Genomic DNA, 57,671 nt, shown 5'->3' on the forward strand with positions numbered 1-57,671 from the left:
TCATGGGAACCTCACCTTCCGATAGGACGTGCGCATGACAACGTTGCGGGCCCCAGTCGAAGGTTTCAAGATAGGTGAGCGCAAAATGTCGACTGCTTGCCTCAAATTCCGTACACGGCTGATGAGTTGAGATCACCCCGGCGTAGACACGGCGCCCGGGCGCCGACGCCGGAGTGCGCCGGAGTGAACGCTCGCCCGCGGGCGCCGGTGACGCCTCCGCGCGGGCCCGTCGCCGGTTCCGGATCGGCCCCGATGCGCCCCCGTCGGCACCCCGGAGAACTTCCGTCACCACAGGTCACACGGCGTGTCACCCCATCAGTCCACGCAGAGGCGGTAACCATCCTGTGGATCAAGCTTCAAATGATGAGCACAAATTCCACACATCCCTCTCTCCAATCTGGTCCCCATGGTCTAGATTGACCGTGCTTCAGCCGTTCAGGCGCGGGGCGACCGCTAATGACCTTTGAGTTCAGTGCTTCATCAGCCAGCAGTCGTGTCGCCGGCGCCAGACGTGGGGGTGATCGTTTTCAGGAGCCTCGGAAGGGCTCGGGTGCGGGGAGCGCCCGGGGTTTCCGCGGGTCACAGCGCACCTCGATTCTCCGGCAGGACGTCACGTCCACTGGCCGCCGGAGCGGGTTGACCAGGTAGCGCTGAAGCAGCCGAAAAAGCATGCACGGGGGGCGCAGCCTCCCATGGGGAAGAACGGCGCGACGACGGGGGGCGGGGACCTCCCGGCGTGGAGAACGGCGCGGCGACCGGGGGACGGGAACCTCCGGTTCGACCATTGGGAACCGGGGGGATCCTGTGCAGCAGGGGGAATTAGTCGACCCGTTTTCGTCGGCGCGGGGGGGTCTGGCGAACGGGAGTATCAGCCGGCCCGCAAGCGAATGGGAACAGCGGTACCGACGTACCGTGATCATCAGCGACACCGTGACCACGGCTTTCGTGGCAGCGGCGATAGGTAACTTCTTCGGGGCCCGGGACGCGGCCAACTGGCACGAGAAATGGGTCATTCTCGCATTCGGCACCGAATTACTGGTGCTGGGAGCGCTGGCGGTGAGCAGATCGTGGGCTCCGGCCGTACTCGGCCAGGGCGCCGAGGAATTCCGCCGGTTCGGACGCTCGCTGTTCGCCGCGACCGTCGTCCTGGCACTCGGCGGAATCGCCCTGACCTCGCGCAACATCAAACTCTGGATCTTCGTCGCGATCCCCGCGATCGCCGTCGTCACCATGACCGCGCGGTATCTGCTGCGTCTGTGGCTGCACAAACAGCGCAAGGAAGGCCGCTGCCTGAGACCGGTGCTCGCGGCCGGTAGCCCGGCCACCGTGCACGACCTGATCACCCGTACCCGCAAGTTCCCGCACCTCGGCTGGCGCGTGGAGGCGGTGTGCACACCGGACGGCCTCGGACTCGACGGTGACCGCCTCGACGGAGTGCCGGTCGTCGGCCGGCTGACCGACGTCGCGGGCCACGTCCGCCGCGACGGCTACCGGGTCGTCGCGGTCACCTCGGACCCGCACTGGTCACCGGACGGACTGCAGCGGCTGGCCTGGAACCTCGAGGGCAGCGACGCCGAGATGGTCGTGGCCCCCGTACTGATGGAGGTAGCCGGACCGCGGCTGCACGTCGACGCGGTGCTCGGCATTCCGCTGCTGCGGGTCAGCATGCCGACCTTCACCGGCGGCCGCCGGGTGGTCAAGGGGATCGTCGACCGGCTCGGCGCCGCGTTCCTGCTGCTGCTGCTCGCGCCGCTGATGGTGCTCGTCGCGCTGCTTGTCCTCGTGGACAGCCGGGGCGGGGCGCTGTACAGCCAGCGCCGGGTCGGCAAGGACGGCCAGGAGTTCACCATCTTCAAGTTCCGCACCATGGTCGCCGGCGCCGACCGGGCACGCGCCGAGCTGGCCGACCTGAACGAGGGCGCGGGACTGCTGTTCAAGCTCCGCCGGGATCCGCGCGTGACCCGGGTGGGAGCAGTGCTGCGCCGGTACTCGCTCGACGAGCTACCGCAGCTCTTCAACGTACTCACCGGATCGATGTCGCTCGTCGGCCCGCGGCCTCCGCTGCCGGAGGAGTCCGCCGCGTACGGCCCGGACATCCGTCGCCGTCTCCTGGTCAAGCCCGGCCTCACCGGCCTGTGGCAGATCAGCGGCCGCAGCGACCTGCCGTGGGAGGAGGCGGTCCGCCTCGACCTGCGGTACGTGGAGGACTGGTCGCTCGCCCTGGACACAGTGATCTTGTGGAAGACGCTGCGTGCGGTGTTCTACGGGCAGGGGGCCTACTGATGCGCGGGGGGCCGCGGGGCGAGAGTCCGGCCGGTACGGGGACCGCAGGCCGCAAGGGTCTGCATGGGGGGAGGAACGAGTCATGAGAGTCAGCGTTTTCGGACTCGGCTACGTGGGCTGCGTGTCGGCCGCGTGCCTGGCGAGCATGGGCCACGAGGTCATCGGCGTCGATGTGAGCCAGGTCAAGGTCGACCTGGTCAACGACGGCAAGGCCCCGGTGGTCGAGGAGCGGATCGGCGAGCTCATCGCCGATGTCGTACGGAACGGGGCGTTACGCGCCACCGCCGACGTCCGTGAAGCGATCATGAACAGCGAGGTGTCGCTGATCTGCGTGGGCACGCCCTCGGAGGCCAACGGCAGCCTGTGCACCACGTATCTGGAGCGGGTCACCGAGCAGATCGGTGCCGCGGTGGCCGAGCGGGGCGGACGGCAGACCGTCGTGTTCCGCAGCACCATGCTCCCGGGCACCTGCCTGAACCTGCTTCTGCCGATCCTGGAGAAGCACGCGGGCGGCACGGCCGGGGTGGACTTCGGGGTCGCGGTCAACCCGGAGTTCCTGCGCGAGGGCACGAGCGTGCGGGACTTCTTCGACCCGCCCAAGACCGTCATCGGCGAACTCGACCCCGCCAGCGGCGACGTACTGGCGGCGCTCTACGAGGGACTGCCCGGCGAGGTGTTCCGGGTGCCGATCCCGGTGGCCGAGGCCATCAAGTACGCCGACAACGCGTTCCACGGCCTCAAGATCGGCTTCGCCAACGAGCTGGGCGCGGTGTGCCAGGCGCTCGGGGTGGACTCGCACCAGGTGATCGACGTGTTCCTGGCCGACCGCAAGCTGAACATCAGCCCCGCCTATCTGCGGCCCGGCTTCGCCTTCGGCGGCTCCTGCCTGCCCAAGGACCTGCGCAGCCTGGTCCACGCGGCACGGCGCGCCGATGTCTCGGTGCCGATCCTGTCCCACGTGCTGCCCTCCAACTCCGCGCATCTGCAACGGGCGGTGGAGCTGGTCGAGCGCGCCGGCAAGCGCCGGGTGGGCCTGCTGGGGCTGTCCTTCAAACCCGGCACCGACGACCTGCGCGAGAGCCCGCTCGTGGAGCTGGCGGAGCGGCTCTTCGGCAAGGGGTACGACCTGAAGATCTACGACGCCAACGTGAGCCTGTCCCGGCTCCTCGGCGCGAACCGCGAGTACATCGAGAACCGGCTTCCGCACCTCGCGCAGCTGCTCGCGGACTCCGTGGACGAGGTGCTCGAACACGCCGAGGTGTGCCTGGTCGGGACCAAGGACCCGGCCGTTGTCGGCGCGCTGCCGCACGGCGACGACGGCCCGGCGCTCATCGACCTCATCCACCTTCCCGACGCCGACGCGCGCCGGACCGAACCGGGGTACGTGGGCCTTGCTTGGTAATGCGAAGTACGAGAACCGGCCCGGTCGGCGCGCGCTGATCCTGGTGGAGAACCTGTCGGTGCCGTTCGACCGGCGCGTGTGGCAGGAATGCACGACGTTGCGCGACGCGGGCTGGAACGTGGACGTCATCTGCCCGCAGGGCAGCAAGCGGGACACGGAAGCGGAGGTGGAGATCGACGGGGTGCGCATCCACCGCTACCCGTTGCGCGCAGCCACCGGAGGACCGGCCGGCTATCTGCGGGAGTACGGATCGGCGCTCTGGCACACGGCCCGCCTGGCCCGCAAGGTCGGCCCGGTCCATGTGGTCCACGCCTGCAACCCGCCCGACCTGCTGTTCCTGCCGGCGCTGCGGCTCAAGCGGCTCGGCGCGCAGTTCGTCTTCGACCAGCACGACCTGGTGCCCGAGCTGTATCTCTCCCGGTTCGACCGCGGCGAGGACCTGCTCTACCGCGCCGTGTGCGCGCTGGAGCGGCTGACGTACCGGGCCGCGGACATCGTGCTGGCCACGAACGAGAGTTACCGGGACGTCGCGGTGGGCCGCGGCGGCAAGCGTGCGGAAGACGTCTTCGTGGTGCGCAGCGCGCCCCAGACCGACCGGTTCCAACCGGTGCCGCCCGAGCCGGAGTTGAAGCGCGGCAAGCCCCATCTGCTGTGCTACCTCGGGGTGATGGGGCCCCAGGACGGTGTCGACTACGCCTTGCGGTCCCTCGCCAAGCTGCGCGACGAACTCGGGCGGACCGACTGGCACGCGGTGTTCGTCGGCTCCGGCGACGCCCACGACGCGATGGTGGAACTGGCCGGGCAGCTGGGCCTCTCCGAGCAGGTGGAGTTCACCGGCCGCATCCCGGACGCCGACCTGGTGCGCTATCTGTCGACCGCGGACGTGTGCCTCTCCCCCGACCCGCGCAACCCGCTCAACGACGTGTCGACCATGAACAAGGTCCTGGAGTACATGGCGATGGGCCGGCCGGTCGTCTCCTTCGATCTGCGCGAGGCGCGCGTCTCCGCCGGTGACGCCGCCCTGTACGCGCCCGCCAACGACGAGGCCGCTTTCGCCAAGAACATCGCCCTGCTCCTCGACGACCCGGACAAGCGGGCCGAGATGGGCCGGATCGGCCAGGAACGGATCAGCGGACAGCTCTCCTGGCAGAACTCCCAGAGATCGCTGCTCGCCGCCTACGCCGCCGCCTGCCAGAACCGTGGCGCGGCGGCGACGGGCGGCCCGGTCCGGCCGGGGAGGAGGCCGCGGCGTTGAGCGACGACACCATACGCCTGGCCACGATCGGGCGGATCCTTCGCCGGCGACGCCGGCTCCTCGCCGTCCTCGTCGTGGTGGGCGCACTCGTCGGTTACGGCGCCTCGGTGCTGTTCCCGCCGCGCTACACGGCCTCGGCAGCGGTACTGCTGCCGGGGCAGTGGGAGGAGCGCGAGCTGTTGACCCAGGCCGAGATCGCGACGAGTTCCGCGGTGCTCGACCGCACGGCCGGCTCGCTCAACTGGAAGGGCGTCAACGGCATCGAGCTCCAGGACCGGGTGAGCGCCAAGGCCAGCAACGGGAACATCATCAAGATCGCGGGCACCGCCGACACCCCGGAGCACGCGCAGCAGCTCTCCGACCGCATGGCCAAGGAGTTCGTGACGTTCGCCGCCCGGATCGCGGGCGGTGGCACCGAACCCCAGGCGGCCACGGGACCCGAGGAACTGCGCAAGAGAGTGGTGGAGACCAACCGCCGCATCAGCGACCTGGCAGGCGCGGCCGACCCGGGTCGGACCGTGGAGAGCGTGCAGGCCCGCACCGCGCTGGAGAAGCTGCGCACGTCGCTGGAAGACGCCATGAAGAAGCTGGAGGAGGCCGACCCGGCCGCCGACAAGGCCAGCATGGTCGTCATGGGCCCGGCGGCCCGGCCGACCGGCGAGGCGCCGCCGACCCGGATGCAGTTCGTCGTCGGCGGGGCCCTGCTGTTCTTCCTGCTCGCGGTCATCGGCCATCTCGCCGCCGCCCGGGTGAACCGCCGGCTGCGCACCGAACCGGAGATCGCCGCGGCCCTGGGCTCGACGCTCCTGGGCACCGTCGACGTGCCCGATGAACGACGTACCCACCAGTCCCAGGTCCCCGGCGCGCGGGCCAGGGTCCGCCGGCTCCTCGGCATCGACACCCGCTGGGACGTACCGGCCCCGCAGATGTCGGGCGACGAGAGCGGCCGACGGCTGCGCTACCGGCGGGTGTGCATCCGCCTGCGTACCCAACTGCCCGCCGCGCGGGGGCTGCTGGTCCTCGTACCGGAGGGCGACGAGATCGCGCTGCGTGCCGCCGGACAGCTCGTGGCCGAGGCCGACGGCAAGCCTCCGCTGCGCGTGGTGGAGGTGTCGGTGGACCGGCCGGTGGTGCCGGACCGCGCCGCCGAGTCCGGTGCCCTGGTCGTACTCAGCGCGGGCAGCAGGACCGCGGGCGAACTCGCCGGCATCGCCGAGGCGTGTGCGGACGGCCGGCACGAGGTCGTCGGCATCGTCGTCGCGGGCGCGGTCCGGGCCCGTCCGGCACGGCCCGCCGACCCTCCTTCGGAGAAGGCCGCGCCGGCGCTCGCCGCCCGCGGCCAGGCGACGGGAGGTTCGTCGTGACGACGAGTACGACGTCGGATTCACCGGCAGCCGCTCCGCTTCTCGACCTCCACGCGCTGGTGGTGGCGGTGCGCAGACGCCGCCGCCTCTGGGGCTCCCTGGCGCTGCTCGGGCTGCTGGTCGGCGCGGCGCTTGCCGTCCTGCGGCCGCCGCCGCCGAGCGCGGTCACCAAGGTGCTGGTCGCCCATCAGGAGGACCAGCCGAACGACACCGGAACGCTGATCCGTACCGACGTGGAGCTGTTGGGCACCACGCGGATCGCCGACGCGGCCCTGCGGTCCCTCAAGTCCCCGGACAAGGCCGAGGACTTCATGCGGGACTACCGGGGAACCGGCGTGACCAACAACCTGCTGCAGATCGACGTGACGGCCGACACCGACGCGCAAGCGGTGGCGCGGGCCAGGGCGTTGGCGGACGCGTTCGTCGCGGACCATGTGCGGCGGATGCAGGATTCGGCGAAGGCCGAGGCCAAGGCCCTGCGCGACCAGCGTGACCGGATGCGCCGGGAGCTCGACCAGGTCAACGAGTCGATCGGGGGCCGGTCCCCGGAGAGCGACCCGGAGTCGTCGGCGAGCACCGAGTCGCTCTTCGCCCGCCGGGCCGAACTCACCTCGCGGATAGCCGACTTCGACCAGCGCGCCGAGGAAGCGCGCATGGGCACGCCCCGTCTCGTCGCCGGAACCCAGATCGTGGACGCGCCGCGCGCGGTGCGGCACTCCCTGCCGAAGTCCGCTGCCACCAACGCCGTGATCGGGCTGGTCCTCGGACTCGTCCTCGGGCTCGCGGTGGCCGCGGTCGGCTCGGTGGTTGCGGACCGCCCCGTGCTGCGCCGGGAGATCGCGGCGAACCTGGGCTCCTCGGTTCTCACGGAACTGCCGCGCCGCTCGGGCCGCCTGTGGCAGCGCCGACGCACCCGGGCGGCACGCGAACGGCTCACCGCGACGCTGGCCCGCGCGGTGCGGGGCTCCGCGGAACCGCTGTCGCTGCTGGAGCTGGGCTGTGCGCGCGGCACGACCGCGATCGCCCTGAACCTCGCCGGGGCGCTGGCGGCGGAGGGGCCCTTGGTGATCATCGACGGCCTGCCCGGTCAGCAGCTCGCCGAGAGCCGGCAGAAGCCGGAGGGCGTGAGCGTGGTCGGCGCCGAGGGTGCCGCGGCGCTCTCGCCCCAGCAGCGCCGGCTCGGCGTCGGCTCGGTCGCGCCCGGCACCGCGTGGACCGACCTGCGGTATCTGGGCGGCCGGACCGTGCTCGTCGTGCGTGCCGGGCACGGCAGCGCCGCCTGGCTGCACACCGTGGCTCGGCAACTCGCCGACCAGCGCATCACGGTGCTCGGTGTGGTGCTGATCGACCCCGATCCGCGGGATCGGACCGACGGCACGCTGTGGGACGGGCCGAACGCCGCGCCGCGCGGCCAGAACGAGTGGCGGGCCCGGCAGAACGATGGGAGTACCTCCCACGCCGTCAAGGCGGTGGGGGAGGGCCGGCCGGTGACGGAGCGGCCGTCGATAGCCGTGGGAGTCCCGGACAGCGACCAGGAGGCGCGCTAGCACATGTGTGGCATCGCAGGTACTTACCGATGGCCGGACGGGAAGGTCGTGACCGACCGGCTCACCGATGTCCTCGCCCACCGCGGTCCGGACGGGGCGGGCCGCTACGGCCACGCCGTCGGCGACGGCGATGTGCAGCTCGGGCACCGCCGGCTCTCCATCATCGACCTGTCCGAGACCGGCGCCCAGCCGATGGTCTCGGGCGGCCTCGCCCTCACGTACAACGGCGAGCTGTACAACGCGCCGGAGCTGCGCGCCGAGCTGGCGGCCTCCGGGGTGCGCTTTCGCGGTACCTCCGACACCGAGGTGCTGCTGGAGGCGTGGCGGCGCTGGGGCACCGACTGCCTGCCCCGGCTGCGCGGCATGTTCGCGTTCGCCGTCTTCGACGAGCGCACGGGTGAACTGACGCTCGCCCGCGACCAGCTCGGCATCAAGCCGCTGTTCCTGATCCGGCGCGGCGAGGGTCTGATGTTCGCCTCCGAGCTGAAGGCGCTCGCCGCCGTGAGCGGCGGATCGCTCCAGGTGGACCACGGGGCGCTGGTCGCCTCGCTGCTCTACTACTGGGTGCCGGACTCGCGCTGCGCGTTCCGCGAGGCGGAGAAGCTGCCGCCGGGGAGCTGGCTGCGGATCCGGCCCGACGGGCGGGTGGAGCGCGGCCGGTACTGGAACCTGAAGGACGTCGCCGCCGAGGGCCAGGAGCGGGCCCGCAGCGGCGAACGGCCGGACCTGGCGGCCATAGTCGAGGAGTCGACCCGGCAGCACCTGCTCTCCGACGTACCGGTGGCGACCTTCCTCTCCGGTGGTCTCGACTCCAGCTGGCTGACCGCGCTCGCGGCCCGCCATCGGCCCGGGATCTCCGCCTACACGATCGGGTTCCGCGCCGAGGACGCCAAGTTCGAGGCGATGCCGGACGACCTGCGTTATGCCCGGCAGGTGGCGCAGCGGTTCGGGGTCGATCTGCACGAGATCGAGATCGCTCCGAACGTGCTCGACCTGCTGCCGCAGATGACGCGCCACCTGGACGAGCCGATCGGTGACCCGGCCGCGATCAACACGTTCCTGATCTGCTCGGCCGCCCGGGAGGCCGGGGTCAAGGTGATGCTCTCGGGGATGGGCGCCGACGAGCTGTTCGCCGGGTACCGCAAGCACCTCGCCAATCTGCTCGCGCTGCGCTACCAGCGCATCCCGCGGCCGCTGCGGCGCGGCCTGTCCGCGGGTGTGGACCGGCTGCCGGTCGCCACCTCCCGCCGCGGCTACCGGTCGGTGCGTTTCGCCAAGCGGTTCCTCTCCTTCGCCGATCTGCCGGAGGAGACCGCGTTCCGGCGCAGCTACACCATGTACGACCAGGACGAGCTGCTCGCCCTGGTCGATCCGGACCTGGCCGGGACGGTCGACGACGTACTGACCGAGCATGCGGACGTCTACCAGGACAACGACCTCGACGACTTCGTCAACCGGATGTGCCTGGGCGACTCCCGGATGTTCCTGCCGGGTCTGAACCTGACGTACACGGACCGCTCGAGCATGGCCGCGTCGACCGAGGTGCGGGTGCCGTACGTGGACGTCGAGGTGGTGAAGGCGGCGTTCGCCGTGCCCGGCGACCGCAAGATCGTGGGGCGGCTGGGCAAGGCCGTGCTCAAGGAGGCGGCCACCTCGATCCTGCCCCGGGAGATCGTGTACCGGCCCAAGGGCCTGTTCAGCGCGCCGCTGCGGGCCTGGATGAGCCGGGACCTGGCACCGCTGGTGCGCGAGGTGGTCAACGACGGAGTGCTCGTCAGTTCGGGGATCCTGCGCCGCGACGCCCTCGCGCGCATGGTCGCCGAGGACGCCGCGGGGCAGCGGGACTTCTCCAAGCATCTGTGGCACGTGCTGACCCTCGAGTACTGGTATCGCGACGCGACCTCCGGCTCCGGTCGGAGACAAGCGGTTTGACGGCGTTGGAAGTTGAAACAAGAGGAGCTCGGGTGAAGCAGGTCGTACAGAACTACAAGAGCGGCGAACTGGCGCTGCTCGACGTCCCGGCGCCGGGGTGCAAGCCGGGCGGTGTGCTCGTCCGCAGCGCCTACTCGCTGATATCCACCGGAACCGAGCTCATGAAGGTGTCCGAGGCCGGCATGTCGATGGTGGGCAAGGCCCGCTCCCGGCCCGACCAGGTGGCGAAGGTCATGCAGAGCGTGGCCACCAACGGGGTGCCCGCCACGTACCGCAAGGTGATGGGCAAGCTGGACTCGTACACGCCGCTCGGCTACTCGCTGTGCGGGGTGGTCGAGCAGGTCGGTGCCGGGATCGACGATGTGAAGGTCGGCGACCTCGTGGCCTGCGCCGGCAACGAGCACGCGCTGCACGCCGAGCTGAACTGGGTGCCGCGGAACCTCTACTCGCCGGTGCCGGACGGTCTCGCGCCGCGGCACGCGGCCTTCGGCACCGTCGGGTCGATCGCGATGCAGGGCGTCCGCCAGGGCGAGCCGCAGCTCGGCGAGGTGGCCCTGGTCATCGGCCTCGGCCTGATCGGGCAGCTGGTGGTGCAGCTGCTCACCGCCTCGGGCGTGCGCGTCGTGGGCGTCGACCCTGATCCGGCGCGCTGCGAGCTCGCCGAGCGCGCGGGCGCCGCGGCCTGCGGCGACCCCGCGTCCACGGCCGTCAAGGCGGCCGTCGCCGAACTCACCGACGGCCACGGCGTGGACCAGGTGTACCTGGCCGCGGGCGGCGGCAGCAATCAACCCGTGGAGCTGGCGGCCGAGTTGAGTCGGGACCGGGGCCGGGTCGTCGACATCGGCAAGTGCCGCCTGGACCTGCCGTGGAACGCGTACTACGAGAAGGAGCTCGACGTCCGCTTCTCCCGCTCCTACGGCCCCGGGCGCTACGACCCGGAGTACGAGCTGGAGGGCCGGGACTACCCGATCGGCTACGTGCGCTGGACCGAGCGCCGCAATCTGGCGTGCTTCCTCGACCTCGTCGCCCGGGGCCGCGTCGACGTGGAGCCCCTGATCTCCCACATCGCCGACTTCGATGACGCCGTCGAGACCTATCAGCGCCTGAAGGACGGCGAGTTGAAGGCCGTCGCCGTGCTGTTCCGCTATCCCGGGCAGACGGCGGAGCCGAAGCAAGCGGAGGCGCCTGCGGTGACCGTGCCCGCGGTGCGGCGCGGCGGCAGCGCGTCGACCCCGGCGCGACCCGTCCAGGGTCCGGTGCGCCTGGCGTTCGTCGGCGCGGGGAACTACGCGACGTCGATGCTGCTGCCGCACCTGGCCGGGCGCGACGGCGTGGAGCTGTCCACGGTCGTCACCACGACGGCGCTGTCCGCGGCCAACGCCCAGCGCAAGTTCGGCTTCACCGAGGCGACCACCGACCTCGACGCCGTGCTCGGCGACCCGTCGATCGACGCGGTGTTCGTGGTCACCCGGCACAGCTCGCACGCCGAACTGACCCGCAAGGCACTCCTCGCCGGCAAGGCGGTGTTCGTGGAGAAGCCGCTGGCCCTCTCCGAGGACGAGCTGGCGGGCGTGCTCGAAGCGGTGGAGGAGTCCGGCAACGACCGGCTTCAGGTGGGCTTCAACCGCCGGTTCGCGCCTCTGTTGCAGGAGGCCAAGAAACGGTTCGGCGTCCGGACCGGTCCGGCGCACGTCCGCTACCTGGTCAACGCGGGCCGGCTGACACCCGGCAGCTGGTACCTCCAACAGGGCTCCCAGGGCTCGCGGTTCGTCGGCGAGGGCGGGCACTTCATCGACACGGTGAGCTGGCTGCTCGACGCCGACCCGGTCTCGGTGTACGCGCTCGCCACGTCCGGCAATGAGGACCTCCAGGTGGTGCTGCGCTACCCGGACGAGTCCACCGCCACCATCAGCTACGTCACCACCGGTGCGGCCGGCTTCCCCAAGGAGACGCTGGACCTGGTCGCGGACGGCAAGGTGCTGCGGCTCGACGACTTCGTCCGTACCTCGCTGTATTCCGAGGGCGCGGCCGGCCGCAAGCGGTGGGTCAGTTCGCGGCTGCCCAAGGCCCGTGACAAGGGCCAGAACGCCGAACTGGCCGCGTTCATCCGGGCCGTTCGGACCGGCGGGCCGATGCCGGTGCCGCTGGAGTCCCTGGTCGCCACCACGGCGGCCACCCTCGCCGTGCAGAGCGGCCTGGCCGGCGGTGCGCCCGTGAGGCTGGCGAGCGCCCGATGAGCATGAGCGCGAGCTGGTACCTGCGTCGCCTGTCCCGGATGGGGCCGCGGGAGATCGGCGGCCGGGCGGGCGACGCGGTCCGCAGGCGGCGGTGGCGGTCGGCGCCGCCGGACTGCCCGGACGTGACCGGTGCCCGGTTCACCGCGGTCCTCCCCGCCGGGACGGTCGCCGCGGTGGCGCCGGACGCCGCGAAACGGCTGGTCGCCGAGGCGGACCGGCTGATGGTCGGGCACGCCGAGTACTTCGGGGTGGTCCGCGACGACATGGCCGACCCGGACTGGTGGTGCGACCCGAAGACGGGGCGCCGGGCCCCGTGGGGCTACGCCTTCGACGTGCCGTACCGCAACGAGGACGCGGTCGGCGACATCAAGCAGATCTGGGAGCCGTCCCGGCACCAGTACCTCACCGTGCTCGCCGCCGCCTACGCGATCACCGGGGACGAGCGGTACGCCGAGCGCGTGGCGGCCCACCTGCGGTCGTGGTGGACGGCCAACGCGCCGCTGCACGGCGTGCACTGGATCAGCGGCATCGAGCTGGGGATCCGCCTTGTGTCCTGGGTGTGGATCCGCCGGCTGCTCGACGGCTGGCCGGGCGTGGCCGCTCTCTTCGAGGACAACCAGGTGGCGCGGAACCAGATCTGGCACCACCAGCGCTGGCTGGCCGCCTTCCCCAGCCGCGGGTCCTCGGCCAACAACCACGTCATCGCGGAGGCCGCCGGGCAGTTCGCCGCGGCCTGCGCGTTCGACTGGTTCCCCTCCTCGGCGCGCTGGCGGGCCGGCGCGCTGCGCTCCCTCGAGCAGCACCTGAAGAGCAACACCTTCGTCTCCGGCCTCAACCGCGAGCTGGCCAGCGAGTACCACGGGCTCGTCCTGGAGCTCGGTCTGGCCGCGGTGGCCGAGGCGGATGCGGCCGGCGTGCCGGTCCCCGCGACCGTCCGCCTCGTGCTGCTGCGCATGACCGACGCGCTCGCCGCCGTCGTCGACGACCGGCTGCGCCCGCCGCGCCAGGGAGACTCGGACGACGGCCACGGTCTCGTCCTGGACGGGCCTGGCACCGACCGCTGGGCCTCGCTGCTCGCCACCGGCGACGCCGTGTTCGGGGCACTCGACTGGTGGCCGGAGGTGACCGGCACCGATGTGCGCACCCCGCTCCTCGCCGCGCTCGTCCGCCCGTACGGGAAGAAGGGCAGCACGCCGGCCGTGACCCGCCCGGCGACCCGCCCGGCCCACTTCGCGGATGCGGGCCTGACCATCCTGCGCGGCCCGGAGGGGATCTGGTGCCGCTGCGACGGCGGCCCGCACGGCTTCCTGTCCATCGCCGCGCACGCCCACGCGGACGCGCTGTCCCTGGAGGTCCGGCACGACGGGGTCGACGTGCTCGCCGACCCCGGGACGTTCTGCTACCACGGGCAGCCCGATTGGCGGCAGTACTTCCGCTCGACGCTCGGCCACAACACCCTTCAGCTGGACGGCGCCGACCAGTCCGCCTCCGGCGGCCCTTTCCTGTGGACCCGGCAGGCGCGCAGTCGCGTCCTGGTCGCGGACACGTCGGCCGCCGCCGATGGAGGGACGGCCCTCTGGTGCGCCGAGCACGACGGCTATCAGCCCTCCGTGCACCGCCGCCGGGTCGAACTGGACTCCCCCAGCCGGGAGTTACGGGTGGTCGACGAGGTGCGCGGGCCGCGCCGCGCGGCGCGGCTGGCATTCCACCTCGGCCCGGCGGTCGCCGCGGACCTGGTCGGCGGCCGGGCCGTGCTCACCTGGATCAGCGAGGGTGAGGGGCGCTCCGCGGTGCTCGACCTGCCCGAGCAGCTGACCTGGCGGGCCCACCGCGGCGAGAGCGAGCCGCCGCTCGGCTGGTACTCCCCCGGCTTCGGGCGCAAGGAACCCACCACGACGCTGATCGGCACCGGTTTCACCGACAGCGCGCAGGGGTTCACCACCGTACTCAGGTTCCGCGGCTAAGGGGGGCGCGTGGGGATCAAGTGGCGGAAGCGGGCGATGCCGGTGGCGGCGGCGGCCCTGCTGGCGGTGGTCGGCTGCGAGAGCACGTCGGCGGGTCCGGCGGAGCCGACGGCCGCGCCGTCCACGTCGGAGGCCCGGTCCGTGGCGCGGGCCCGGGTGTGCGCCGAGCCCGCCGCCGGGCCGGCGACGGCGCCGGCGGGCGCGGTGACGGTCGACCCCGAGGTCGTCGGCGACCTTGCCGAGAAGACCAGGAACAGTCCGCCGGGCACCACGTTCTGGCTGCGACCTGGCACGCACCGGCTCGAACCGGACCGCTACGCCCAGATCATGGCCAAGAAGGGGAACCGCTATCTCGGTGCGCCGGGCGCGGTGCTCGACGGCGGGAAGAAGAACAACTACGCGTTCAGCGGCACCGCCGACGACGTCACCATCCGCTATCTGACCGTGCAGCATTTCGTCGCGCCGCCCGACGAGGGCGTGGTCAACCACGACATGGCCGACGGCTGGGTGATCGAGCACTCGAAGATCCAGTACAACTCCGGTGCCGGGCTGATGGGCGGCGCCCGCCAGCAGGTCCGCGCCAACTGCCTGCGCGACAACGGGCAGTACGGACTGAACGCGTACAAGACCGGCAACTCCATCCGCGATCTGGTGGTCGAGGGCAACGAGATCGTGGGGAACAACACCGGCGACTGGGAGCGCCGCAAGCCGGGCTGCGGCTGCACCGGCGGCGCCAAGTTCTGGGCCGTCGACGGCGCCGACATCCGCGGCAACTGGGTCCACGACAACCGCGGGACCGGGCTGTGGGCGGACACCAACAACAACGACTTCCGCTTCGAGAAGAACGTGATCGAGGCCAACGACGGCGCCGCGCTGATCTACGAGATCAGCTACAACGCGGTCATCCGGGACAACACGATCCGGCGGAACAACTGGGTGGAGGGCCGCAGGTCGGCCGAGCGCGACGACTTCCCGTACGCGACCGTCTATCTGTCCGAGGCCGGCGGCGAACCTCGGGTGAAGGCCCGCACGGACAAGATCGAGGTCTACCGCAACGTGCTGGAGAACAACTGGAACGGCATCACCCTGTGGGAGAACGCCGACCGGTTCTGCAACAGCCCGGCCAACACCTCGTCCGGTGACTGCACGCTGCTGGTGCCGGACAAGAAGCGCTGCGCGCGGCCGGCGATCACCTCCGAGCCGCTCAAGGCCGACTGCCGCTGGAAGACCCAGCGGGTGGACATCCACGACAACCGCTTCGTGCTGGACAAGTCCGTCGTCAAGTGCACGGAGAGGTGCGACCGCATGGCCGTCCTCTCCAACTACGGCACCTATCCGGACTGGTCGCCGTACAAGGGCGACGAGGTGGCCGAGTCGATCACCCTGGAGCAGCGCAACCGCTGGCACGACAACGTCTACCTCGGCGCGTGGCAGTTCGTCGCCCACGACCCGAGCAAGGTGCTCGACCGCGGGCAGTGGCAGAGCACGCCGTACGAGCAGGACGCGGGCAGCACCTTCGATCCGCGGGCCGGTGGTTGAGATGGCGTGGGACCTGCGGCGCGGTGGGCTGCCGGGCGAAGCGGACACGGCGGTCAAGCGGCCGGGAACCGCACAGCGCCCGGCCGGCACACCGAAGCTCGTCGGCGTCGTGTGGGGGCTGCTGATCCTCAACACGCTCGGCTCCGCCGGGGCGAAGACCATCGTCCCGCTGCCCCGCTCCCTCATCCAGCTGGTCACGATGGGCGCGCTGGGCGCCGCGTTCGCGCTGGCGCTCGCGCTCAATCTGCGGCTGCGCATCCGGCCCAGCGCGTTCGTCCTGCTGCTCACGCTGCTGCTGGTGCCGAGCGTGATCTCCAGCCTGGGTCTCGAGGTCGGGTTCGGCGCGCTGTTCCGCTGCTCCCGGCTGGCTCTCTTCGTCGGCACGCTGTGGCTGCTCACCCGCTGGTGGGACGGGAGCTTCACGTTCGTCCGCACGCATATCCGGGTGTACTTCGTGGTGCTCGGGTCGGTCGCCGCCGGCCTCGTCGTCTCGCCGGGCACGGCCATGCCCGAGTACTACGGCGGGCGTCTCGTCGGCGCGCTGTGGCCGCTCACCCCGCCGCAGATCGGGCAGTACGCGGCGGTGATCATCGGGCTCACGGTGCTGCTCGCGATCGGGCGCCTCATCGACCGGACCAGTGCGACGGTCGTCATGGTGCCCTCGCTCGTCCTGCTCGCGATGACCCATACCCGTACGGCCACTCTCGGCCTGCTCATCGGCCTGGTCCTTGCGATCGGCTCGCTCGTGCTGACCAGCGCCGCCGCCCGCCGGTTCTTCTCCTGGGCGGTGCTGTGCGCCGTGGTGGCCGCGGCGGTGTTCGCCTCCGCGCTGCAGGCGTGGTTCCTGCGCGGCCAGAGCAAGGAGAACTTCTCCAACCTCACCGGCCGGGCGAAGGTCTGGGACGCCCTGCTCGCGGCGCCCCGGACGAGCGCGGAGCAGTTGTTCGGGATGGGCCTGGGCGACAAGTCGTTCGGCGGGCTGCCGATCGACAACAGCTGGCTGGCCGTCTACAACGAGCAGGGGCTGATCGGTGTCGCCCTGGTGGCGGCGGTCATCCTCGTGCTCGGCGGCGTCGCACTGCTGCGTCCGCCGTCGGTGCCGAGGGCCTGCGCGATCTTCCTGATCAGCTACGTCGCGATCTCGTCGTACACCGAGGCGGGCCTCGGCGACGCCTCGCCGTATCTGCTGCATCTGGCCCTGGCCGCCTCGCTGTTGGCGGCCCCGGCCGCGGCCACGCCCCCTTTGACGACCGATGTCCCCAGACGGCGTGTTCCGCGCTGGGCCCAGGAACGGAGGTGATCTGACCATGCATGTCCTCGTGGTGCACAACCGCTACTCCTCGGCGCAGCCGAGCGGGGAGAACAGGGTCGTCGACGAAGAGGTCGAGCTGCTGCGCGCGGCCGGCCACCGGGTCGAGGTGTTCGAGCGGCGCAGCGACGACATCGCCGCGCGGTCCCTGCCCGCCAAGGCGGCGGTGCCGTTGCTCGTGCCGTGGAATCCTGCGGTCCGCTCGCAGCTCGCCGCCCGCCTCCGTGCCGTGCGCCCCGACGTGGTGCACGTCCACAACGTCTTCCCGCTGCTTTCGCCCGCGGTCCTGGCCGCCTGCGCCGACGCGGGGGTGCCCGTCGTCGCCACGCTGCACAACTACACCCAGGTCTGTCCGCCCGGCACGCTGCACCGCGACGGCCGGCCGTGCACCGAGTGCGTCGGTTCGACGTTGTCGCTGCCCGCCGTCCGGCACGGCTGCTACCGCGACTCCCGCCTCGCGACGGTGCCGCTGGCGGTCAGCCTGTCGGTCAACCGGCGGCGGTGGTGGTCGGGCGTGGAGCGGTTCTTCTGCATCTCGGCGGCGCAGCGCGACGTGCTGGTGCGGTCCGGGATGCCGGCCGAGCGGCTGGTGGTGAAGCACAACTTCGTGCCCGATCCGGGCGTCTGCCGCACCGGCGCGGGCGAGCACCTGCTCTATCTCGGCCGGCTCGCGGAGCCCAAGGGCGTACGGCTGCTCATGACCGCGTGGGACGAACTCGCCGCCCGGGGCGGGGTGGGCGTCCCGCTCGTGATCGCGGGAGGGGGGCCGCTGGAGTCCGAGGTGCGGGCCTGGGCGGCGGGCCGCGACGATGTGCGCTTCGTCGGCCTGTACGACCCGGCGCAGTGCAGGGAGGCCGTCTCGCGTTCGGTCGCCGTGGTGGCTCCTTCGATGGCCCGGGAGACGTTCGGTCTGGTGGTCGCGGAGGCGATGGCGGCGGGGGTGCCGTCCGTCGCGGCCGGTCACGGCTCCTTCGTCGAACTCGTCGAGGAGGGGGTCACCGGACTGCTGCACCAGCCGGGCGACGCGGCCTCGCTCGCGTCCTGTCTGCGCCGGATCGCGGCCGATGCGGACCGCAACCAGGAGATGGGCCGGGCCGCCCGGGGCCGCTACGACCGGGACTTCAGCCCGGCCGTCGGTCTGACGCGGCTGGTGGAGGGCTACCGCACCGCGATCGCGGTGCGGTCCGGCGGCGCGGACAGCGCGCCGCCCGCAGGGGGAAAAAGTACAGGCTCGCGGCGGGCTGCCCGCGCGAGCAGAAATGTGGGGGGAACCAGATGACAAGATGCCGACTCTGCGGCTCGGAAGCGATGGCGAGCGTCGTCGACCTGGGGGCGACCCCGCCGTGCGAGAGCTTTCTCGCGGCGGACCAACTGGACCTGGCCGAACCGGCCTACCCGCTGCATCTGCGGGTCTGCACCGACTGCTGGCTCGCGCAGATCCCTCCGCTGATCACGCCGGAGGACACGTTCAGCGAGTACGCGTACTTCTCCTCCTTCTCGACCTCCTGGGTGGAGCACGCGCGCACGTTCGTCGCCGACGCCACGGAGCGGGTGGGGCTCGGCCCGGGCGGCTTCGTCGTCGAGGTCGCGAGCAACGACGGGTATCTGCTCCAGCACGTGGTGGGCCGCGGGATCCGCTGCCTGGGCATCGAGCCGTCGGTGAACGTGGGCGCCGCGGCGCGGGAGGCGGGGGTGCCCACGCTCACGGAGTTCCTGTCCCCGGAGACCGGCGCGGCCGTCCGCACCGAGCACGGCCCGGCCGATCTGGTCGTCGCCAACAACGTGTACGCGCACATTCCTGACGTGGTCGGGTTCACCCAGGGCCTGCGCGCCCTGGTCGCCGACGACGGCTGGGTCTCCATCGAGGTGCAGCACCTGCTGACCCTGATCGAGGAGAACCAGTACGACACGATCTACCACGAGCACTTCCAGTACTACACGGTCGCGTCCGCGATCCGCGCCCTCGCGAGCGGTGGACTCACGCTCGTGGACGTCGAGTTGCTGCCCACGCACGGCGGTTCCATCCGGCTGTGGGCCCGGCCCGCCGAGGTGGCCGGCGAGCCGAGCGAGCAGGTCGCCGACGTGCTCGCCAAGGAGAAGGCTGCCGGACTGCAGGAGCTGTCCGGGTACACCGAGTTCTCCGCCCGGGTGGCCAAGGTGCGCCGGGACCTCCTGAAGTTCCTCATCACCGCGGCCGAGGAAGGTGAAACGGTCGTCGGCTACGGCGCCCCGGGCAAGGGCAACACCCTGCTCAACCACTGCGGCATCCGGCCCGACCTGCTCCCGTACACGGTCGACCGCAACCCCTACAAGCACGGCAGGTACACCCCGGGCACCCGTATCCCGATCCTGTCCCCGGAGCAGATCAGCATCGACCGGCCGGACTACGTGCTGATCCTCCCCTGGAACCTGCGGACCGAGCTCGTCGAGCAGCTGTCCTTCGTGCATGCCTGGGGCGGCCGTCTGGTCTTCCCCATTCCGGAACTGAGCATTGTCGAGTCCGCGTCGCGAGAGGGCACAGCATGAAGGTCGTACTGTTCTGCGGCGGTTACGGGATGCGGATGCGCAGCGGAGCCTCCGACGATGTGCCCAAGCCGATGGCCATGGTCGGTCCGAGGCCGCTGATCTGGCATGTCATGCGCTACTACGCGCACTTCGGGCACAAGGAGTTCATCCTGTGCCTGGGCTACGGCGCCCACCACATCAAGAACTTCTTCCTCAACTACGAGGAGACGACGTCCAACGACTTCGTGCTGCGCGGCGGGCGGACCGAGCTCCTCTCCACCGACATAGCCGACTGGACGATCACGTTCGCGCAGACCGGCATCGAGTCGCCGATCGGGGAGCGGCTGCGCCGGGTGCGCCACCACCTGGACGGCGACGAGATGTTCCTCGCCAACTACGCCGACGTGCTCACCGACGCCCCGCTGGACGAGATGGTCGACCGGTTCGCCGCGCGTGACGCCGGCGCGTCGATGATGGTCGTGCCGCCGCAGTCCTCGTTCCACTGCGTGGAGCTGGGAGAGGACAGCCTGGTGGGCGGCATCACCGCGGTGAGCGACATGCCGCTGTGGGAGAACGGCGGCTACTTCGTGCTCCGCCAGGAGGTCTTCGACCACATCCCCGAGGGCGGGGACCTGGTCGCCGACGGCTGCGCCGGGCTGGCCAAGAGCGGTCGGCTGCTGGCCCATCAGCACCGCGGTTTCTGGAAGCCGACCGACACCGTCAAGGAGCGGGCCGCGCTCGACGACGCCTACACCCGGGGCGACCGCCCGTGGGCCGTGTGGGAGCGGGACGACGCCGGGGTGAGAGCGTGATCCGGCTCGGGGCCGGACCCCTGGAGAGGATCGTCGCGGTCGGCGCGCACTGCGACGACGTCGCCATCGGCGCGGGCGGCACGCTGCTGACGCTCTGTCAGGCGCATCCGGGCCTCCGCGTCGACGTGCTGGTGCTCACCGGCGGCGGCAGCGAGCGGGAGCAGGAGGAGCAGGCCGCGCTCGCCGCGTTCTGCCCGGGCGCCGATCTGCGCCTGACCGTGCTCAAGCTGGCGGACGGGCGGCTGCCCGCGCAGTGGGAGGAGGCCAAGGCCGCCGTCGAGGAGCTGCGCGAGCGGACCGAGCCCGATCTCGTCCTCGCTCCGCGCACCGACGACGCGCACCAGGACCACCGCGGCCTGGCGCAGCTGATGACGACCGCCTTCCGCGACCACCTCGTACTCGGCTACGAGATCGTCAAATGGGACGGCGATCTCGGCCGGATGGCGGCCTACCAGCCGCTGTCGCCCAAGACCGCCGAGCAGAAGGTGACGCTGCTCCAGGAGCACTACGCCTCGCAGCGCCACCGTCCCTGGTACGACCGCGAGGCCTTCCTCGGCCTCGCCCGCATCCGCGGCATCGAATGCCACGCCCGCTACGCCGAGGCGTTCGCCGTCGCCAAACTCACGCTCGATCTCGGCACTTTCGACATGGGGGAATGAACCTTGCGCGTACTGCTCACCGGGCACCAGGGCTACCTGGGCACCGTCATGGCCCCGGTACTCACAGCCGCCGGACACGAGGTCGTCGGCCTCGACGCCGGCCTGTTCGCCGACTGCGTCCTCGGCCCGCCGCCCGCGGACCCCTCGGGGCACCGGGTGGACCTGCGCGACGTCACGGCCGAACACGTGGCGGGGGTGGACGCCGTGATCCACCTGGCCGCGCTCTCCAACGACCCGCTGGGATCGCTGGCGCCCGAGCTCACCTACGACATCAACCACCACGCGTCCGTACGACTCGCCAAGCTTGCCCGAGAGGCAGGCGTGCGGCGCTTCCTGTACGCGTCGACATGCTCGGTCTACGGCGCCGCCGGCGGTGACGACCTGGTCGCCGAGGACGCCCCGCTGCGCCCCGTGACGCCGTACGCGGAGTCCAAGGTGCGCGTGGAGGACGATCTGCACGCACTGGCCGACGACGACTTCAGCCCGGTGTACATGCGCAACGCCACCGCGTTCGGCTACTCCCCCAGGCTGCGCGCCGACATCGTGCTGAACAACCTGGTGGGCCACGCGCTGCTCTCCGGCGAGGTGCTCGTGCTCTCCGACGGCACACCCTGGCGTCCGCTGGTGCACGCCGCCGACATCGCCCAGGCCTTCGCAGCCGCGCTGACCGCGCCGCGCGACGCGGTGCACGACCGGGCGTTCAACATCGGCAGCGAGTTCAACAACGTCACGGTCGCCGAGATCGCCGGGCAGGTCGCCGAGGCGGTGTCCGGCTCGAAGGTGAACATCACCGGGGAGAACGGTGCCGATCCGCGCTCCTACCGGGTGGACTTCTCCCGGTTCCGCGCCGCGATCCCCGGCTTCGACTGCGAGTGGACGGTGAAGCGGGGCGCACTCGAACTCGCCGACGCCTACCGGCAGTTCGGCCTCACGCGGGAGACCTTCGAGCGGCGCTTCACCCGCCTCGCCGTCCTGCGTTCGGCGTCCGAGGCGGGCACCGTCGACTCCACCCTGCGGTGGCGCCGGTGACCACGGTCGGCGAGGAGATGCACACTCTGGTGGAGCGGCTGTACCCGCTCTGCCGGAGCATCACGGGGGACGGGGTGCGCGCCACCCTGGACATCGTCGGCGAGCACCTTCCGCTCCAGGTGCACGAGGTGCCCACCGGGACGCAGGTGCTCGACTGGACGGTGCCGCAGGAGTGGAACATCCGGGACGCGTACGTCGCCGACAGCGCGGGCAACCGCGTCGTCGACTTCGCCGCGTCCAGCCTGCACGTGCTCGGCTACAGCGTGCCGGTGTCGGCGACCATGCCGCTGTCGGAGCTGCGCGCACACCTGCACACGCTGCCGGAGCAGCCGTCCCTGGTGCCGTACCGCACCAGTTACTACCAGCCGCAATGGGGCTTCTGCCTGGCGCAGAAGACCCTGGACGCGCTGCCGGACGGCGAGTACGAGGTGCGCATCGACTCCACTCTGGAGGACGGCCACCTCACCTACGCGGAGCATGTGGTCCCCGGGCAGGTCGCCGACGAGGTGATCGTCTCCTGCCACACCTGCCACCCGTCGCTGGCCAACGACAATCTGGCGGGTATCGCGGTGGCGACGTTCCTGGCCAAGGAGTTGGCCGAGCGGACGCCGTACTACACCTACCGGTTCATCTTCGCGCCCGGCACCATCGGCGCGATCACCTGGCTGGCCCGCAACAAGGAGCGGGTGGAGAAGGTGAAGCACGGCGTCGTGCTGGCCTGCGCCGGTGACTCGGGCCAGGTGACGTACAAGCAGAGCAGGCGGGGGGCCGCGGAGATCGACCGGGTGATGCGGCACGTGCTGGCCGCCTCCGAACGTCCGCACCGGGTAGCCGAGTTCACTCCGTACGGCTACGACGAGCGCCAGTACTGTTCACCCGGGTTCGACCTCGGCGTGGGCTCGCTCACCCGGACCCCGTACGCGGGCTATCCCGAGTACCACACCTCGGCGGACGACCTGGACTTCGTCTCCCCCGAGGCCATGGCGGACACCCTCGCGGTCTGCCGTGAGGCGTTCGCCGTGCTCGACCGCAACCGGAGCTATCTCAACCTCAGCCCCTACGGCGAACCACAGTTGGGACGGCGGGGGTTGTACGAGTCCCTCGGCGGCCGCAGCGACGCGAAGCAGGCCCAGATGGCCATGTTGTGGGTGCTGAACCTCTCCGACGGGGAGCACAGCCTCCTCGACGTCGCCGAGCGGTCCGGGCTGCCGTTCGAGACCGTCGCCGTCGCGGCCGACGCCCTGCACGGTGCCGGGCTGATCAAGGAGTGACCCGATGACCACCGAGGGGGAGAACCCGACGACCACCGCGCGGCCCGCCGGGTCCGCGCGGCGGGCCGTCGCGGGCCGGCTGTCCTGGGGCCTGGCCGACCAGGCGGCCTCCAGCATCTCCAACTTCGTGGTGGGGATCTACGTGGCCCGCTCGCTGGGTCTTGCCGCGTTCGGTGTCTTCAGCCTGGCCTGGGTGACATACGGCGTGGTGCTCAACGTCTCCCGCGGGGTGGCCACCGACCCGCTCGTGGTCCGCTTCAGCGGGGTGCCGACCGCCTCCTGGCGTGCGGCGGCGGCCCGTTCGTCGGGGACCGCGCTGTGCGTCGGGGGCGCCCTCGGCGCGGTGTCCCTGCTGCTCGGGCTCGCGGTCGGCGGCCAGGTGGGGACCGCGTTCGCCTGCCTCGGCGTCGTCCTGCCGGGCCTGCTCCTCCAGGACGCGTGGCGGTTCGTGTTCTTCGCCGCCGGGGCCGGGCGGAAGGCGTTCGTCAACGACCTCGTGTGGGGCGTCGCGCTCGTCCCGGCCATGGTGGTGGCGGCCCGTGTGGGCAGTGTGGCCGCGTTCGTGCTGGCCTGGGGCGCGTCCGCCGCGGTGGCCGCCGTGTACGGCTGCTTCCAATCCGGCATCCGGCCCCAGGTGACCGGTGCGCGCGAATGGCTGGGCACCCACCGCGACCTCGCTTACCGGTACTTGGTCGAGAACGTCACCAACAGCGGCGCGAGCCAGCTGCGGGCGTACGGGCTCGGCGCGATCGTCGGGGTCAGCGCGGTGGGCGTGGTCCGGGGCGCCGAACTCCTGCTCGGCCCGTTCATGGCCGTGCTGATGGGGCTCTCGCTGGTCACCGTCGCGGAGGCGGCGCGGGTGCTGCGGCGGGCCCCGCACCGCCTCGGCGGCTTCTGTCTCCTGCTCGGCGGTGGGCAGGCCGTGGCCGCGCTGCTCTGGGGCGGGGCGCTGCTCCTTCTCCCGGACCGAGCGGGCGAGCTCGTCCTCGGCGGCGTCTGGAGCTCCGCCTCCGAGCTCATCGTGCCGGTCACGCTCGGCGTCGCGGGCGCCGGCCTCGGCACCGGCGCGGCGGCCGGCCTGCGCGCGCTCGGCGCGGCCCCGCGCAGCCTGCGCAGCCAGCTGATCGCCTCGGTCTGCTACGTCACCGGCGGACTCGGCGGCGCGGCCGTGGCCGGCACGGTCGGCTCGGCCTGGGGCGTCGCCGCCGCGACTCTCACCGGCTCGGCCGTGTGGTGGCTGTACCTGCGGTCCGCCCTGCGCGAGCGCCACCAGAACCCCCTTTCCGAAGTGAGGACGTCATGACCGCCCATCCCCGGCTGAGCATCGGCCTGCCCGTCTACAACGGCGAGGAGTATCTCGCCGAGTCCCTCGACGCTCTGCTCGGCCAGACCTACGAGGACTTCGAGCTGGTCATCTCCGACAACGCCTCGACCGACGCGACGCAGGACATCTGCCGCAAGTACGCCGAGCAGGACGCACGCATCCGCTATCTGCGGCTGCCCCGGAACATCGGCGCCGCGCCGAACCACAACTACGTGTTCACCCAGTGCCACGGCGAACTGTTCAAGTGGGCCTCGCACGACGACCTGTACGCCCGGGACCTGCTGCGGCGCTGCGTCGAGGCGCTGGACGAACGCCCCGACGTGATCCTCGCCCACGCCGACCAGGCGGTCATCGACGGCGACGGACAGGTGAAGGTCCCCTACGAGTACACGCTGGCCACCGACTCCCCGCGCGCGCCCGAGCGTTTCCGCAGCATGCTCTTCGAGCCCGGCGGCGACGACTTCTACGGAGTGATGCGGGCCGACGTGCTGCGCCGGGTCAAGCCGCACGACAGCTACCATCACGCGGACCGCACGTTCGTCGCCGAGATCGGGTTGCACGGGCCCTTCCACCAGGTGCCGGAGCTGCTGTACTTCCGCCGCGACCACCCCACCCGCGCGGAGCGGGCGAACCCCTCCAAGCGCTCCCGGTGCGTCAATCTGGACCCGCGCCGGGCGGGCGCGCTGCACCCCACGCCCCGGCTGCTCGCCGAGTACGTCCTCGGCTTCGTCTCCGCGATCCGGCGTGCGCCGTTGTCCGCCGCCGACCGGCGTGCCTGCTACCGCCACCTGGCCGCCTGGATGACCAGCCGGGCCCGGCCCGGTACCGGCGAGCGGGTCGAGGACCGCGCCCCGGTCGACCCGGCCAGGCTCACTGTCTCCGTCGACGACCTGGTCGCCGGACGCGAGGGAAGGCAGACATGACCTCTGTGAACGAAACCCCGGTGCGCGTCGGGGTGTTCGGCCTGCTCGGCTCCGGCAACCTCGGCAACGACGGCTCGCTGGAGGCCGTGCTCGGCTACCTGCGCGCCGAGCATCCCGATGCGGTCGTGGACGCGCTGTGCGGCGGACCCGAGGCGGTGAAGGCCCGGTACGGGATTCCCGCGACGCGGCTGCACTGGTACCGCGGCGAGTACCGGACCGCGTCGCGTGCGGGCGCGGTCGCGGGCAAGGGCCTCGGCAAACTCGTCGACGCCTTCCGCACCGCCTCCTGGGTACGCCGGCACGACGTGGTGATCGTGCCGGGCATGGGCGTCCTGGAGGCCACGCTGCCGCTGCGGCCGTGGGGCTTCCCGTACGCGCTGTTCCTGCTCTGCGCGAGCGGCCGGCTGTTCGGCACCAAGGTTGCCCTGGTCAGTGTCGGCGCCGCCGCGATCGGCAACCGGTCGACCCGGGCGCTGGTCCGCCGGTCGGCGCGGCTGGCCGCCTATCGGTCGTACCGGGACACCCTGTCCCGCGACGCGATGCGGGCGATGGGTGTCGACACCGCGCGCGACGAGGTCTATCCCGACCTGGCCTTCGCCCTGCCGACGCCGCCGCCGAGCGGGCCCACGGACGCGCCGGGCCCGGTCTGTGTCGGTGTCATGGCCTTCCACGGCGGCGACGACGACCGCGCCCGTGCCGAGGAGATCCACCGGCGTTATCTCGACGGGGTGACCCGTTTCGTCCGCGCGCTGGTCGAGGACGGCAGGCCGGTGCGCCTCCTCACCGGCGACGGGGTCGACGTACCGGTGGTCACCGCGATCATCGACGCGGTGGACTCCCCTCTGGTCACCGCCGCGCAGGCTTCCTCGCTCGCCGACCTGATGCGGGAGACGGCGGCGGCCGACGCCGTGGTGGCGACCCGCTACCACAACCTGGTCTGCGCGCTGAAAGCCGGCACACCGACGCTCGCCCTCAGCTACGCGGCCAAGAGCGACGCGCTCATGGCCCGGATGGGGCTCGACGCGTACTGCCATCCGGCGCGCGAGGTCGACGCCGACCGACTGCTCGAACAGTTCCGCGCGCTGGAGAAGCGCTCGGCGGAGCTGCGGCAGACCCTCGTCGAGCGGAATCAGCTCGCCACCCACCAACTCGCGGGCCAGTTCGCCGCGTTGACCTCGGCCCTGTTCCCCGCACGCACCACCAGCCACGCCCACGATCTGCGGGAGACCCGATGAAAGCGACCGAAGTCCCGGCGATCGCCGGCGCGTACCTGTTCGAGCCGACGCCGTACGCCGACGAGCGCGGCTTCTTCTGCCGCACCTTCGACGCCGATGTGGTCCGCTCGGTGGGCCTGGACCCGGACACCTTCATCCAGGACAGCCTGTCGCGCTCGGCCCGGGGTGTGCTGCGCGGGATGCATCTGCGCTCCGGAGCCGGCGAGGCCAAGCTCGTGCGGTGCTCGTACGGGAAGGTCTTCGACGTCGTCGTGGACCTGCGCCCGGACTCGCCGACCTACCGCAACTGGGTGTCCTTCGAGTTGTCGGGCGAGACGCAGGTGACCCTGTACATCCCGGCGGGCTGCGCGCACGGCTTCCAGGCGCTGACCGAGACCGCCGACACCTCGTACCGGATCGACCGGCCGCACGATCCGGCCGAGGACGTGACGATTCGCTACGACGACCCGGAGCTCGCCATTCCGTGGCCGCTGCCGGTCACCTCGATGTCCGAGCGGGACCGGGAGGCGCCGAGCCTCGCCGAGGCACTGAAGCAGAAAGAGAGCTGACGTCATCGTGGACACCGAAGAGTTCCGCCTCCCCCGGTCGCGGCAGGCGAACGAGCGGCTGCACGCCCTGATCCCCGGCGGCGCGCACACCTACGCCAAGGGCGACGACCAGTACCCCGAGGACCTGGCCCCGGTCATCAGCCACGGCCGCGGCGCCCATGTGTGGGACGTCGACGGCAACCGCTACATCGAGTACGGCTCCGGTCTGCGCTCGGTCAGCCTCGGCCACGCCCATCCGCGCGTGCTGGAGGCGGTGCGGCGGGAGCTGGACCGCGGCAGCAACTTCGTCCGCCCGTCGATCATGGAGGTCGAGGCGGCGGAACGCTTCCTGGACACCGTGCCGACCGCGGAGATGGTGAAGTTCGCGAAGAACGGCTCGGACGTCACGACGGCTGCGGTGCGGCTGGCCCGTGCCGTCACCGGGCGCCCGCGGGTGGCCCTCTGCGGCGACCATCCGTTCTTCTCCACCGACGACTGGTTCATCGGCACCACGCCGATGTCCGCCGGCATTCCGGCGGCCACCACCGAGCTGACCGTGGCGTTCCCGTACGGGGATCTGGCCGCTACGGAGGAGCTGCTCACCCGGTACCAGGACGAGGTCGCCTGCCTGATCCTCGAACCCGCCGCCCACACCGAGCCGCCGCCCGGGTACCTCGCCGGGCTGCGCGAGCTGGCCGACCGGCACGGCTGCCTCCTGGTCTTCGACGAGATGATCACCGGTCTGCGCTGGTCCGAGGCGGGCGCGCAGGGCCTGTACGGCGTCGTCCCCGACCTCTCCACGTTCGGCAAGGCGCTGGGCAACGGGTTCGCCGTCTCCGCCCTTGCCGGGCGCCGCGAACTGATGGAGTGGGGCGGCCTCCGCCACTGCGGTGACCGCGTGTTCCTGCTCTCCACCACGCACGGCGCGGAGACGCACTCCCTGGCGGCGGCGATGGCCGTGCAGACCACGTACGTGGAGGAGGGCATCACGGCGCAACTGCACGCGCTCGGCGAGCGGTTGGCCGCCGGTGTCCGCTCTGTCGCGGCCGGCATGGATGTCGGCGAGCATCTCGTCGTCCGGGGCCGCGCCAGCAATCTGGTCTTCGCCACCCTCGACGAGAACGGGCGGCCGTCGCAGGAGTACCGCACCCTGTTCCTGCGCCAACTCCTCGCGGGCGGGGTGCTCGCCCCGTCGTTCGTCGTGAGCAGCGCGCTCGACGACGCCGACATCGACCGCACCGTCGAGGTGGTGGCCCAGGCCTGCGCGGTGTACCGGAAGGCCCTGGACGCCGCCGATCCCACCCCCTGGCTGGGCGGACGGCCGGTGAAGCCGGTGTTCCGCCGCCAGGCATGACATGACGGGACGTCAGTAGCCCGGCCGACGACCGGAGTTGTGCAGGCGATCGGCCGTCCGGTCGATCAGCCATCCGGTCGCCGGCACCAGCGCCAGCGCCGTGCACCAGCCGCCGAGGGCATCGGTCGGGTAGTGCGCGCTGAGAGCGACCTGCGCCCAGCCCATGGCCACCCCGGCGATCAGCGCCGCGGCGAGTACGAGTGAGGTACCGGCGGCCCTGCCGAAGCCGGGCCGGCCGGTCACGAGCAGCGCGACCGTGAGGGCGAACGCGGTGAGGAAGGCGGTGTGCCCGCTCGGGTAGGACAGGTTGTCGGCGCCGTGGATGGTGCGTCCCACCAGGGACTTGATCAGCGTCGCCGCCACCACGGCGGCGCCGGGCCCGGCGACGACGAACACCGCCGCGCGCGGACGTCGTAGCGACAAGCAGACCGCCACGGCGGCAACGACCAGTAATGCCGCTCCTGCGGGCTCTCCCAGGAAGTCGATGGCCAGAGCGACGTGCCGCCACGGCGGCCGCACGCTGTCCTCCGTCGGCAGGACGAACCACCTGTCCACCGTGCCGGACTCGCTGTGGCCGGCGTACATGACCCCGACCACGGCGACGACCAGCGCGGCGAGGGCCGCGATCACCGCGAGGTGCGCGCGCAGTGGCGGCGGCAGCACCGAAGGCCCCGGCCGGCCGACCCTCCGTGACTCCGGGCCCTGTTGAGGACTGACCGGCCGGCTCTCGGTGACCTTCTTGTCCGCCATGTGCCTAGTCGTTCCTGTCGTAGGTGAGGCGTTCGACCCGGCCGGGCTTGAAGTCGTTCGGGACCTCTTTGCCGTTGACGACGATCCGGTACATCAGCCCCATGGGCGTGCCGGTAGCGCGGGCGGTCGAGTCCACCCGGCTGACCGCCCCCGGGGCGGCTTTCGGCACCCCCGGATATCTGGCGCCCGAGCAGGCCCAGGGCGGCGAGGTCGACGGCGCCCGATACCCCGCGTCCATGGGTCCTTGACGCTCGATCAGTTCGGCGAGCGCGGGCCCGGGGATGTACGCCGTGGCGAGCCAGGGCGCCTCCGCGTCGGGATCGGCGTCCACGACCGGCGCCGTATGGAAGCCGCCGACCTTGCGGGCGGCCTCGACCTCCGCGCGGAACCGTGCGCGGAAGTGCGGGTCGGCCGCCGGCTCGGGCCGGGCCACCTTGAGCGCCACCGCCCGGCCACCCCGCGACCGGGCGAGGTAGACCGTCCCCATGCCGCCCGCGCCCAGCACGCGCTCGACGGTGTACCCACCTGTCCGCGGCGGCAGATCCGCACCGTTCACCATCGCCTGCACGACTCCCCCTGCGCGCGGTCCCCCGGCACACGACGCCGTCCGGTGCACCCCGGCCGATCCCCGTCCCGCCCGTCCGCTCAGCAGTGTAGACAACAGCATCCCCCGCCGGCTCCGGGAAGCCGGGCCGCCGCGGTCACCTCACGGTTCTACTGGTCGGGCACCGCACTGTCCGCGGGGGCGTCGCCGCGTCCGTAATGGTGGGTGCCGAACATGTACAGGAGTCCTACGGCGACCACGACGCCGCCGCTGAGCAGGACGATCCAGTTGTCGAACCAGGCGGCCTCCGGGGTGCGGGGCCAGGCGATGTTGACGATGGCGAAGATCCCGTAGGCCAGTGCTCCGGCGTTGACCAGCAGGCCCCAGCGGCCGAGCCGGTACTCGCCGCTCGGCTTCCAGCCCTTGAGGCGGGCCCGCAGCGCCGCCAGGACGACCATCTGGAAGGCGGCGTAGATGCCGAGGATCGCGAAGGACACGATCTTGGTCAGGGCGTCCGTCGAGATCAGCGAGCCGAAGGCGATCAGCACCGGGACGACCGCGGCGACCAGCAGCGCGTACTGGGGCACCGCCCTGGACGGCGAGAACTTCCGCAGCAGCCGGTGCCCGATGATCATTTCGTCGCGGGCGTACGAGTAGATCAGCCGGCCGGCGGCGGCCTGCAGGCTGATCGTGCAGGACAGGAAGGAGATGAGGACGACGGCCATGACGATGCGGGCGCCGGCCTCGCCCAGCGCGTCGAAGAGGATCCTGACGACCGGGTCGGGGTCCTTGCCGGAGATCACGGCCTGGTAGTCGGTGACGGCGAGGAGCAGCGTGAGGCAGGTGAAGGTGGCCGCCGCCCCGCCGACGTAGATGGTGCGGCGCATCGCTTTGGGGATGACCGTGCCGGGGTGCTTGACCTCCTCGGCGACGTCGCCGCAGGCCTCGAAGCCGTAGTACTGGTAGAAGCCGATGATGGCCGCGCCGAGGAAGACGGGCAGGTAGGAGCCGTCGCCGGAGGTGCCGAAGTCGTCGAAGAGGACACCGAGGCCGTGGTAGCGGTGCGTGACCAGCAGGATGATGCCGACGACGAGGGCGCCGATCAGTTCCGCGCCGAATCCGATCAGCGCCGCCCACGAAAGGGCCTTCGTACCGGCGTAGTTGATGAGCACGGCGATGACGATGAGCGCGATCGTGCACAGCACGGTGGTGTGCACGGTGGGGCGGAACCCGAGCAGCATGGCGATGTAGGGTCCGGCGCCGTACGCGACGCTGGTGATGGTCACGAGCAGCGCCCACATGTAGACCCAGCCGGTCATCCACGCCCAGCGTTTGCCCCACAGGCGTCGCGCCCACGGGTAGACGCCGCCGGCGACCGGGTACTGCGCGACGACCTCGCCGAAGACCAGGGCGACGAGGAACTGTCCGCAGCCCGCCATGACGAAGGCCCAGATCATCGGCGGGCCACCGTCGGCGAGCGCGGTGCCGAAGAGGGTGTAGGTGCTGACGACCGGCGAGAGGTAGGTGAAGCCGAGGGCGAAGTTGGCCCAGGGGCCCATGTCCTTGCGGAACTCGGACGTGGCTTCGCCGTCGGCGCCGTTGCCCGCGTCCGCGGTGCCGTCGGGTGTCACGGGAACGGTCATCGGCCGGACCCCGGGCTGATCAGGTCCGCGGCGCGTTCGGCGGCGAGCAGCACGGTGACCATGGGGTTGATGGTCGGCATGGTCGGGAAGACCGACGCGTCCACGATGCGCAGGCCGTCGTGTCCGCGCAGCCGCAGCTGCGGGTCGACGACCGCCATCGGGTCGTCCTCGGCGCCCATCTTGCAGGTGCCCGCCGGGTGGTAGACGGTGTGGGCGGCGCGGCGCCCGTACTCGGACAGGTCGGCGTCCGAGGTCACGTCCGGGCCGGGGGCGACCTCGCGCAGCAGCCAGTCGTTCAGCGGTGCGGTCGCCGCCACCTCGCGGGCGATGCGCAGGCCGTCGACGATCGTGCGCTCGTCGTGGCCCTCCGGGTCGGTGAAGTAGCGGAAGTCCAGGGCCGGTTTGACCGCCGGGTCCGCGCTGCGCAGCCACATGCGTCCGACGGAGCGGGCGCGCGGCACGTTCGGGGTCATGCAGACGCCGTGCTCGGGGACGGGGTAGCCGAGCCGCTCCGTATTGACCGTGAACGGCACTTGGTAGAAGTGGAACATAAGGTCCGGGCGCGGGCCGCCCGCGCTGTCGCGGCGCAGGAAGAGGCCGGCGTCGGAGTCCATCGCCGAGTTGGGCGGCAGCGGGCCGCGGGTCTCCCACACCATCACCGATTCGGGGTGGTCGAGGAGGTTCTCGCCGACGCCGGGCAGGTCCGCGCGGACCTCGATGCCCAGGTCGCGCAGGTGGCCGGCGGGTCCGATGCCGGAGAGCATGAGCAGGCGCGGCGTGTCGATCGCGCCCGCGCACAGCAGCACCTCCGCGTCGGCCTCCAGTGTCGAGTGGGAGCCGTCGGGGTTGCGGACCTGGATGCGGGTGAAGCGGCCCTCGCTGTCGGGCAACAGGCGGTGGGCCCAGGTCTCCAGACGCAGCGTCAGGTTCGGCCGGTCGAGGACGGGATGCAGATACGCGACCGAGGCGGAGGAGCGGTTGTTCGTCTCCGGGTCGTAGGCGAGGGAGAAGAAGCCGGCGCCGTCGGTGAAGGGACGGGCGTTGAAGTCCTCGACGACGGGGACGCCGAGCCGGCCGGCGGCGGCCGTGACGAAGTCCTGGGCGATGGCGTTCCGGTCGGCGGCGCCGACGGGCACGATCGTGTTCCGCAGCCGCGTCCGGTAGGGCAGGATCGTCTCCGGTCCCCAGCCGGCGCAGCCCGCCTGCACCCACTCGTCGAGGTCCTGCGGGAACGGCAGGAAGCTGATCAGCGTGTTGTGCGAGGAGCAGCCGCCGAGCACGCGGGCCCGGGAGTGCAGGATGTGCGAGTTGCCGCGCGGCTGCTCCTCGGTGGTGTAGCCGTAGTCGAACTGGGAGCCGAGCAGGTTGATCCAGTTGCGGAGCTTGAGGATGCGGTCGTCGCCGACATCGCTGGGGCCGCCCTCCACCACGCACACCCGGCAGGCCGGGTCCTCGCTCAGCCGCGCCGCCAATACGCACCCGGCCGTACCGCCGCCGATGATCACGTAGTCGTAGGTCGTCGTCTCGTCGTCCATGCCTCGCCCGTTCTCTTGCCGTGCCTGCCCGCTCGGGCCGTATCCGCTCACGACGTGTGTCAGCCCTTGAACCAGCCGGAGGGGGCCGGGTTCAGGTTCTGGTAGATGTGCTTGGCCTCCTGGTACTCGCGCAGGCCGGTGGGTCCGAGTTCGCGGCCGAAGCCGGAGCGGCCGAAACCGCCCCATTCGGCCTGGGGCACGTAGGGGTGGAAGTCGTTGATCCAGACCGTGCCGTGCCGCAGTTTGGCGGCGACGCGCTGGGCGCGGCTCGCGTCGTTCGTCCAGATGCCGCCCGCCAGTCCGTAGCGGGTGTCGTTGGCCAGCTCCACCGCCTCGTCCTCGTCGCGGAACCGCTCGACGGTGACGACCGGGCCGAACACCTCTTCCCGCACGATGCGCATGGAGCGGTCGCAGTCGGCGTAGACGGTCGGCAGCAGGAAGAAGCCGCGGGAGAGCTCGGGTGCGTCGGGCCGGGCGCCGCCGCAGACCAGGCGGGCACCCTCGTCGCGGGCGACCTCCAGGTACGCCTCGACCTTCGCCCGGTGCTCGGCCGAGCTGAGGGGGCCGCTCTCGGTCGCCGGGTCCAGGCCGTTGCCGAGCCGGATGGTCCGCGCGCGGGCGGCCAGTCTCTCCACGAAGGCGTCGTGCAGGGAGTCCTCGACGAGGAGCCGGGAGCCGGCCGAGCACACCTGCCCCGAGTGCAGGAAGGAGGCTTCGAGGGTGTGGTCGACAGCGGCGTCGAAGTCGCAGTCGGCGAAGACGACGTTGGGGTTCTTGCCGCCCAGTTCGAGCGCCAGGTTCTTCACCCCCGGGGCGCAGGCCTCCATGATCCGCCGGCCGGTGGCCAGTCCGCCGGTGAAGGAGACCAGGTCGACGTCGGGGTGCGCCGACATCGCCGCGCCGACGGTGGCGCCCGGGCCGAGCACGAGGTTCGCGACGCCGGCGGGCGCTCCCGCCTCGGCGATCAGCCGCATCATGTGGATCGTGGAGAGCGGTGTCGTCTCACTGGGCTTCAGGACGAAGGTGTTGCCCGCGGCGAGCGCCGGGGCGATCTTCCAGGAGGCCTGGAGCAGCGGGTAGTTCCAGGGGGCGATGAGCGCGCAGACGCCGACGGGGTGGTACGTGACGCGGCTCAGCACGTCGGGGCCGACGTCCACGACCCGGCCGCCGTCCTTGTCGGCGATCTCGGCGAAGTAGCGGAAGGCGTTCGAGACGTCCTCGATGTCGATGCGGGCCTCGGCGAGCGTCTTGCCGGTGTCGAGGCTCTCGACGCGGGCCATCTCCTCCTGGTCGCGCAGGAGAAGACGCGCGACCGCGTGCAGCACGTCAGCGCGTTCGCGGGTGGGCGCCCCCGACCAGCCGCCGCGGTCGAAGGCCCGGCGCGCGGCGGCCACGGCGAGGTCGACGTCGGCCGCGTCCGCGTCGTCGACCTGCTGGATGACGGAGGCGTCGAACGGGTTGACCACGTCCCGCCGCGCTCCCTGGACGGCACCGGTCCACTCCCCGTCGACGAACAGTTCCGGCATCGTGGTCTCCCTCGCTCGCGCACCAGTCCGGCGCCGAGGGTGACCCACCGGCGGCCGCACACCGGTCACCAACCCTCCTTCGGGCGGCCCGCGCCGAGCCCGCGGCGCACCGGCCGAGGGAGGGTTGGCCACAGATGTGACCTGGTTGGGCTAGGAAGTCCGCCCTGGGCTACACACCGCGCGCGGTGCGCCGCACGCACTCGGTGACCACGTCGCGCAGGCTGCCGGTGCGGGCGAGGATCTCCCGCTGGATCCGCGCGCCGTTGCCTTCGCGCAGGACCCGGGAGAGCAGGGAGCGGGCCTCGTCGTAGTCGCCGGCGTCCTCGAGGGCGGGCCGGACGTGCTCGAAGAGGGATTCCACGGCGGTGAGGGCCGGCACGGGCCGCATGAGGAGGGGACTGACCAGCTGGTCGTCGAGGCCCGAGCGGCCCGCGCGCCAGCCGGCGAGACGCAGCAGGGTGACCGGGACCGCGGCCGGGGGCTCGCCGGCCCGCCACTGCCGGGCCGCCGTCTCGACCAGGCCGCGCACCAGCATGGCGAGGAGCACCGTCATGGACGGTTCGAGGCAGACGTCGGCGACGCGTACCTCGACGGTCGGGTGGGCGGCGGAGAGCCGGGCGTCGAAGTAGATCATGCCGTCGTCCCGCAGGGCGCCCGTCGCGACCATGGCGTCGATCTGCTCGTGGTACGCGACGGGACTGCCGAAGATATCCACCGGTCCCGCGGACGGCCAGCGCCCCCAGACCCGGCTGCGGTAACTGCTGTACCCGGAATCCTTCCCTTGCCAGAACGGGGAGTTGGCGCTCAGGGCGAGCAGTACGGAGAGCCAGGGCCGGATGCGGTCGAGTACGGCCACGCCCTCGTCGTCGGACTCCACGTAGACGTGGACGTGGCAGCCGCAGGTGAGTTGTTCCTGCGTGGTCAGGCCGAACTGTTCCTCGAGCCACTGGTAGCGGTCGCCGGTGCCGACGGTGGGGCTGACCGGCAGCGGGGAGGTGGCCAGCGCGGCGATCGCGGCGCCGAGGGTCTCCGCGTGCCGGGCGGCCTGCTCGCGCCATTGGACGATCTCCGCGGCGAGCTTCTCCATGTCCTTGTGCGGGCTGGTGGCGAACTCCAGCTGCTGGCGGTGGAGTTCCGATTCGAAGGCGTCGTCCTCGCCGTTGCTGTCGCGCGCCGCCCTCGCGAGGACCGCGTGCGACAGCGCTTGTGCCTCACCGCTCTCGCTGTCGACGAGGAGCAGTTCCTCTTCCACTCCGACACTGCGCATCCGTACCGTCCCAACGAAGTAGAGGGCGCTTCTGCGGGCCCGCGTACCCAGTTCGGATCCGTTCTAGCAGGCGGGTGGCGGTGTGCCGGGTCAGGATGCGGCGGACACCGGCGAGTCGGTCCGGGCGGCCACGGAGTCCCGGGTCGCGGACTCGGGGACGGGCCGGTCGTGGCGCAGCGCGGTCCAGACCCGGTGGGAGGCCTTGTCCAGCGGCAGGACCCGTCCGGAGTCCTGGGCGTCGTAGGTGACCGGCAGGGTGACCATGTCGGTGTAGCCGGGGCTGATGCCCTTGAGGTCCTTGCCCAGGCCGAGGAGCTTGTCGGTGGAGGCCAGGCCGGAGTCCGCGCTGATCGTCTTGGTCGCGGTGTCGGCCAGGTCGTAGGCCTTGCCCGGGTGGCTGAGCGGGTCGACGGTGTCGGCACGCTGGATGAGGGCCTTGATGAAGGCCTGCTGGAGCTGGATGCGGCCCAGGTCGCTGCCGTCCGCCACGCCGTGCCGGGTGCGGACGAGCGCGAGCGCCTGCTTGCCCTTGAGCGTGTGTTCGCCGGGCTTGAGGGAGAGGCCGCTGTTGGGGTCGTCGATGGCCTTGTGGGTGGTGACGTCCACGCCGCCGAGTTCGTCGATGAGCTTCTGGAAGCCCTTGAAGTCGACCTCGAGATAGTGGTCCATGCGCAGGCCCGACATCTTCTCGACGGTCTTGACCGTGCAGGCGGGCCCGCCGACCTGGTAGGACGAGTTGAACATGGCCTCGTGCGCGGCCGGGGCCGTACCGCCGTGGCCCGTCGCGCACCGGGGCCGTTCGACCATCGTGTCGCGCGGGATGCTGACGACCGAGGCCTTCTTGTGGGTCTTGTCGACGTGCAGGACCATCGCCGTGTCGGCACGGGATCCGGCGACGCCGGTGCCGTACTGGCCGTGGGTGCCTGCCCGGGAGTCGGACCCGAGCAGGAGGATGTTCATCGAGCCGTCGTGCTGCTCGCCGGGCCGGTTGTCGCCGAGGACCGCGTCCACGTCCGTGCCCTTGATGTTGCCGTTGAGGTGCTGCCAGGCGTACGCCGTACCGCCCGCGCCCGCCAGGACCAGTCCCAGGGCACCCCAGGCGACGTAGCGCAGGGCTTTCCTTCGCGGCCTGCGCCGTGCGCGGCGTACCCGCGCGGGCCCGTAGGGGGGCACCGCCGAGCCGTCCGGCGCCTGCGCCTGCGCCTGGTGCTCGTCTCCGCTCTCGTGCGGCATGCGCTGCCCTTCGTCGTCGGCCGGGGTGCTCAGTACGCCGAGTCCACGTTGTCGATGGAGCCGTACCGGTGGGCGGCGTAGTTGGCGGCCGCGGTGATGTTGGCGACCGGGTCGGTCAGGCTGTTCACCGTGCCGGAGACGTGGAAGCGGTCGAACGTCGGCTGGATGACCTGGAGCAGGCCCTTGGAGGGGATGCCGTTGCGCGCGTTGATGTCCCAGTTGTTCTGGGCGTTCGGGTTGCCGGAGGACTCACGCATGATGTTGCGGTGCAGGCCCTCGTAGGAACCGGGGATGCCCTTGGCCTTCATGATCGCGAGGGACTCGCGGATCCAGCCGTCGAGGTTGTCCGGGTACGTCTTCGCGGCCGGTGCGGCGCTCTTCGCGGCCGGGGCGGGGGTCGTCGTCGCGGCGGCCTTGGTGGTCTTGGCGCTCGTCGCGGCCGGCGGGGCGGCCTGGGCGGTCGAGGGCACCAGCGTGAGGGCCGCGGCGACGGCGCCGACGGTGGCTATGCCGGAAAAGGAGACCTTGCGGATGCGGGCGGCGCGGTCGGCGGTCGTCTGCGTCAGGGCGATCGACATGCGGGGCTGCTCTCCTGTGCGGTACGTGGGGGGTTCGGCCGGAGTGGTCTCGGCGAAACCGGAACGACTGCAAGGGTTAGCGGCGCAGGGAAGGTGACGCAAGAATGTGACGTACTACCGCATTACGAAGAAAGTCCGTTTGGGGTGCACCTGGACGGCTTCAGGGCACGGGCGAAGCGGTCACGGGACTACTACCGCGCTTAGCATGTGACGTGGCTCCTATGGGTGGGCTCACTGTCGGGGGCCTTTTTCAGGACATTTTCGGGCGCCCCGGACAGGCGGAAGGCCCGGTCCGCAGACCGGGCCTTTCCAGGGTCGTTCTCGGCTTCTGTGACGGCTCAGCCGTTGAAGCTGTCCGGGTCGGGGCCGGTCCGCTCGCCGCGGTCGAGCGCGGAGATCTCACCGATGTCGCCCTCGCTGAGCTCGAAGTCGAAGAGGTCGAAGTTCTCCTCGATCCTCTTCTTGGTCGAAGACTTCGGGAAGACGATGTCCCCGCGCTGGAGGTGCCAGCGCAGCGTCACCTGCGCGGGCGACTTGCCGGCGGCCTGCGCGATGCGGTTGATGGTCGGGTCGTCGAGGACCTTGCCCTGCGCGATCGGCGACCAGGCCTCCGTGGCGATCTCGTGCTCGGCGCCGAAGGCCCTCACGTCGTCCTGGGTGAGATAGGGGTGCACCTCGATCTGGTTGACCGCGGGCACCACGTCGGTGTTCTGCAGCAGCCGGTTCAGGTGATTGGGCTGGAAGTTCGAGACGCCGATGGACCTGGCCCGGCCCTCGCGGTAGATCTCCTCCAGAGCCTTCCAGGTCTCCACGAAGTCGCCCTTGCCGGGCAGCGGCCAGTGGATGAGGAAGAGATCGAGGTACTCGAGGCCCAGCTCCTCCATGGTCGTGTCGAACGCCTTGAGGGCGTCCTCGCGCGCGTGGGCGTCGTTGTTGAGCTTGCTGGTCACGAAGATGTCGGCGCGGTCGATCCCGGAGTCGCGGACCGCTTCGCCGACCCCCTTCTCGTTGCCGTACATCTCGGCCGTGTCGATGTGCCGGTAGCCGGCCTTCAGCGCCGTCAGTGTCGTCTCCCGCGTCTCCTCCGGCGGGATCTGGAAGGTGCCGAAGCCGAGCTGCGGGATCTGGCGGCCGTTGTTGAGGGTGAGGTTGGGAACTGCGGTCACTTTGTACTCCTGATGTCGATGGGGGCGTGGGGCGCGGTCGCCGGGGAGGTGCTCCTCAGCCGGCGATCCCGCGCAGTTCGGCGTCGGGCGGCAGGACCCTGACGAGCTTGCGGTTCACGAACTCCTGCATGCCGAGCTTGGAGAGCTCCCGGCCGTAGCCCGAGCGCTTGATGCCGCCGAACGGCAGGTCGGGCTGGGTCGAGGTGGGGTGGTTCACCCACACCATGCCGGTCTCCACGCGCTCCGCGACCCGGCGGCCGCGCTCGACGTCCGCGCAGAACACGGAGCCGCCGAGGCCGTACTGGCTGTCGTTGGCCAGCGCGACGGCCTCGTCCTCGTCGGCAACGCGGTAGATCACGGCGGCCGGCCCGAAGAGCTCTTCGCTGTAGGCGCGCATGCCGGGTTTCACGCCGGTGAGGATCGTCGGTTCGACGAAGGCACCCGGCCGGTCGATGCGGTGACCGCCGGTCACCAGCTCCGCGCCCTGCTCGACCGTCTCACGGATCTGGTCGGCCAGGTCCGCGGCCGCCTTCTCCGAGGAGAGCGGACCGAGGGTGGTCGACTCGTCCGCGGGGTCGCCCGGGCTCAGCTCCTCGAACGCGCGGCGCATCCCGGCCACGAAGTCGTCGTAGACGCTGTCGAGCACGATGAAGCGCTTCGAGGCCACACAGCTCTGGCCCGTGTTCGCCATCCGGCCCGCCACCGCGGCGCTGACGGTGCGCCGGAGCCCTTCGCCGTCCAGGACGATGAAGACGTCGCTGCCGCCCAGCTCCAGCAGGCTGGGCTTCATGTTCCGCCCGGCCCGCTCGGCGACCTGGGCCCCGGCCCCCTCGCTGCCGGTCAGGGAAGCCCCGCGCACGACGGGGCTGTCGATGATGCGCTCGATCTCCTCGTGGCTGACGAACAGGTTCGTGTAGACGCCCTCGGGGGCCCCTGCGTCGCGGAACAGGGATTCCAGGGCGAGCGCGGACTGCGCGCAGATACCGGCGTGCTTGACCAGCACGGTGTTGCCCAGGACCAGGTTCGGGCCGGCGAAACGGACCACCTGGTAGAGCGGGAAGTTCCACGGCATCACGCCCAGCAGAACGCCCAGGGGCTCATTGACGAGGTAGGCCTCGCCCTCGTCCACGTCGAGGGGCTCGGCGGCCGCGAAATCCGGCCCGTGCCGCGCGTAGTACTCCAGGATCGACGCGGCCAGATCCACCTCGCCGCGCGCCTCGGAAATGAGCTTGCCCATTTCCAGGGTGATGGTCTGAGCGAGCTCCTCTTTACGTTCCTTCATTATCTCGGCCGCACGTCCGACGACGGCGGCGCGATCCGCGATCGGCCGCTCCCGCCAGGTGTCGAAGGCCCGGCCCGCGGTCTCGAGCCGGGAATCGACCTCTTCACCCTCAAGGGTCGGAAACTCGGCGAGTGTCTCCCCTGTACAGGGATTGACGGTCGCGAATGAGCTCTTCCGCTGGTCCGACATGAATTCTCCAGAACGACTGCTGAGGGCGCGGGCGGAACCTGCCGTTCCGCCCTCTTCTCGCTGTTCGGGGTACCCGGCACGTGGCGGCGGAAACAGGACATACGCCCCGAACGGCCTGGAGTTTTTCCGCCGCCGCTGCCGTTCCCCGTGTTTGCCGGGCCTTTGCGTCCCGTACGCCCCGGTGCGGACCCGGGCCTTCCGCGTAGTACTTCAGTCGGACGTCACAACCCGTACGCGGGGGGATTCGGCGCACCCCCGCCACCTCGTAATTTCGTGATCACCACCCGAAAGCGACCGAGAGGCCGGGGATCGATGTACGGGAAGGCATTCGCGCCCGAGTACCAAGGCGGGCTGAGCGCGGAACTCGGGGTGAACTCCTCGTACGAGGACGTCCTGGCGGCCGCGAGCCGCGCACTCGCGGAGGCGGCCACCGCCGTGGACGCGGCCCGCGCCGCGCTCGCCGTGGCCGAGGCCAACCGTCGGCTCGGCCGGGCCGAGGCCGCGCGGGCCGCCTGGCGGCGTAGCTACCGCAGCGCGCGCACCGCGGGGGATGAGGGAGCCATGGCCTGGGCCCTGTGGAGCGGGGGCACCCTGGCCCGGCAGTGCGGCACGCTCGCTCTGGCCCGGCGGCTGCTGACCTGGTCCGTCGCGCTCGCCGCCCGCAGCGGTGACCGGCTCGCCCACGGCTACTCCCTCGCGGGGCTGGCCGAGACGGGCCGTATCCAGGGCGACTACGCCGCCGTCGCCGAGCTGCACGAACAGCTCCTGGAGCAGGGCCGGGCGCACGGCGAGGCCCGGCACATGGTCTGGGCGATGTCGGGCATCGCCCAGATGCACCGCAACAGCGGCGCCTACGCCAAGGCCCTCGAGCTCTTCGAGGAGTCCGCCCGGATCGCCACCGAGGCGGACGACGCCCGGGGCCGCGCCTGGTCCCTGCGCGGGGTGGCCGACGTCCTGTCGCTGCGCGGCGAGGCCGACCGGGCGCTGGCGCTGCTCGCCGAGGCCGAGGTCATCTGCCGCGGCATGGATCTGGCGGGCGCTCTCGCCTACAACCACAAGATGCGCGGCAACATCTTCTACCGGGCCGGATGGTACGAGGCCGCCCGTGTCACGTACGGCGTCGCGCTCGAGGAGTTCGACGCGATGCACGAGAAGCGCGGGGCGGCGCTCGCCCGGCTCGGTCTCACCAAGGCGCGGGCGCAACTGGGCCGTTCCCGGTGGGAGACCCTTGCCGAACTCGCCGAGCTGGAGGCGGAGTTCATCCGTATCGGCCTCAAGGGGGCGCGCGAGACGGTCGTCGCCTTCCGCGCCGAACTGGACTCCGCGCAGCCGGCGCCGGGTGCGGCGGCGGCCTGAGGGCTGTCGGCGCGCATCGCCGGGGAGCCGGGCATTCAGGCCCAGTCGTCCTCGGACCAGTTCGCGGGGTCCGCGAGGATGTCGTCCGCGATCTCGGGCAGCGAGCGGTCGGTGCCGAAGGCGCGGGCGCGCATCCGGGTCAGCGCCTCCTCGGCGGTGATGTTCAGCTGGATGACGAGGACGCCGACGGCGGCATGGGTCGGGCCCCAGTAGGAGTCCAGGATGTCCTCGGGCTCCCACAGGGGCAGCTCGCCCTGTTCGACCGTCGCCTGGTAGGTGGCGAGCAGGGCCTGGCTCGCGGTACGGGCGGCTATGACGCCCCTCTGGATGATGTCCGGGTCGGGGTCGAGCGCCTTGTGGCACAGCACGTCGACGGCGCCGAGCGTGCGGCGGGCGTCGAGCCGCAGGGGGAAGGCGTAGATCGCGCCTACGTCGGGCAGCGAGTCCTGCGCGCAGGGGCCGAACACGGGCCAGCCCGTCAGGTCCTGGTGCAGGTCGTTGACGATCACCTTGTCCCCGGTCCGCGCGGCCGTGACGCACGGCCCCTCCCCCAGTCCGAACTGAAGCTTCTCCAGGCGCAGCGCCGCGTCACTGGTCGCGCACAGCAGCTGGCGGTGCGGGGTGTCGGTGAAGAGCGAGAGCGTGGCGGCGTCCATCGAGACGCTCTCGCGCACGGCCTCGCACAGACGGCGGGGCAGGCGGGCCGGGTCGCCCTCTACAGCCTCGAGCACCGAGTGCTCTACAGCGAAGCGATCCACCATGTTGTCCCACCGGCCTCTCTCATGTCGTTCTCGGAGAGTCGCCGGGTGTCCCGTCAGCGGCGGCGCAAACCGGGTCAGACACTGTGCAATCCGTGCCGGAACCGCCCCGGCCAGTGTGTTTCACCGGCCGGGGCGCCCCTCAGTTCCGGCCGAACGCGCTGCCGTCGAGCTCACGCAGCAGTTCGGCGGTGTCCGCGTAGACCTCCGCGGCGCCGGCCTTCTCCAGCTCGGCCCGGCTCACCCCGCCGCTGAGGACACCCAGGGGGACGACGCCGGCGCGCCGCGCCGCCTGCATGTCCCAGACCGAGTCGCCGACGAAGACGCTGCCCTGCGGCTGCGCTCCCACCAGCTCCAGCGCGTGCCGCACGGGCTCCGCGGAGGGTTTCCCCTCCTTCACGTCATCGGCGCTGGCGGTCTCGGTGATCGCGTCGTCGGCGTCGATGGCCGCGCGCAGCGCCGCCAGTTCGGATCCGCCGGCCGACGTGGCGAGGACCACGGGCCAGCCGTCGGCGTGGAGTCTTCTCAGCAGTTCGGCGGCGCCCTCGACGGGGGCGATGCGCTCGAACCAGGTGGCGTAGAGCGTCTTGTGCGCGGCGCTGAGGGAGGCGTCCTCGTCCCGGTCCCGGTCCTGACCGAGCAGATGCTCCAGCAGGTCGGAGGAGCCGAGGCCGATGGCGCCCAGGACCGAGACCATCGGCACTCTGTGTCCCGCCTGCCGCAGCGCCTCCCACCAGCACACGGTGTGCAGATGGTTGGTGTCGGCGAGCGTGCCGTCCACATCGAAGACGGCTGCGCGTGCACTCATGGGGCTTCTCCTATGGCGGGGGCGGGCGGCTGTCAGGCGGCGCCGAGCACCTCGCCGACGGCGCCCACGAAGTCGTCGAGGTCCTTCGGCGTGCGCGACGTGACGAGGGTGTAGCCGGCCGCGGTGCACTGCTTGACGGACTCGTCCACCCAGTCCTTGGCGCCCGCGTTGCGGATGTCGGTCTTCAGAGAGGGGTAGGACGTCAGCGTCTTGTCCCGGAGGACGTCCGCCTCCACCAGGAGCCAGGGGCCGTGGCAGATCGCGGCGATCGGGCGCCCGGAGCCGGCGAACGTCTTCGCTGCCGCGACCGCCTTCTCGTCGAGCCGGAGCGTGTCGACGTTGAGGGTGCCGCCGGGGATCAGGAGCAGTTCGTACGCGCCGGGATCCACGGCCTCGATGGTGGTGTCCGGGCGCACGGTCTCACCGGGGTCCTTGTCCCCCACCAGCGTCTGTACGGCGTCCGAGGACTGGGCCGCGACGGTGACGTCCGCGCCCTGGTCCCGCAGCTTCTTGAGCGGGACCAGCAGCTCGTCCTGCTCGACGCCGTAGTTGGTGACGAGTACCAGGACACGACGACCGGCGAGCTTGGTGTCAGCCATGATGATGCGCCTTTCTTTCGGTTGTTCTCGGTTGTTCTCGGTTGTTCTCGGTTGTTCTCGGTTGTTCTCGGTTGTTCTCGGTTGTTCTCGGTTGTGCTCGGTTGTTCTCGGTTGTGCTCGGTTCTTGCTCTTCGTCCGGCTCAGCCGGGCGGGAGGGGAAGGCGCAGCGCGCTCTTTCCCTGGTGCCACCGGGACAGCAGCCGCTGTGCGAGGCGGTCCTCCAGGAAGCCGGTGGCGGTGACGCCGAAGGCCACATCGGCGTCGAGAGCGGGTTCGGCGCTCAGGAGACCGCCGACCACGTCGCGGCGCACGATCTGCTCGTGCACGGCGTCGGCCTCGACGTGTTCGTCGTAGAACCGCTGCGCCGCCGGTCCCACGCCCAGGCGGCGCAGCGCGTCCGCGAGGCGGCGCGAGCCGGGTGAGGAGGTGACCTCGACGGCGGCGAAGTGGCCGATCAGGGCGCCGCGCAGGCTGCGGTGCAGGCCGAACAGCGACATGAGGTTGACCGTGGCGAGAGCCTGGGACGGGGCCGCGTCGAGGTAGTGGCCGTACGCCGTCTCCAGGCCGAGATCCACCATCAGCTCGGCGAACAGCCCGGCGTGGATGTCGTCCGCGCGGCCGGCGCCGAACTCGTCGTACTCGACAGCCACCATGGCCGCCTTCGCCCGGCCGTGCAGCCGGGGGATGACCCAGGCGTGCGGGTCCGCCTCCTTGAGGTGGTACAGCGAGCGCAGCGCGGCGTACTCCCGGAACTGCCACAGTTGACCGTCGCGTTGCAGATGGTGGCTGACGCCCGCGTCGTCGAATCCGGCGGGTTCCACCAGCAGGCCCGCCAGCGTCCGCTCGGCGTCGGCCTCCGGTGCCGCGTCCGCGCGCAGGGCGGTGAGGAAGCGCCGCTCCAGGGCGCGCCGCAGGGTCAGCAGGTGGGGGTCCCACTCCCACTCGCCGTCGACCCCTTGAAACCCCTGGTAGTGCAGTTCGTAGAGCACGTACAGCGCCAGCTGGAGGTCGCGGCCGTACGGGTCCGCGGCTTCGGCGCTCTCCTGTGCGGGCACCAGCGGCTCATTGCGCCGCAGGGCGCCGACGACCGCGCCGGACAGCCGGCCGCACGGTACGGGCAGGTCGGGCTGGAGCAGCCGCGACTGCGTCATCGTGCTCACGGTTCACCCCTTTCCATCGCCGCGTCACTGTTCGTCGCGGCTTCGTCGGTCGCCCGGCGGCGCTTGCGGTGGCTGGTGTCGCACCACGGGAAGGCCCGGCTGCGGCGGCAGGTGCAGATCGCGGCCTGGAACCGCCGGGACACGTGGGTCGTGCCGTCGCCGTCGGTCACTTCGACCGGCCCCTCGATCAGCAGGGGTCCCTCGCGGTCGACGGTGACGCGGCGTGGGCGTTCAGCGGAGTTCGGCACGGATGACCACCAGTTCCTCATGGGTCGCGTCGCGGTCGAGCAGTCCCTGTTCGCACAGCCAGGTGCGGCGCTCCCGCAGCACCGGTCCGAACGGAACGTGGTTCTTGTCGATCACCGTCGCGCTCATGCCGTTGGCGGTGAGCCGGCGCAGGCTCGCGGACGCGTCGCACAGTGCGGAGTGGACCATCAGCAGGGTGCCGCCCGGGCGCAGCGCACGCGGCGCGGCGTCGCAGACGCGGTCGACCACGGTGCGGCCGTCGAAGCCGCCGTCCCAGGCCCGGGCGAGGCCGCGGCGCGGCAGGGCCGCGGACGGCGCGGGCACGTACGGCGGGTTGCTGACGATCAGGTCGAAGGAGCCGGGCGTGAACGCCGTGCACAGGTCGCCGTGGCGGACCGTGACCGGCGTCCGGTTGATGCGGGCGTTCAGGCGCGCCGTCCACACGGCCCGCCAGGAAAGGTCGACCGCGGTGACGCGCGCGCCGAGCCGTGCGGCGGCGACGGCCAGCGCTCCCGTACCGGTGCCCAGGTCGAGCACATCGGTCCGCTCGCCCACCTGCTCGTCGCTCAGGGCGCGGAGCAGCAGGTCGGTGTCGTACTGCGGTGCGTACACGCCGCGCGGAGCCAGGAGGCGCGGGCCGCGCGACGGCTGCTGAGGCTGTCTGGGCCGGGCATGTGTGGTCATCGGTGCCTCACCCTGCTGTGGTTCCGGTTCTCGGACAGACGCCTGCCTCTCCACCCTCCGCCGGGCCGCCCGCGATGACCACTTGGGACGCTACTCATCGTGAGCGCCGAGGGAGGAGGGAGTGACAGGCGTTCGCTTCCGGGACGGAGTGCCCGCGCAGGCTGCTCGTACACCCGAAGGACGGTGAGCCGGGCCGGGGCCGGCTCCAGGTCACGGCTTCAGGAGTGTCTTCACCATGCCGTCCTCCTTGGCCTGGAACGTCGCGTACGCCGCCGGGCCCTCGGACAGCGGCAGGTGGTGCGTGGCGAATCCGTCGACGCCCAGGGGGTCGTCGTCGGTGAGGTGCGGAAGGATGTCCTCGACCCAGCGCCACACGTTGGCCTGGCCCATGCGCACCTGGAGCTGCTTGTCGAACATGGTGAGCAGGGGCAGCGGGCTCGCGGCGCCGCCGTAGACGCCGCTGATGGAGAGCGTGCCGCCGCGGCGTACGGCGTCGATCCCGGCGAGCAGGGCGCCGACGCGGTCGATGCCGGCCTTCTCCATCAGGGGGCGGGCGAGCTTGTCGGGGAGGAGTCCGACGGCCCACTGCGCCGCCTGCGCGGTCGGTGTGCCGTGTGCTTCCAGGCCGACCGCGTCGATCACCGCGTCGGTGCCGCGGCCCTGGGTGAGCTCGCGGACCGCGTCGCCCAGGTCCTTCTCGTGCTCGCGCAGGTCCAGGACGGTGAATCCGTTGCGCCGCGCGCGCTCCAGCCGGTAGTCGACGAGGTCGACCCCGATGACCTGTTCCGCGCCGCGCAGCCGGGCGATCCGGGCCGCCATGTCGCCGATGGGGCCGAGGCCGAGAACGGTCACGCTGCCGCCCCGGGGGATGGCGGCGTACTCGACTGCCTGCCAGGCGGTGGGCAGCACGTCGGAGAGGTAGACGAACCGGTCGTCCGACGGGCCCTCGGGCACCTTGATGGGCAGGGTGTTGCCGAAGGGGACGCGCAGGAACTCGGCCTGGCCGCCGGGCACCTGGCCGTACAGCTTGGTGTAGCCGAACAGGGCGGCGCCGCTGCCCATGGAGCGCACCTGCGTCGTCTCGCACTGGGAGTGCAGGCCCTGCTCGCACATCCAGCAGGTGTTGCAGGAGACGTTGAACGGGATGACCACGCGGTCGCCCACCGCCAGGTCGGTGACCTCGGGGCCGGTCTCCGCGACGACGCCCATCGTCTCGTGCCCGAGGATGTCGCCCGGGTCCAGGAACGGGCCGAGGACCTCGTAGAGGTGCAGGTCGGAGCCGCAGATCCCGGTCGACGTCACCTGGACGACGATGTCGTCGGGCTTCTGGATCCGGGGGTCGGGGACCTCCTCGATGCGTACGTCGCGCTTGCCTTGCCATGTCAGAGCGCGCATGCCGCGCCTCCCAGCGTGAGTTGCGTGCGGGTGTGGCCAGATGCCCTCTCCAGGGGCTCATACTGTGCGGCCCGCCGCCACGTGACGGTCGGCGGCGGGGGCCGGCCTCGCGTACCCAGAGCCGCGGCGGTTGATGCGCGCCTCTGGCCCTCACCTGGGTGCGGGGGCGGTCCGGGTGGGTCACGCTGGAGGTCTGTCGCTCGACGATCCAGGAGATACGTATGAACGCCGCTCCCACCGACCACCCGGTCACCGTGACCCTGAGCGACTGCACGGACGACGACGCCCGTCGTGTGCTGTCGTTCCTCGCCGCGGAGTTCTCCGACCGCTCCCCCACCCAGGACACGCCCGGCTCCGACAGCACGAACACCACGGTCTGGACGGCCGAGCTCGACGTGGCCGGCGGCGAGGGGTCCGCATCGTCCGCGTCCCGGGCGGACGGCATCGGCGGTTCCGTGTCCCTGACCGCTCAGGGAGCGCCGCACGACGTGGCCACGGTGCGCAAGGCGCTGGAGGCGGCGTTCGCCGTCGAGGACGCGGGGTCGGTGTCCGGGGACCAGGAGATCGAGTGCCAGTTCCGGCTCGTCCCGCGGTGACCGGGGCTCGTTTCGGTAGGACAGGCCCTCAGGCGTCGGCGGTGTCCTCCAGGACGTCGCTGGTGTGCTGGAACTCCTCCATCAGGCGGGTGGCCTCCACGACGAGGACTCCGTACGGGCGGGAGGGGTCGGCCAGGGGCAGCTTGTGCTCGGAGGCGACGTCCAGCACGTTCTGCAGCGCCTTCTGGGCCACCACGGCCTGCTCGCTCATCCGACGGGCCTGGTCCGCGAGGGTGTCGCTGTCGAGCTCCGCGATGACGTGGGCGATGTCGCGCAGCCGCAGGGCGAAGTCACCGTAGGCCTCGAAGGCGGGGGCGTAGGTGTAGGTGTTCTCCGTCTCGCGCCACTGGTCGAGGCTGCGTGTCAGTGAGCCCAGCTGATGGACCGCGCGTTCCAGGGCGGCCAGGACCTGGCGGTAGCGGGTGAAGGTCAGATGGCCGCGGTGGGCGGGCAGCAGGCGGCGCGGGTTGAACGGCAGGCTGTTCTCGGCCGTGCTCAGCCCGGCCCGGGCCTCGCTCACCGCGCCCTGCACGCGCTCGCCCGCCGAGCGCCACTGTTCGGCGCGCTCGTCAGAGATGTCGCCGCTGCGCAGCCCGTCCGCCATGTCGTCCAGCAGGGTCTCCATCTCGGCGGCAAGGGTCCGCAGGCCCTGTTCGGCGCTGCGGTAGCGCAGGGGCGGCGCGACGCACAGGTTCACGACGAGGCCGATGCCGCAGCCGATGAGGACGAGCAGGACGATCTGTCCCAGCTGGAGGGCGCGGTCGGTGTTGGTGGTGGCCGCCGAGTAGACGGAGAAGGCGAAGAAGGCGGCCGTGGCGACCTGGGGTCCCTGCTCTCCCAGCGCCCGCGCCTGACTCAGGGTCAGCGCGATGAGGGCGACCACGACGAAGGCGAACAGATCGGGTCCCGCGACGAAGCCGATCGCCGCCTGGACCGCCACGCCGACGACGACCGCGGCGACGTAGCGGAGGGTCTGCCACAGCGACCTGTGGATCGTGACGTGCATGGTCAGCACCGCGGAGAACGGCGCGAACGCCGGTGACTGGGCGTGGATGAGGTCGTGGGCGACCCACCACGCCAGCGTCGCCGCCAGCACACTCTTGCCGACCCGGAGAACCGTCTGCCGCTCATGCCCGGACGAGCGCCACGCCCGCGTCAGCCATGCCCCGCCTTTTAGCAACCGACCCACCACGTGCCCTCGCTGTCCTTTCCGTGCATCGGTCCCACGAGTCGAGGACCAGGGCAGAACACGTAACCACAACAAGTGAGTCGAAACGGAGAGGAAGCGCACACAGTGGCGGCGGGTCCGGACATGACGAAAGCGCTGCCGGGGGACCCGCGGCAGCGCCTTCGAAGGAAGCTAGTCGGTGGCCAGCAGGCCGGCGCGGAGCTTGGACACGACACGGGTGATCAGGCGCGACACGTGCATCTGCGAGCACCCGAGCTCGTCGGCGATCTGCTGCTGGGTGCGCTCCTCGACGAAGCGCAGGTGCAGGAGGGTGCGGTCCCGCTCGTCGAGGTCCGCGATCAGCGGGGCCAGGGAGTGGAAGTTCTCGACGAGTTCGAAGGACCGCTCGTCCACGCCGATGAAGTCGGCGAGCATCGTGTCGGACTCGTCGTCCTGGCCGTTGACCGCCGCGTCCAGGGACATGGCGTTGTAGCCGTTGGCCGCCATCTGCGCCTGGGCCACCTCGGACGGCTCCAGCTGCATCAGTTCCGCGAGTTCGGCCGTCGAGGGCGAACGGCCGAGGCGCGAGCGCAGCTCCTCGGTGGCCTTCGACAGTTCGAGGCGGGCTTCCTGGAGGCGGCGCGGGACGTGCACGGCCCAGGACGTGTCACGGAAGAAGCGCTTGATCTCGCCCGTGATGTACGGGACGGCGAAGGAGGTGAACTCGACCTCGCGGGTCAGCTCGAACCGGTCGATCGCCTTGATCAGGCCGATCGTGCCGACCTGGATGATGTCCTCCATCTCCTGCGGGCCGCGGTGCTTGAACCGCGACGCGGCGTACTGCACGAGGGAGAGGTTCATCTCGATCAGGCAGTTGCGCACGTACTGGTACTCGTGCGTGCCTTCCTCGAGTTGGCCGAGGCGGTCGAAGAACCGCTTGCCGACCTCCCGCGCGTCCCTGGGCGCGATGGACGACGGGTCCGTGTATGCGCGCTCGACCAGCTCCTTCTCGCCCTGGGTGGCCTGGGGCTGTTCCTGCGCCGTCACGGTGATCATTGAGTCCCGCTCCTTGTGAATCGAGCTTGGCTGTAGTTCCCCGTAGCGCCGCGATTACCCGGGAACCGACCGCGCACACCTGCTACTTCGCAAACGCGTTCGCGCTGAGCATCCGTCACGAGGCCGGGCCCTTCACGTCGGTGTCGTTCTCACCGCGCTGGTGGCCGCGGCGGGCGTCCCGGTCGAAGACGCCGAGGATCTCGCACGGACCGCCGTCGGCGCCGATGGCGTGCGGGAGCATCGTGGGGAACTCCGCCGCCTGGTTGGTCTCGATCCGCAGACGCCGGTCGCCCAGGAGCAGGACCGCGGTGCCGGACAGGACGACGAACCATTCGTGGCCCGGATGGGCGCGCATACGGGCGGAGTTGTCGGGCGGCGGCTCGGTGATGCGCTGGCGGATGACCCGCATGCCGGGCTCCGCCTTGATGGGCCAGCGCAGCTGCCCGCGGGCGGCGTCGACCGTAGGGCTGATGACGACGTCGTCCGCCGCCGCCTCGACGAGTTGGTCGAGCGAGGTGTCCAGGGCCCGTGCGAGAACGACGAGTTGGTCCAGGGCCAGGCGCCGTTGGCCGTTCTCGATCCGGGACAGCGTCGACTGGCTGACCTTCGCGCGGGAAGCCAGCTCCTCCAGGGACCAGCCCTGAGCCACGCGCAGGGCGCGGATGCGCCCGCGCACCAGACTGTCCAGTTCCCCGTCGCCTTGCGTCATGAGCAACATTCTATGCACCAGGCGCAGGCCTGCGGCGCCGCGAGCCGAGCTTCGGCGGAGCACCCCGTCCACGGCTGTGTTCGCCATATGAGACGCGTTTATGACTTCCCATACAGGTCCTTATGGTGGTTCACATGTTCGGACCCGCTCGCCGCCTGACGCTCGCCCTCTTCGCGGCCACGCCGTGGAGCGTGGACGACGCGCTCTGTCGTCGCTGACGCCCCACACCGACGCACGCCGCAGACACCGCGCGCCGTCATCGCCGGTCCGACACTCCCCCCTCCCTGTTTCGGAGTACCCCCTTGACCACCGCTCCCCCCGCAGGGGCGCCGCCCCGGGCCGCCCTGCTCTCCCCCGCTCCCACGTCCTCCCCCGCACCTCGTGCCGAACCCGCGCCGCCGGTCCGGCGGGCCCCGCTGATCGGCGCCGGCGTCATCGGTGTGGCGCTCGCCGGGTACGTCTTCGCCGAGCACGGCGCGAAGCCCGGTGTCCTGCTGCTCCTCGGCATCGGGCTCGGCTTCGCGCTGTTCCACTCGCGGTTCGGGTTCACCTCCGCCTGGCGCCAGCTCGTCTCCGTCGGCAACGGCACCGGCCTGCGGGCGCACACGCTGCTTCTCGGCGCCACCGCGACGCTCTTCGCGCTGATCATCGGCACCGGCAGCGGCCTCTTCGGCGCGGTACCCGCGCCCAGCGCGGGGCCCATCGGCGTGGGGCTCCTGGTCGGCGCCTTCCTCTTCGCCATCGGCATGCAGCTCGGCGGCGCCTGCGCCTCCGGCACCTTGTTCGCCGTCGGCTCGGGACAGAGCACGATCGTGCTCACCCTCTTCGGCTTCATCACCGGATCGACCCTCGCCGCCTGGCAGTTCGGGCTCTGGAACGATCTGCCCGCTTTCGACCCGTACCTGCTCTCCGACCACGTCGGCTGGTTCGGTTCCTGGGCGCTGACGATCGTGGCGCTGGCCGCGATCTGGTTCGTCGCACGGGCCGTGCAGGCCCGCCGCAACCCGCCGCCGGTCGGCGCACCGCCCTCCGCGCGCGGCACGCTGGCCCGTACGGTGCGCGGTTCCTGGCCGCTGGCCGTGGGCGCCGTGGTGCTCGCGCTGCTGGGCGCCGGCGTGCTGCTCGTCTCGGGCGGCCCCTGGGGCATCACGAGCGCGTTCTCGCTGTGGGGCTCGAAGATCGTGGGGGCGCTCGGCGGATCGCCAGAGGCCTGGACGTACTGGCAGCAGCCGGGCAGCGCGGCCCAGTTGTCGGGGCCGGTGCTCGCCGACAAGAACAGCCTCACCGACATCGGCATCATGGTCGGCGCGGCCGTCGCCGCCGCCGCGGGCGGTGTCTGGAAGCTGCACCGCGGCATCCCCGCCCGGACGGCGCTCGCCGCGGTCCTCGGCGGTGTCCTGATGGGAGTCGGGGCGCGCCTCGCGGGCGGCTGCAACATCGGCGCCTATCTCGCGGGCATCGCCTCGGGCTCCCTGCACGGCTGGATCTGGGGCGCCGTCGCCATCCTCGGCACCTGGGCGGGGCTGCGGCTGCGGCCACTGTTCGGCCTCGGCAACCCCAAGCCGACGGACAGCGTCTGCTGACCCACGGAACAGCGTTTGCTGATCCACGGACGCGCGGTCCGGTGATCCACGGACGCGCGGTCCGGGCGGCGCTCAGGCGCCGCCCGCGTACATCTCCATGAGGATGTCGACGACCTCGCCGACCTCCGCCCCGGCCAGGTCGTCGAACGCCCCGGAGTGCCGGGCGAGCAGCACTCCGGCGACCGCCGCGACCATCACGTCGGCCCGCAGTCCGGGCCGGTCGCGGCCCTCGCGGACGAAGCGCTCGCGGAGCGGTTCCACCAGGCGCGCCTGGAGCGCCGCGCGCGTGGCGTCCTGCGCGCCCTGCTCGCTCAGCGGCTGGACCGCGACGCGCAGCAGCGGTACGGGTCCGCGCCGCTCGGCCCGCTCGGCGACCTCGCGCAGACGGGGCTCGGTGAGCAGGTCGACCGGGGCGCTGTCGCCGTGTTCGGCCCGCAGCACCTCCACGTAGAGCAGGGCCTTGCCGCCGAAGTGACGGGCGATGAGTGCGGCGTCGACACCGGCCCGCTCGCCGATCTCGCGGATGGTGGTGCGGTCGTAGCCGCGCTCGGAGAACAGTTCCGTCGCCGCGCGCAGGAGTGCCTCGCGGCTGCGCGCGCCGCTGCGGGGCCGGTCCGTCGCGCCGCTGCGGGGCCGCTCGGACGTGGGGCCGGTCACGGGCGGCTCGGCTCGGTGCTCGCCCCGGCCGCGGCGCTCTGCCCGGCCGCGACGACCGAAGGCCGGGCCCGCACGCCGACGCGGGTCAGCACGACGGCGAGGACGCCGGTGATCAGGAACGCGGCACAGCCGACGAGGCCCGCGCTGCGGTAGCCGTCGTTGGTGGGCAGCGCGGCGCCTGGGGCGGTGTGGGCCTGGAGGACGACCGCGCTGAGGGCGCTGCCGGTCGAGTATCCGATGTACTTCACGACCTGATTGAAGCTCATCGCGCTGCCCGTCTCCGCGGCGGGCACGCCGCCCACGATCAGGCCCGGGGTGACGGCGAACGTCACGCCCACGCCGAGTCCGGCCAGGGCCATCATCACGCCGATGCCCCACAGGCTGGAGCGGGCGAGCAGGAAGCAGACGAGGCCGGCCAGCGAGAGCAGGCAGCCGAGCGGCAGCATGCGGGCGGGCGTGGCGGCGGCGCCCATGACGCGGACCAGCCGTCCGGTGAGCAGGCTGGCCGCGGAGAACGGGACGAGCAGCAGGCCGGTGACGACGATGGACGCGCCGAAGCCGTACCCGGCGGCCTCCGGGGTCTGCACGTACCGGGTGACCAGGGCGATCAGGAGGTAGGTACCGACGCCGCCGACCATCGTGGTCAGGTTGGCGACGAGCACGCCCCGGTCCTTGACGAGGCTCACACGGACCAGCGGATGGGTGGAACGCAGCGAGTGCAGCACCCAGCCGGCGAGCAGGAGGACGGCGGCGAGGGCCAGCGCCAGCAGGGACGGCGAGCTCCAGCCCCAGCGCTCCCCCTCCGCGAGGCTCAGGAGCAAGGCCGCCATGCCGCCGGCCAGCAGCAGCGCGCCGGGCACGTCCATGGGCGTGGTGGGACGGTGCGGCGGCGCGGGCACGACGATCACGGTGGCGACGAACGCGGCGACGGCTGTGGCGAGCGCGAACCAGAACCCGGCGTACATGCCGAGGTACTCCGCGAACAGTCCGGTGATGGGATAGCCGAGGCCGATGCCCGCCGCGGTGGTCAGGGAGAGGGTCGCGACGGCCGAGCGCGCCTTGTGGGGCGGCAGCGCGTCACGGGCGGTGGCGATGGCGAGCGGGACGAGGCCCATGCCGACGCCTTGCAGGGCGCGGCCGGCGAGCAGGCAGGCGAACCCGATCGGCAGGGCCGCCAGCAGGCTGCCCGCCATGACGGCGCCGAGACCGGTGAGGATGACGCGCTTGCGGTGTGGCCCGTCGCCCAGGCGCCCCATGACCGGGGTGGCGATGGCGCCGACCAGCATCGTCACGGTCAGCGCCCACTGCGCGCTGGAGAGCGCGACGTGGTTCTCAGCGGCGATCGTGGGGATCAGCGGTGCGCCGAGGCTGCTGACCACGGCGACGAGCATGCCGAGCGAGACGAGGACGGGCACGAGTGCGCCCGGGTAGCGGAGCACGACGGCTGTCGAGGCGGAAGGCGACGCGGGCGCCGGTATGGAGGGACGCAAGGTTCTCCCGTTCGTGTCATCGATAGCGATGTCAACGGTGGCGATGCCATCGGTGGCGATGTCATCGGTGGCGATGTCATCGGTGGCGATGTCATCAAGTGATGTCATCGCATGATGACAGGCGGGCGGCCCCTCCACCAAGCCCAAGAGGCGCGCACACGACACCGTGTGCGCGCCTCTCGGCCGTTCAGCTACGCGCTAGGTCAGCGGCGCCACCTCGATGTTGCGGAACCGCACCTTGTTGCCGTGGTCCTGGAGCCGGATCGCCCCGGCCGCCGGTCCTTCCGGCGCGCCCGCGCCGCCGGTCGGGCCATCGATCGTGATGTCGTCGTGGACCTTCTTGCCGTTCCACACCACGGTCGCCCGCGCGTCGGCGGTCTTGTTGCCGCTGTCGTCGAAGCGCGCCGCGCGGAACGTGATGTCGTACGTCTGCCACGTCTCGGGCGCCGTCGCGGCGTTCACGTCCGGCGCCTTCTTCTCGTAGATCGCCCCGGCCTCGTTCGTGGCGGGGGTCGTGTCGCCGTACGAGTCCAGGATCTGGAGTTCGTAGCGGTCCTGGAGGTAGATGCCGCTGTTGCCGCGGTCCTGGCCGGTGACGTCGTCCGGGAGCAGCGGGACGCGGAACTCCACGTGCAGCGTGAAGTCCTGGTAGGCGTCCTTGGTCCGGAGGTCGCCGCAGCAGACCTCCATGGACTTCTCGGCGGCGAGCGGCCACTGCGCGCTCCGCCCGTCGGGGTGCTGCCATCGGGCCTGGGAGGCGGCGGTGCCGTCGAAGAGGGCGACCGGGGCGCCGTGCGGGCGCACGGTGATCAGGTCGAGGTTGACGTGGCCCGCGTCGCCGGTGTCGAAGCGGTAGGCGACGGTGTTCTTGCCCGCGCGCAGCTTGACGCGTTCGGTCTTCGTCGACCAGCTGTCCCAGGTGCCGGTCGAGGGGAGCGAACTCTGGCGCAGCTTCTGCCCGTTGGCGTACAGGGAGAGGGACTTGGTGCCCTGGTAGGGGTTGGGGCCGTTGGAGTAGCGCAGGTTCACGTCGTACTCGCCGGCCTTGGGAACCGTCACGTCGAAGGTCGTGGCGGCCTTGCCCTCGGTGTTGTAGCGGTCGACGAAGCCGCTGCCCGAGTAGCCGGTGTGGTCGGTGTGGACCCCGGCCGTGCCGGTCAGGCGCGCCTCCTCCGCCTCGTACAGGGTGGCGGCCGGAGGCTGCTTGCCCGGCATCTCGTTCAGGGTGTACCAGGCCTCCGTGCTCCACAGCGTCTCACCGGAGGCGGACGCGAAGGGGCGCGGCGAGCGGACGTGCACGACGCGGTCCGGCTTGAGGCCGTCGAGCCGCAGCTTCACCGTGCGGCCCTTGTCGGCTAGCGTCGCCGAGCGGACGGCGAGCTGCTCCTCGGCGATCTTCGGGCCGCCGTAGTCGCTGGTCGGGGTGTAGCGCCACTGCTCTGCGGTGTAGCGCTCGGCCAGTTTGTCGGCGGTCTCCTGCGACACCGGCTGCGTGTACTCCAGGTCGAAGCCGCCGGGGACGGCGCGCATCTCCTTGATGTCGAAGGTGTTGCCGCCGTTCGGGGTCAGCTTCTGCAGGCCGAAGCGGAGCTTGCCCTCCTGGCCCCAGTTGCCGTCGGCGCCGAGGCCGCCCGCGTAGATCGCGCCGTCGGGGCCCATGGTGATCCGGTTGACGCCGGCCTCGAGCCCCTGGGTGTAGCGGAAGACGGCGCCCTGGTACTGGCCCTTCACCTTCTCCAGGTAGCCGCGCTGGAGTCCGCCGTAGGTGACGTCACCGAAGAGCATCTGGCCCGCGAACCGCCCCTTGGTCAAGTACAGCGGTGTACTGGGCGAGTTGGCTATCTCGTTCTGCGGCAGCCAGAGCACCGGCTGGGTGACGGGCTTGGAGTCGAAGAGGCCCGACGGCTCGGTGTAGTGGTTGAAGAAGCGGTCCTGCTTGATCTGGACGAGCTTGGAGGCGGGCAGCCAGCCGCCCTGGTTGTCGGCGGTGAAGATGGAGCCCTCGGGGCCCCAGCCGATCCCGTTCGGGGTGCGCAGACCGCCCGCGATCGCGTGGAGCTTCCCCGTCTTCTTGCTGATCTTGTACGTGGTGCCGCGGCCCGGTGCGGGCTGCGGAGTGGTGGTCGCGCCGCCGTAGTTGATGGCGACGGAGAGGTTCACGTAGAAGTAGCCGTCGCGGTAGAGGAGCCCGAAGGCGAACTCGTGGAAGTTCTTCCCGTACGGGAAGGCCGCGACCGTGCGGTACTCGTCGGTGACCCAGTCCTTGTCCGTGTCGACGAGTCGCGTCAGCTCGTGCTTCTGCGAGACGTACAGGGAACCGTCGACGTACTTGATCCCCATCGGCTCACGCAGCCCGCTGGCGATCTTCGTGACGCCCACCTTGGTGCGGTCGGTGTCACCGGTGACGTGGTCGAGGAGGTACACCTCGCCGGCCACGTTCTCGGAGCCGCCCCACGTGCTGAGCGCGAGGCGTCCGTCGGGCAGCCAGTCCATTCCGGTGACCTGCGGCTCGAAGCCGTCGGGGCGCAGATCGGTGAGGTCGAGGTCGGGGCGGACGTCGGTCAGCGGCAGTCCGTCGCCGGGGCTGTCCGTACCGGCCTCGCACTCCTTGCGGCCCGGCGCGGTGACCCGGACGACCCCGGCGTCGGTGCTCAGCGCCTCGGTCGGCACGACGCCGAAGTCGCTCGCGCCCGGCGGCTTCCACGCCAGGGTGAGCTGCTGTCCGCCGCCCGCCTCGAAGTAGTCGACGCGGAACGGGTGGAAGCCGGCGGTGAGTTGGACGGCTCCGTCCTTCGGTTCGGCGCCGTGCAGCCCGTCGTGGTCGATGACCTCGCGGTCGTCGATGGTGAGCCGGGAGCCGTCGTCGCTGGTGAGACGGAAGGAGTACGTACCGTCGCTCGGGATCACCAGGTAACCGCTCGCCTGGGCCGAGAAGTTGTCGGCGAAGCCGCCGAAGTCGTCGGTCGTGGACCAGTCCACGGTCTTCATCAGCTTGTCGTGGTTGGGGGTCTGGCCGGGTTTGAGCGTGCAGAGCTTGCTGAGCGGTACCTGGGTGTCGAAGACGCGCAGGGTGACACCGGGTTCCTGGGGCGGTATGTCGTCGGCGGCGGCGACGGACGGGGGCGAGACCCAGACGCCTCCGGCGAGGAAACCTCCGACGAGCAGCGTGGTGAGGCGTCTTCGGGCATGGCGGAACAGCCGTGGATGCATCGGTCCTCCAGG

At 71.4% G+C, this 57,671-nt stretch carries 47 protein-coding genes and 1 pseudogene (1 of these 48 only partly in view); 24 read left to right on the plus strand and 24 right to left on the minus strand.

Features of this window, described 5'->3' with window-relative positions:
• Window positions 1-4: the beginning of a glycoside hydrolase family 99 protein gene (locus tag ABD366_RS06985; RefSeq protein WP_324771612.1), read on the minus strand. The gene continues 1,673 nt to the left of window position 1, outside the view; the window shows 4 of its 1,677 coding nt (coding positions 1-4); it begins with the start codon at window positions 2-4; its stop codon lies beyond the left edge, outside the window.
• 800 nt (window positions 5-804) lie between these two features.
• On the opposite strand from ABD366_RS06985, the gene ABD366_RS06990 reads away from it, so the two are divergent.
• The 21 genes from ABD366_RS06990 (at window position 805) to ABD366_RS07090 (ending at window position 28,471) form a co-directional block, all read left to right on the plus strand.
• Window positions 805-2,283 carry a sugar transferase gene (locus tag ABD366_RS06990; protein ID WP_324771613.1) on the plus strand — a complete coding sequence of 493 codons (1,479 nt, stop codon included), beginning with the start codon at window positions 805-807 and terminating at the stop codon, window positions 2,281-2,283.
• Between the two features lie 82 nt (window positions 2,284-2,365).
• A complete protein-coding gene (locus ABD366_RS06995; RefSeq protein ID WP_324771614.1) occupies window positions 2,366-3,685 on the plus strand; it encodes a nucleotide sugar dehydrogenase in 1,320 nt (439 codons plus the stop codon).
• Complete coding sequence (locus ABD366_RS07000; protein WP_324771615.1) at window positions 3,675-4,940, plus strand: glycosyltransferase family 4 protein; 1,266 nt, start codon at window positions 3,675-3,677, stop codon at window positions 4,938-4,940. The genes ABD366_RS06995 and ABD366_RS07000 overlap by 11 nt, the downstream gene beginning before the upstream one ends.
• Window positions 4,937-6,304, plus strand: coding sequence for a Wzz/FepE/Etk N-terminal domain-containing protein (locus ABD366_RS07005; protein WP_324771616.1), 1,368 nt, complete (start codon window positions 4,937-4,939; stop codon window positions 6,302-6,304). Before ABD366_RS07000 ends, ABD366_RS07005 begins: the two co-directional genes overlap by 4 nt.
• Window positions 6,301-7,851: a Wzz/FepE/Etk N-terminal domain-containing protein gene (locus ABD366_RS07010; RefSeq protein WP_324771617.1), complete on the plus strand. Its 1,551-nt coding sequence runs from the start codon at window positions 6,301-6,303 to the stop codon at window positions 7,849-7,851. The genes ABD366_RS07005 and ABD366_RS07010 overlap by 4 nt, the downstream gene beginning before the upstream one ends.
• A gap of 3 nt (window positions 7,852-7,854) precedes the next feature.
• On the plus strand, window positions 7,855-9,783 hold the full coding sequence (gene asnB / locus ABD366_RS07015) for an asparagine synthase (glutamine-hydrolyzing) (protein ID WP_324771618.1): 1,929 nt from the start codon (window positions 7,855-7,857) through the stop codon (window positions 9,781-9,783).
• A 32-nt stretch (window positions 9,784-9,815) separates the two neighbouring features.
• Window positions 9,816-12,020 (plus strand): bi-domain-containing oxidoreductase, encoded by a 2,205-nt coding sequence (locus ABD366_RS07020; protein WP_324771619.1) that lies wholly within the window; start codon window positions 9,816-9,818, stop codon window positions 12,018-12,020.
• Entirely contained in the window at window positions 12,017-13,984 is a 1,968-nt protein-coding gene (locus ABD366_RS07025) for an alginate lyase family protein (protein WP_324771620.1), read from the plus strand. Before ABD366_RS07020 ends, ABD366_RS07025 begins: the two co-directional genes overlap by 4 nt.
• Window positions 13,985-14,020: 36 nt before the next feature.
• The gene (locus ABD366_RS07030; RefSeq protein WP_324771654.1) at window positions 14,021-15,523 is read left to right on the plus strand and encodes a right-handed parallel beta-helix repeat-containing protein; all 1,503 of its coding nucleotides are present in this window, start codon (window positions 14,021-14,023) and stop codon (window positions 15,521-15,523) included.
• A gap of 1 nt (window position 15,524) precedes the next feature.
• Window positions 15,525-16,823 carry an O-antigen ligase domain-containing protein gene (locus tag ABD366_RS07035; protein WP_324771621.1) on the plus strand — a complete coding sequence of 433 codons (1,299 nt, stop codon included), beginning with the start codon at window positions 15,525-15,527 and terminating at the stop codon, window positions 16,821-16,823.
• 7 nt (window positions 16,824-16,830) lie between these two features.
• Window positions 16,831-18,111 carry a glycosyltransferase gene (locus ABD366_RS07040; RefSeq protein WP_324771622.1) on the plus strand — a complete coding sequence of 427 codons (1,281 nt, stop codon included), beginning with the start codon at window positions 16,831-16,833 and terminating at the stop codon, window positions 18,109-18,111.
• Complete coding sequence (locus ABD366_RS07045) at window positions 18,108-19,358, plus strand: class I SAM-dependent methyltransferase (RefSeq protein WP_324771623.1); 1,251 nt, start codon at window positions 18,108-18,110, stop codon at window positions 19,356-19,358. The genes ABD366_RS07040 and ABD366_RS07045 overlap by 4 nt, the downstream gene beginning before the upstream one ends.
• Complete coding sequence (locus tag ABD366_RS07050) at window positions 19,355-20,149, plus strand: glycosyltransferase family protein (protein ID WP_324771624.1); 795 nt, start codon at window positions 19,355-19,357, stop codon at window positions 20,147-20,149. The genes ABD366_RS07045 and ABD366_RS07050 overlap by 4 nt, the downstream gene beginning before the upstream one ends.
• Entirely contained in the window at window positions 20,146-20,808 is a 663-nt protein-coding gene (locus ABD366_RS07055) for a PIG-L deacetylase family protein (RefSeq protein WP_324771625.1), read from the plus strand. Before ABD366_RS07050 ends, ABD366_RS07055 begins: the two co-directional genes overlap by 4 nt.
• A 3-nt stretch (window positions 20,809-20,811) precedes the next feature.
• Entirely contained in the window at window positions 20,812-21,837 is a 1,026-nt protein-coding gene (locus tag ABD366_RS07060; protein WP_324771626.1) for an NAD-dependent epimerase/dehydratase family protein, read from the plus strand.
• Window positions 21,825-23,108: a DUF4910 domain-containing protein gene (locus ABD366_RS07065; protein ID WP_324771627.1), complete on the plus strand. Its 1,284-nt coding sequence runs from the start codon at window positions 21,825-21,827 to the stop codon at window positions 23,106-23,108. Before ABD366_RS07060 ends, ABD366_RS07065 begins: the two co-directional genes overlap by 13 nt.
• Before the next feature lie 4 nt (window positions 23,109-23,112).
• Complete coding sequence (locus tag ABD366_RS07070; protein ID WP_324771628.1) at window positions 23,113-24,411, plus strand: MATE family efflux transporter; 1,299 nt, start codon at window positions 23,113-23,115, stop codon at window positions 24,409-24,411.
• Window positions 24,408-25,355 carry a glycosyltransferase family 2 protein gene (locus ABD366_RS07075; RefSeq protein WP_324771629.1) on the plus strand — a complete coding sequence of 316 codons (948 nt, stop codon included), beginning with the start codon at window positions 24,408-24,410 and terminating at the stop codon, window positions 25,353-25,355. The genes ABD366_RS07070 and ABD366_RS07075 overlap by 4 nt, the downstream gene beginning before the upstream one ends.
• A complete protein-coding gene (locus tag ABD366_RS07080) occupies window positions 25,352-26,590 on the plus strand; it encodes a polysaccharide pyruvyl transferase family protein (protein ID WP_324771630.1) in 1,239 nt (412 codons plus the stop codon). Before ABD366_RS07075 ends, ABD366_RS07080 begins: the two co-directional genes overlap by 4 nt.
• Complete coding sequence (gene rfbC / locus ABD366_RS07085; protein ID WP_324771631.1) at window positions 26,587-27,138, plus strand: dTDP-4-dehydrorhamnose 3,5-epimerase; 552 nt, start codon at window positions 26,587-26,589, stop codon at window positions 27,136-27,138. The genes ABD366_RS07080 and rfbC overlap by 4 nt, the downstream gene beginning before the upstream one ends.
• A gap of 7 nt (window positions 27,139-27,145) precedes the next feature.
• Window positions 27,146-28,471 carry a glutamate-1-semialdehyde 2,1-aminomutase gene (locus tag ABD366_RS07090; protein WP_324771632.1) on the plus strand — a complete coding sequence of 442 codons (1,326 nt, stop codon included), beginning with the start codon at window positions 27,146-27,148 and terminating at the stop codon, window positions 28,469-28,471.
• 12 nt (window positions 28,472-28,483) lie between these two features.
• On the opposite strand, the gene ABD366_RS07095 is transcribed toward ABD366_RS07090, so the two are convergent.
• From ABD366_RS07095 to ABD366_RS07140, 10 genes and pseudogenes are all read right to left on the minus strand, one after another.
• Complete coding sequence (locus ABD366_RS07095) at window positions 28,484-29,221, minus strand: phosphatase PAP2 family protein (RefSeq protein WP_324771633.1); 738 nt, start codon at window positions 29,219-29,221, stop codon at window positions 28,484-28,486.
• 232 nt (window positions 29,222-29,453) lie between these two features.
• Window positions 29,454-29,780 (minus strand): annotated as a pseudogene (locus tag ABD366_RS07100) (protein kinase family protein); the annotation flags it as partial.
• Window positions 29,781-29,935: 155 nt separating this feature from the next.
• Window positions 29,936-31,408, minus strand: coding sequence for an APC family permease (locus ABD366_RS07105; protein WP_324771634.1), 1,473 nt, complete (start codon window positions 31,406-31,408; stop codon window positions 29,936-29,938).
• A complete protein-coding gene (locus tag ABD366_RS07110; RefSeq protein ID WP_324771635.1) occupies window positions 31,405-32,943 on the minus strand; it encodes a GMC family oxidoreductase in 1,539 nt (512 codons plus the stop codon). The genes ABD366_RS07105 and ABD366_RS07110 overlap by 4 nt, the downstream gene beginning before the upstream one ends.
• A gap of 59 nt (window positions 32,944-33,002) precedes the next feature.
• Window positions 33,003-34,469 carry an aldehyde dehydrogenase family protein gene (locus tag ABD366_RS07115; protein WP_324771636.1) on the minus strand — a complete coding sequence of 489 codons (1,467 nt, stop codon included), beginning with the start codon at window positions 34,467-34,469 and terminating at the stop codon, window positions 33,003-33,005.
• Between the two features lie 169 nt (window positions 34,470-34,638).
• Window positions 34,639-35,736, minus strand: coding sequence for a glutamate--cysteine ligase 2 (locus ABD366_RS07120; protein WP_324771637.1), 1,098 nt, complete (start codon window positions 35,734-35,736; stop codon window positions 34,639-34,641).
• 90 nt (window positions 35,737-35,826) lie between these two features.
• Window positions 35,827-36,969, minus strand: a complete 1,143-nt coding sequence (locus ABD366_RS07125) for an LCP family protein (protein WP_324771638.1) — start codon at window positions 36,967-36,969, stop codon at window positions 35,827-35,829.
• Window positions 36,970-36,998: 29 nt separating this feature from the next.
• Window positions 36,999-37,547, minus strand: coding sequence for a transglycosylase SLT domain-containing protein (locus ABD366_RS07130; protein ID WP_324771639.1), 549 nt, complete (start codon window positions 37,545-37,547; stop codon window positions 36,999-37,001).
• Window positions 37,548-37,885: 338 nt separating this feature from the next.
• The gene (locus ABD366_RS07135) at window positions 37,886-38,713 is read right to left on the minus strand and encodes an aldo/keto reductase (RefSeq protein WP_324771640.1); all 828 of its coding nucleotides are present in this window, start codon (window positions 38,711-38,713) and stop codon (window positions 37,886-37,888) included.
• Window positions 38,714-38,768: 55 nt separating this feature from the next.
• Window positions 38,769-40,184 carry an NAD-dependent succinate-semialdehyde dehydrogenase gene (locus ABD366_RS07140; RefSeq protein WP_324771641.1) on the minus strand — a complete coding sequence of 472 codons (1,416 nt, stop codon included), beginning with the start codon at window positions 40,182-40,184 and terminating at the stop codon, window positions 38,769-38,771.
• A 312-nt stretch (window positions 40,185-40,496) separates the two neighbouring features.
• On the opposite strand from ABD366_RS07140, the gene ABD366_RS07145 reads away from it, so the two are divergent.
• Window positions 40,497-41,540, plus strand: a complete 1,044-nt coding sequence (locus ABD366_RS07145) for a tetratricopeptide repeat protein (protein ID WP_344441295.1) — start codon at window positions 40,497-40,499, stop codon at window positions 41,538-41,540.
• Between the two features lie 35 nt (window positions 41,541-41,575).
• Here ABD366_RS07145 and ABD366_RS07150 read toward each other — a convergent pair whose 3' ends face one another.
• The 7 genes from ABD366_RS07150 to ABD366_RS07180 form a co-directional block, all read right to left on the minus strand.
• Window positions 41,576-42,301 carry a GAF and ANTAR domain-containing protein gene (locus ABD366_RS07150; RefSeq protein ID WP_324771643.1) on the minus strand — a complete coding sequence of 242 codons (726 nt, stop codon included), beginning with the start codon at window positions 42,299-42,301 and terminating at the stop codon, window positions 41,576-41,578.
• Window positions 42,302-42,440: 139 nt separating this feature from the next.
• Window positions 42,441-43,106: an HAD family hydrolase gene (locus tag ABD366_RS07155; RefSeq protein WP_324771644.1), complete on the minus strand. Its 666-nt coding sequence runs from the start codon at window positions 43,104-43,106 to the stop codon at window positions 42,441-42,443.
• Window positions 43,107-43,138: 32 nt separating this feature from the next.
• Complete coding sequence (locus tag ABD366_RS07160) at window positions 43,139-43,705, minus strand: type 1 glutamine amidotransferase domain-containing protein (protein WP_324771645.1); 567 nt, start codon at window positions 43,703-43,705, stop codon at window positions 43,139-43,141.
• A 140-nt stretch (window positions 43,706-43,845) separates the two neighbouring features.
• The gene (locus ABD366_RS07165) at window positions 43,846-44,865 is read right to left on the minus strand and encodes an iron-containing redox enzyme family protein (RefSeq protein WP_411293784.1); all 1,020 of its coding nucleotides are present in this window, start codon (window positions 44,863-44,865) and stop codon (window positions 43,846-43,848) included.
• Entirely contained in the window at window positions 44,862-45,113 is a 252-nt protein-coding gene (locus tag ABD366_RS07170; protein WP_324771646.1) for a CDGSH iron-sulfur domain-containing protein, read from the minus strand. The genes ABD366_RS07165 and ABD366_RS07170 overlap by 4 nt, the downstream gene beginning before the upstream one ends.
• A complete protein-coding gene (locus ABD366_RS07175; RefSeq protein WP_324771647.1) occupies window positions 45,097-45,795 on the minus strand; it encodes a HemK2/MTQ2 family protein methyltransferase in 699 nt (232 codons plus the stop codon). The genes ABD366_RS07170 and ABD366_RS07175 overlap by 17 nt, the downstream gene beginning before the upstream one ends.
• 210 nt (window positions 45,796-46,005) lie before the next feature.
• Window positions 46,006-47,190: a zinc-dependent alcohol dehydrogenase gene (locus tag ABD366_RS07180; protein WP_324771648.1), complete on the minus strand. Its 1,185-nt coding sequence runs from the start codon at window positions 47,188-47,190 to the stop codon at window positions 46,006-46,008.
• Between the two features lie 221 nt (window positions 47,191-47,411).
• Between ABD366_RS07180 and ABD366_RS07185 the strand changes: the two genes are divergently transcribed.
• Window positions 47,412-47,786, plus strand: a complete 375-nt coding sequence (locus tag ABD366_RS07185; protein WP_324771649.1) for a hypothetical protein — start codon at window positions 47,412-47,414, stop codon at window positions 47,784-47,786.
• Between the two features lie 28 nt (window positions 47,787-47,814).
• On the opposite strand, the gene ABD366_RS07190 is transcribed toward ABD366_RS07185, so the two are convergent.
• The 3 genes from ABD366_RS07190 to ABD366_RS07200 all read right to left on the minus strand — a co-directional run bounded on the left by ABD366_RS07190 (window position 47,815) and on the right by ABD366_RS07200 (window position 50,719).
• The gene (locus ABD366_RS07190; protein ID WP_324771650.1) at window positions 47,815-48,978 is read right to left on the minus strand and encodes an FUSC family protein; all 1,164 of its coding nucleotides are present in this window, start codon (window positions 48,976-48,978) and stop codon (window positions 47,815-47,817) included.
• Window positions 48,979-49,146: 168 nt separating this feature from the next.
• Window positions 49,147-50,010: a SigB/SigF/SigG family RNA polymerase sigma factor gene (locus tag ABD366_RS07195; RefSeq protein WP_324771651.1), complete on the minus strand. Its 864-nt coding sequence runs from the start codon at window positions 50,008-50,010 to the stop codon at window positions 49,147-49,149.
• A 115-nt stretch (window positions 50,011-50,125) separates the two neighbouring features.
• The gene (locus tag ABD366_RS07200) at window positions 50,126-50,719 is read right to left on the minus strand and encodes a helix-turn-helix transcriptional regulator (RefSeq protein ID WP_324771652.1); all 594 of its coding nucleotides are present in this window, start codon (window positions 50,717-50,719) and stop codon (window positions 50,126-50,128) included.
• 302 nt (window positions 50,720-51,021) lie between these two features.
• Between ABD366_RS07200 and ABD366_RS07205 the strand changes: the two genes are divergently transcribed.
• Window positions 51,022-52,302, plus strand: coding sequence for a YeeE/YedE family protein (locus ABD366_RS07205; protein ID WP_324771653.1), 1,281 nt, complete (start codon window positions 51,022-51,024; stop codon window positions 52,300-52,302).
• A gap of 72 nt (window positions 52,303-52,374) precedes the next feature.
• On the opposite strand, the gene ABD366_RS07210 is transcribed toward ABD366_RS07205, so the two are convergent.
• From ABD366_RS07210 to ABD366_RS07220, 3 genes are all read right to left on the minus strand, one after another.
• On the minus strand, window positions 52,375-52,959 hold the full coding sequence (locus tag ABD366_RS07210; RefSeq protein ID WP_344441299.1) for a TetR/AcrR family transcriptional regulator: 585 nt from the start codon (window positions 52,957-52,959) through the stop codon (window positions 52,375-52,377).
• Entirely contained in the window at window positions 52,956-54,557 is a 1,602-nt protein-coding gene (locus tag ABD366_RS07215; protein WP_324770581.1) for an MFS transporter, read from the minus strand. The genes ABD366_RS07210 and ABD366_RS07215 overlap by 4 nt, the downstream gene beginning before the upstream one ends.
• 90 nt (window positions 54,558-54,647) lie before the next feature.
• Window positions 54,648-57,659, minus strand: coding sequence for a 3-keto-alpha-glucoside-1,2-lyase-like domain-containing protein (locus tag ABD366_RS07220; RefSeq protein ID WP_324770580.1), 3,012 nt, complete (start codon window positions 57,657-57,659; stop codon window positions 54,648-54,650).
• Between the last annotated feature and the right edge of the window lie 12 nt (window positions 57,660-57,671).

It is taken from the genome of Streptomyces kunmingensis (assembly GCF_039533535.1).
Classification (GTDB): Bacteria; Actinomycetota; Actinomycetes; order Streptomycetales; family Streptomycetaceae; genus Streptomyces; species Streptomyces kunmingensis.

What these genes read in the sequence shown, in the direction of transcription:
- ABD366_RS07025 (WP_324771620.1), top strand. Translation starts at nt 12,017, where the DNA reads ATGAGCATGAGCGCGAGCTGGTACCTGCGTCGCCTGTCCCGGATGGGG.
- asnB (WP_324771618.1), top strand. Translation starts at nt 7,855, where the DNA reads ATGTGTGGCATCGCAGGTACTTACCGATGGCCGGACGGGAAGGTCGTG.
- rfbC (WP_324771631.1), top strand. Translation starts at nt 26,587, where the DNA reads ATGAAAGCGACCGAAGTCCCGGCGATCGCCGGCGCGTACCTGTTCGAG.
- ABD366_RS07160 (WP_324771645.1), bottom strand. Translation starts at nt 43,705, where the DNA reads ATGGCTGACACCAAGCTCGCCGGTCGTCGTGTCCTGGTACTCGTCACC.
- ABD366_RS07175 (WP_324771647.1), bottom strand. Translation starts at nt 45,795, where the DNA reads ATGACCACACATGCCCGGCCCAGACAGCCTCAGCAGCCGTCGCGCGGC.
- ABD366_RS07200 (WP_324771652.1), bottom strand. Translation starts at nt 50,719, where the DNA reads ATGACGCAAGGCGACGGGGAACTGGACAGTCTGGTGCGCGGGCGCATC.
- ABD366_RS07130 (WP_324771639.1), bottom strand. Translation starts at nt 37,547, where the DNA reads ATGTCGATCGCCCTGACGCAGACGACCGCCGACCGCGCCGCCCGCATC.
- ABD366_RS07155 (WP_324771644.1), bottom strand. Translation starts at nt 43,106, where the DNA reads ATGAGTGCACGCGCAGCCGTCTTCGATGTGGACGGCACGCTCGCCGAC.
- ABD366_RS07150 (WP_324771643.1), bottom strand. Translation starts at nt 42,301, where the DNA reads ATGGTGGATCGCTTCGCTGTAGAGCACTCGGTGCTCGAGGCTGTAGAG.
- ABD366_RS07095 (WP_324771633.1), bottom strand. Translation starts at nt 29,221, where the DNA reads ATGGCGGACAAGAAGGTCACCGAGAGCCGGCCGGTCAGTCCTCAACAG.
- ABD366_RS07040 (WP_324771622.1), top strand. Translation starts at nt 16,831, where the DNA reads ATGCATGTCCTCGTGGTGCACAACCGCTACTCCTCGGCGCAGCCGAGC.
- ABD366_RS07105 (WP_324771634.1), bottom strand. Translation starts at nt 31,408, where the DNA reads ATGACCGTTCCCGTGACACCCGACGGCACCGCGGACGCGGGCAACGGC.
- ABD366_RS07115 (WP_324771636.1), bottom strand. Translation starts at nt 34,469, where the DNA reads ATGCCGGAACTGTTCGTCGACGGGGAGTGGACCGGTGCCGTCCAGGGA.
- ABD366_RS07070 (WP_324771628.1), top strand. Translation starts at nt 23,113, where the DNA reads ATGACCACCGAGGGGGAGAACCCGACGACCACCGCGCGGCCCGCCGGG.
- ABD366_RS07030 (WP_324771654.1), top strand. Translation starts at nt 14,021, where the DNA reads ATGCCGGTGGCGGCGGCGGCCCTGCTGGCGGTGGTCGGCTGCGAGAGC.
- ABD366_RS07195 (WP_324771651.1), bottom strand. Translation starts at nt 50,010, where the DNA reads ATGATCACCGTGACGGCGCAGGAACAGCCCCAGGCCACCCAGGGCGAG.
- ABD366_RS07180 (WP_324771648.1), bottom strand. Translation starts at nt 47,190, where the DNA reads ATGCGCGCTCTGACATGGCAAGGCAAGCGCGACGTACGCATCGAGGAG.
- ABD366_RS07220 (WP_324770580.1), bottom strand. Translation starts at nt 57,659, where the DNA reads ATGCATCCACGGCTGTTCCGCCATGCCCGAAGACGCCTCACCACGCTG.
- ABD366_RS07050 (WP_324771624.1), top strand. Translation starts at nt 19,355, where the DNA reads ATGAAGGTCGTACTGTTCTGCGGCGGTTACGGGATGCGGATGCGCAGC.
- ABD366_RS07080 (WP_324771630.1), top strand. Translation starts at nt 25,352, where the DNA reads ATGACCTCTGTGAACGAAACCCCGGTGCGCGTCGGGGTGTTCGGCCTG.
- ABD366_RS07045 (WP_324771623.1), top strand. Translation starts at nt 18,108, where the DNA reads ATGACAAGATGCCGACTCTGCGGCTCGGAAGCGATGGCGAGCGTCGTC.
- ABD366_RS07120 (WP_324771637.1), bottom strand. Translation starts at nt 35,736, where the DNA reads ATGCGCAGTGTCGGAGTGGAAGAGGAACTGCTCCTCGTCGACAGCGAG.
- ABD366_RS07185 (WP_324771649.1), top strand. Translation starts at nt 47,412, where the DNA reads ATGAACGCCGCTCCCACCGACCACCCGGTCACCGTGACCCTGAGCGAC.
- ABD366_RS07145 (WP_344441295.1), top strand. Translation starts at nt 40,497, where the DNA reads ATGTACGGGAAGGCATTCGCGCCCGAGTACCAAGGCGGGCTGAGCGCG.
- ABD366_RS07035 (WP_324771621.1), top strand. Translation starts at nt 15,525, where the DNA reads ATGGCGTGGGACCTGCGGCGCGGTGGGCTGCCGGGCGAAGCGGACACG.
- ABD366_RS07125 (WP_324771638.1), bottom strand. Translation starts at nt 36,969, where the DNA reads ATGCCGCACGAGAGCGGAGACGAGCACCAGGCGCAGGCGCAGGCGCCG.
- ABD366_RS07075 (WP_324771629.1), top strand. Translation starts at nt 24,408, where the DNA reads ATGACCGCCCATCCCCGGCTGAGCATCGGCCTGCCCGTCTACAACGGC.
- ABD366_RS07215 (WP_324770581.1), bottom strand. Translation starts at nt 54,557, where the DNA reads ATGACATCACTTGATGACATCGCCACCGATGACATCGCCACCGATGAC.
- ABD366_RS07110 (WP_324771635.1), bottom strand. Translation starts at nt 32,943, where the DNA reads ATGGACGACGAGACGACGACCTACGACTACGTGATCATCGGCGGCGGT.
- ABD366_RS07140 (WP_324771641.1), bottom strand. Translation starts at nt 40,184, where the DNA reads ATGTCGGACCAGCGGAAGAGCTCATTCGCGACCGTCAATCCCTGTACA.
- ABD366_RS06995 (WP_324771614.1), top strand. Translation starts at nt 2,366, where the DNA reads ATGAGAGTCAGCGTTTTCGGACTCGGCTACGTGGGCTGCGTGTCGGCC.